The sequence below is a fragment of the Shewanella sp. 10N.7 genome (assembly GCF_020806285.1).
GTDB classification, from domain to species: Bacteria; Pseudomonadota; Gammaproteobacteria; order Enterobacterales; family Shewanellaceae; genus Shewanella; species Shewanella electrodiphila.
Genome location: NZ_JAJGZS010000019.1, coordinates 57672 through 108262 on the forward strand (window position 1 = coordinate 57672; position 50591 = coordinate 108262).

Here is a 50591-nt window from a genome sequence, read left to right on the forward strand (position 1 = left end):
CGTGGTCCTCGTAAGCGCAATAAAAGAGGAACAGACATCGACAAAGTCGTTAAACCTGAAGGTTTAGGTGACTGCGTTGATTGTCATTTGTGTGTCGATGTTTGTCCAACTGGTATTGATATCCGTAATGGACTGCAATATGAGTGCATTAATTGTGGTGCTTGCGTTGATGCATGTAATCAAACGATGGAAAAGTTTGGTTATCAGCCAAACCTTATTAGCTTTACCAGCGAAAATGCCCTTGAGAAAGGCCAGAAACCGTCTATCTGGTCAGTCAAAGCGCTGGGCTATGCGAGTGCGCTATTAGTGATGTTGGTGCTTATTGTGATGGATTTGAATAGTCGCACTGATATTCAATTAAATGTAATTCGTGATCGCCAAAGTCTGTATCGCGTGATCAATAGTCAGTCGGATAATGAAGTGATAGAGAATAGTTATTTACTGAAAATACGTAATAAAACTCAGCAAGCGGCTTTTTATAATATCAGTATTGCTTATGACAACGTGTCTGCTTATGAATTTGAGATTGAAACCGAAACCTTGGTATTGATTAAGGCGGCTGAACAGTTGGAATATCCAGTAACGGTCACCAGTGTAATGAGAGATAATCTTGGCATGACAGCAGGTAATGCACGTGATGAACTCACTTTCTTGATCACTGAAGTGAATTCAGCGGCTGAAATTGACTCTCAAAAACCGTTAAATCAAGTGTCTCAAGAATCGCGGTTTTTTAGGCCTTAATAGATAAAAAAGAACAATAAATACAAGATACAGCGGGAAAATTGTAACGTTCCATTTTAGGGCGAGCTGAACAAATAACGAACTATTATAGTGCTTTAGATAAATAACTTATAGCATCACAATATGTTAACAACTTGTTTCTTTTGGTTTTTTAATAATGGCATAGAACTGGCAAAACATGATCAGAATTAAGTCTAGGAGTGTGTAGCTATGTCGTATATTGAACCAAAAGAGTTCGCCGTAAAAATGGTCGATTCAGGTGAGCAGAAAATCTTCATGTCAACCAAGGACACTTTAGTCCGTGCCTTTATGGCGGGGGCAATTTTAGGTCTGGCGGCATTTTTTGCCATAACTGTGATAGTTAAGACAGGCAGCTTACTTACGGGATCAATTTTGTTCCCTGTAGGTTTTATTATGCTGTATTTAATGAAGTTTGATCTATTGACTGGGGTGTTCACTCTGGTGCCATTAGCTGTGTTAGATAAACGAAATGGTTGTACTGTCGACCAAATGCTGCGTAATTGGGGTTTAGTTTTTGTGGGTAACTTTGCCGGCGCCCTTACTGTGGCCTTTTTTGCATCGTTCATTTTGACTTATGGATATAACACCGATGGTGGTGTGTTGGCTGCGAAAGTCAGTAGTATTGGTGAGTCACGAACCTTAGGTTACCAGGAACATGGCTTTGCTGGATGGATGACCATTTTCATCCGTGGCATGTTATGTAACTGGATGGTATCTATGGGGGTTGTTGGTGCAATGATTTCAACTTCAGCAAGTGGCAAAATGATGGCGATGTGGATGCCGGTGATGTTGTTCTTCTTTATGGGGTTTGAGCACTCAATTGTGAACATGTTCCTGTTCCCATTCTCAATGATCATGGGCGGAGACTTCACTGTAATGGATTACCTTGTTTGGAATGAAATCCCTACCGCGCTTGGTAATTTAGTTGGTGGATTTGTGTTAGTTGGTTTACCGCTTTATCTTACTCATGTAAAAGAAAGCCCAGCACGTAAGCGTGAACAAGCACGCCGGGAAAAGCTTGCATAAGCTTTTGATGATTAATGCTCTGTGCCATTAAGCAGGTTTAGCTTACGGTAGCAGAGCATTTTTATTTTCTATGTCTAAAACACTCAAACTGACCATTGCCCAACATAGCGTTAGCGGGGTTAAACCTGTTAACCAAGATTGCTGTGGCAGCCGACAGCCGAAAAGCCCACAGCTTAATAGTAAAGGTGCCGTGGTCGCAATTGCCGATGGTATTAGTAGCAGTGACGTCAGTGATATTGCTAGCGAAACCGCGATTAGTAACTTTCTTAATGATTACTATGCAACCTCTGACGCTTGGTCGGTTAAAACCTCCGCACATAAAGTCTTACAGGCCTTAAATCATTGGTTGTTTGCTCAAGGCCAACAAGGTCTGCACCGCCATGATGCGAATAAAGGTTATGTCTGCACCTTCAGCGCATTAGTGTTTAAATCTAATACCGCGCATTTATTTCACTGTGGCGATTCACGTGTTTATCAATTAAGTGGTCAGTCATTAGAGCAATTGACTAAGGATCATCGCCGTTATGTTGGTGATACAAGTTACCTGAGCCAAGCATTAGGTATTAGTCCATTGTTAAGCTGTGATTATCATGCTCATCCGGTTAAACAGGGCGACATTTTTGTGCTCACGACAGACGGAGTACATGAGTTTTTATCTGCTAAAGTCATTGCTGATGCGATTATTCAAGAGGTCGAACGAGGGCAGAAAAGGGCTAGTGCAGTTACAACTCCTGTTGATAAAAAAGCTATTGATGCAAAAGGTGCTGATTTTGATCGAGTTGCGCAAGACTTGGTGGCGCAAGCGTTGGCTGCTGGGGGGGATGATAATCTGACAATCCAAATTGTCAGCGTTGATGGGTTGCCTAGCCATGAGGTGAATGAGTTTAAACAATTGTTGACTCAACTGCCTTTACCGCCCGCTTTGCATAGCGAACAAGAGTTCGAAGGCTTTACCATTCAGCGTGAATTGTATGTTAGCAGTCGCAGTCGAGTTTACCTTGCTCAGGATAAAGCATCAGGCCAGCGGGTGGTCATTAAGGTTCCTTCTGATGAAATGCGCCACAATGAAGGTCATTTAGAAACCTTGTTAATGGAAGATTGGGTGGCACAAAGAGTATCTAACACTCACTTATTAAAATCATTCGTATCAACATCGCCTAAACAATACCTTTATACAGTAACAGAGTATGTTGAAGGCTGTACTTTGGCCCAGTGGATCCATGACCACGCTCAACCTGACTTAGACACAGTGAGAAATCTGGTTATTCAAATTGCCCGAGGCTTACAAGCTTTGCACCGACAAGAAATGGTTCATCAAGACCTACGCCCTGAAAATATTATGATAGATACTGCAGGTGTGATTAAAATTATCGACTTTGGTGCGGCGGCAGTGGCTGGAATCATTGAAACCCAAGGGGTTGATGATCACATGCTAGGCACCGCACAATACAGTGGTCCAGAGTACTTTATTGGGGAGTTAGGGGATAATCGCAGTGATATTTTCTCACTGGCGGTGATTACCTATCAGATGCTCACTGGTTATTTACCCTATGACGCGAATGTTGCTAAGGCGACAACATTAAAAGCGCAACAAAGTTTGCGATATATTCCAGCACGAAGTCGAAATGCTGTCGTGCCTCACTGGGTTGATTATGCACTTGAAAAAGCCCTGGCAGTGGATCCCGCAAATCGCACCGCAGAAGTATCTGAGTTTATTTATAACCTCAAATACCCACACCCTAAAGCGACTCGAGAGAACGTGCCTTTTATTGATAAAGACCCGATTTTATTTTGGCAGCGGTTATCTTTGTTGTTGGGGCTAGGATTAGTCATTGCTTTGCTGAATTAAGCTGAATATGACTTAATGTAAAAAGCTAACCCCAAGATTTCAAAGTTAATAGTATTTACTCAACCGCTCAGCTTAATTCATTTTTAACGATAATTACCAAGCTTTATAAGGCAAAAACTTACCATTCATGGTGATCACCACTCTGTCGCCCTTCGGATCTGTTTGCTTTTCAACATCCATAGAAAAATCAATGGCGCTCATAATGCCATCGCCAAACTGTTCTTGGATGACTTCTTTAAGCGTTTCACCGTAAACACCAACCACTTCATATAAACGATACACTAGCGGATCTTGTGGTACATCACGTTGCCATTTTTTGGTGGGATAGGCCTTAAGTGCAGCTTGTGATCCTGCAGGAAGCTCCAGTAACTGGCACAGTTTTTCTGCCACTTTCTCTGGCATGCTGTTCATCCCTAAACAAGCTGATGTGACCCAAACACAGCCCATTCCTAATTCATCAGCAATATTTTGCCAACTTAATTGACGTGCATGTTTTGCTAATACAATGGCTTCAACGACTTGTTCTTTATTCATTTTATATTCCTATAGGGATGATAAACACAGATAAGACGTCGCAAGAGTTAGACCATGATTGAACCTATTTAAAATCAGTGGCTTACTGTTTTAAAATGTAGGGTCGCGTCTGTTTTAGTGCAAGAACAGCAAATTATTGGTGCGATAAATGATGAGGAACTCTAAGAAGGGTGGCGGTAGAATTGTTGATAACAAAAAGGCTGACAATTATGTCAGCCTTAATAACAGTGTTTACTAACGCTTACTAACGCTTACTAACGCTGATGCATAGCGTAATCGGTACCATCTTTAGCGGTAAATACTTTGCAATTTCCTTCAGTTGGTAAACAACGAGAGTGCAACATGCTTACCCATTGCTTGTAAGGTGTTGGTAGGTTTTTAATTGGCAATGCAACTTGAATATCTTCAATGTGTGCAGGGTCGTTTGCACCTAGCTCGCCATTTCGATCAAAACTTACTTCAACATGGGTATCGTTATTTTTTAGTACGATAGAAGTTGGATCACTTTTATGACCGGTTAGCGCAACAAATTGACAAGGATTTTGTAATCCACATTGGCTACCATCTTTCATAAACGCTAAAAGATGCGTGTAGTAAATAACATAGCTACTGACATCGGCATGTGAGCCTTCTGTTAGTGGAAAATTGTCATCTAAAAATACTTTCGCATTGTTAATTTTATCTGCGTTAGTACTGGTCGCCACAAATTGTTCTTCAATGAAGTTGTTAAGGTTGTGAGCGGCTGTGTTGGTGTGCATTGTTGTCATAGTCATAACCTTATCCTCTTCGCTTGGGTCATTACACTGACTGGTTGTTTAACTCAGCTCAGTGTTACTTCTATTTATTTCTGATTCATGTTGTAAGTTCAGTAAGCAAATCTTAAAAACTGTTTCCCGATTGCTTAATTTGTAGTCTAGAGTATTTTTCACTACAATTTCACAATAAAAATTTTACACTGTGAATTTTACAAAATGCGTAATGATCAAAGCTTAATGAGAAAGTCACATTTTCTTGGCACCAAGATTCGAAATCTACGTAAACGTAATCACCTGACCATGGAAGATTTATCGGCCAGGTGTATTCGTGTCGATTCCAGTTCTGCGCCTTCGGTATCGTATCTGTCGATGATAGAGCGAGGTAAGCGTGTGCCCAGTGCCGGGATGTTGGCTGTGATTGCGACAGTGTTTCAAAAAGAGGTGGATTGGTTCTTAGACGACATGCCTGAAGAGCAATCCATTACGCCAGAAAAAGGTCGCCGTGGTGGTATAAGTGGCATGCCACTTGAGCCCAGCTTCTTATTTTCAAATGATATTCTACAGATTGCGATCCCTGAAATGTTGTCACAAACCGGCACATCAGGAAGGCAATTTGCGCAGTTACTTATTCGTGCTCATCAAGAGCATCATCAGAATCACTTCCCTGATCTTGAACGCGCCGCAGAAGATATCGGCAAGAAACAAATGCCATTAAGCGCCGATGAAATGCTCAGTACAGCTAAAAGTATGGGGCTAAAAATTAAGTGGATTGATGAAATTCCTACTGAAGTCTTGGATGAAACGGGGGCGAGTTCTGCGCGGCTGACGACATCATTTTTTGAACCGCCAGCGACAATTTTTATTAATAAAGCCCTAAAATCTAATGCGCCAAGATTGAAATATGACCTAGCAGTGCATATTGGTCATTGTGTTTTACACAATAAAGATGGCTTAAAAAGTGTCATGACTTCAGGGCGACGTGTTGAGGCTGATGACGATGCCACCATGCAATCAAATACCCTAAATGCGCAAGATATTTTGCACGCTTGGCGTGATTTTGAATCTAGCTTTTTTGCAGGAGCATTGTTGTGCCCTAAGGTGCCATTTAGACAGCTCCTTGACCGCCACGGTTACGAGATTGATATCCATAAACAGCTACAAGTTTCAGCCTCCGTTGCCATGAGACGGATGACGGTGGTTTCGCCTTATCCGCATTGGCATTATTTTGATGCTTATGCGCCAGGAAAGCTTAAGGCCGTTTATCGTGGTAATGGTATTCCACTACCTTGGGGTAATATGCGCATTGTTGAAGACCCTTGTCATCACTGGGCTGTGTTTAGAAAAATCAATGAGCCTTCAACAGGCACATCAGCGCAAATATCGATTTTGAATGTGGGTAATGAACCGCGAATTTATTGTTGTGAATCGATAAAAGTAGATGATTCCGCAGGTAACCCACATGTGTTGTGTGCTGGGATTGATCTGAACCCTGCCATTGAAGCACAAGGCAAAGATGCGGTTAAAATTACCGAAGATTTAAAGCAAGCCTGTGTTGAAAATGGCGGCTTAGTGGCGATTCCAAAAGCCATTAAGGCGGATCTCACTAGTGTGGCTAAAATACTCAATATTAATTGGATTGAACGTGGTATCGAAAATGACGCTAGGGTGATTTGTTCACGTGGTGCAGTGTGTCCACGTCAGCCAAGCTGCTATGCCAGTGGCAAAGCGCAGTGTGAATAAAACCCTTTGTTTGCTGTGTTATGTAAATAAACCCTATGCCGAGCATAGGGTCTACCAGTTAAGTAAACATACGATTAAGCAAATTATTAAGCCAAGTATCGAGCTGTAGTTGGGCTGATAACATTTGCCCATCATTGTTATTGAATGGACAGTCATCGCCAAAAGCGAGTTGTAGCTGCACGATTTGTGCTGTATCCCACTCAGGGTGAAATTGCACACCCACTTGCCGCTGATGATGGAACATTTGCTGCGGCCAAAGGGAAGAACTTGCTGTAATTGTTACTGCAGCATCTGTGAAATTAAACCCTTGATAATGCCATTGAGGCACCTGCATCAATTGGTTATTATCAAAAATCACTCGCTGCCAGCCTAACTCTGGCTTTTTCAAAGGGCTTAAGCTTGCGCCCAATGTTGAAGCTAATAACTGGGCCCCTAAACAAATTCCTAAAATAGGCATGTTACGCTGAACAGCTTGGTTGATAAGTGCCAGCTCTGCTTGCATCCAACAGGGACTATCGACCACATCCATTGGCCCACCTAATATGATTAATCCATCTATTTCATCTAATCTAGGTAAGCAGTTATTCGGCGCCATGAAGTGCACCAAAGTGTGCCCCTCAATGCTGGCCCAATCAGCAATTCTCCCAGCACCTTCGGCTGGGTGATGTTGGATTATGGCTATGGTTAAATTTGACATATGTTTTCCCTAATCGTCATTTCCACTACTGCAATTCACCTGTTTCAAGGTAAATCTCAATCAGCTGTTCAGGCGAAATTGATAAGTGCTCAGCTAATTCAACCTTTGATGCGTGCAATGAATTTGATAATTCTAGGGTTATCGGAGCCGTGAATGGCCCAGCTTTTTTTTCAGTTGTAAGTTGCTCAGTAAATGCAGGATTCACTTGATAAGTCATTGGTCGGTCTGGGTTTAATACCCGTAAAAGGTGGTCGGCTTCAGGCCTGTTTTCAAGTAATTTAATTAAAAACTGATTCTGGCTTTGGTTAGAGGCTGCAATCATTAAGTATTGAGCAATGTTGGTCTTCTCTTGGGCGGTTTGCATACTGAGCTCAGTAAAGATGATCACTTTATCAATAATAATCTTCTGCGATGAGAAGCGTGATGTTCCACCTCGCTCAAAATGTCCCTCTACAACCTCTATTTGTAAATGGGTGAGAGGGTTATCGCTGTTGGGATGTAAGCGCATTAAGTCAAAGGGCTTAGGGACAATCGTCCAAAGTTGTTCAGACTGGGTTGATTGTTGCGCTAGCTGCTGTTTGACCGCTTTGTCGGTTGCGGCATCACTAAAGTGAAATTGCATGACCATTTGTACATTATGAGGTTGATGATACATGGGCAAATGCGATGCAAACAAGCCATCATCGCCACCGAATAAGGTCATGCCGTGCAAACCAAAATGGCTGTCATTTGCATGGGAGGTGGGAGAAATAAACTGGCTGATGATGATAAAACATACTGCGATAAATCTGAGGTTGTACATTGTCGGCTCCTATCTGGAAAATAAGTCAGATGGGGCCGTCCCCGGATGAATATCTACTGGCATACATCCCTTATGTAGGAGGTATAAGTAAATTGAGGTCGTCCTCGAATACTATTTTACTACAAACTAATAACAATTCGTAGATGTAGAAATAAGTAGATAACTTGTCATAAATCTCGAGAGCGCTTTGAATTGTTAGATGAGTGGATATCAGGTTAGAAGATTGAGAGGGGGGGAGATTTTTGCTCGATAGGCGTGGTTCACTTCATACTGCTTAAGCAGGGTTACTTTTGGCTTCAATAAAAAATGTTCGCTGTTTGAACTCGCTCACATCTCGGATAAGTTTGTAACAAAATTTTGTCGACAGTTTACTAAATTAACATTATTTTAGCGTGCCTGTATTGCCGTTAATGTCATAAGCATTAGACAACCTGGCGTTTTACCAACGGTTCACGCACAGTATTCCAACTCTTCAAAAAGTAAACCTACCTGGCTGTCTCGCAGCATGGGGAAGCACGTGTGGTGTGGACTCTCTCAAATGAGTTTTTAATTGTTTCGGACAATGAAAATGAACAAACACTTCGAGCTTATCGATAAACCGACCTTTTTTGGTGCGTTAATATTACTTTTTTCAGTTGTGATCCCCTTGATGATATTCCCTGTAGAGGGAGCACAATGGATTGCAGTGGCTAAAACCTTCATGACAGATAAGTTAGGCTTTGCTTACCTTGCTCTGGGGTTAGCGGCATTTTTCTTTATGATCTATATCGTTTTTTCTGATATTGGTCAGATTAAACTAGGCGATCCAGATGAATCGCCAGAATTTGGTTTAGCCTCTTGGGCTGCAATGCTTTTTTGCGGCGGCATTGGTGCAAGTATTTTATTTTGGGGCACCATTGAATGGGCTTATTACTATCAAAACCCACCATTTCAATTAGAGCCTGGCAGTGAAGAAGCCATACGCTGGGCAGCGACTTACGGTTTATTCCATTGGGGGCCGATTGCATGGTGTATTTATATGATCCCAGCCATTCCCATTGCTTACTTTTTCTATGTGCGCAAACAGCCGGTGTTGAAAGTCTCTGCTGCACTAATGCCAGTGATTGGCGAAGCCCACAGTTTTGGTAAAGTGGGAAAGTTTATCGATATTCTGTTTATCTTTGGTCTGTTAGGAGGTGCGGCAACGACACTTGGTTTAGCTGCGCCATTGATCAATGAAGGTATTAGCTACTTATTTGGCATCCCTACTACGACAGGTAGCCAAATTGGTGTGTTGATGCTGTGTACTGCTATTTTTGCCTATTCAGCTTATATGGGCATGGATAAAGGGATTAAAATTCTTAGTAATATTAATTTCTGGGGTGCATTAGGGTTATTACTATTTGTGCTGGTGTGTGGTCCAACCATTTTCATGCTAGAAACTGGCTTAGACTCCATTGGTCGAATGCTATCAAACTTCTTTGTGATGGCCACGTGGGCAGAGCCTTTTGGCGGCCTAGGGACATTTGAAAATACTCACTTCCCACAGGATTGGACTATTTTTTACTGGGCTTGGTGGTTGGTTTTTGCACCTAGTATGGGGCTGTTTGTTGCGCGAATTTCTCGTGGAAGAACCATTAAACAGATGATTTCTGGTGCGGTGTTCTTTGGTTCGCTTGGTTGCTCAATGTACTTCATTATTCTGGGTAACTATGGTTTATCATTGCAGTTATCTGGTCAATTGGATGTGGTGTCAATCCTCAATACTGACGGGGCTACCCGAGCAATTTTTGCTATTTTAGAGCAATTGCCTTTTAGTACGCTGGTTATAACGGTGTTTACTCTACTGTGTATCATTTTCACTGCCACTACATTTGACTCTATTTCCTATATTTTGGCGTCTGTCGTGCAAACCAACGTAACCGACGATCCTCTACGCTGGAACCGCCTTTTCTGGGCTTTTACGTTATCCCTCATGCCATCGGCATTGATGTTTATGGGCGGTTTAGCCACGTTACAAACTGCTGCGATTGTTGGTGGTTTACCCTTGCTAGTGATTGCAGTCATGCTGATGATTTCTGGTGTTAAAGCGGCTTCGTTAGATTTGAGTCATCAAGATGACTATGTTGACCCTGTGATTAATATTTCTGATCTGCCTGATGTTGATCCATGGAGCAAAGAAGGCCAAGCTTTGGCTCGTTTTGAACTCTTACGGGACAATGCTATTGAAGCGGCTAACTCAGAGCGTGAAGCTAATGAAGCCATTTGGATGTTGAAAAAACAATTACGAAAAGAGGCATTATCTCGCGGTGAATCTAGTGTCGATTTAGGAGATGCACCAGATGATATTATTGCTAACTTGCAGCAGCTTAATGTAGATGCTTTAAAAGCAAAAGAGGCAAAACTTGCAGCATCTGAACTTGCACAGCAGGCTCGTGTCGCCTTTGATGTTTTGATGAGAGAAAAGGAAGAACAGGAGCTGTTACTTGAACAAGAAGAAGTAAAACTTGCGATTCAAGCAAGACTAAACTCGCAAAGCTAATTAGGATTAATTTGCTGAAATTAAGCCACAAAAAAGCCGCTATTAAGCGGCTTTTTTATTCAAGATGAAGAATGAGGTTGAAGTGCTATCGCACTCATTATCGCACTCATTATCTCAATATTTATCTCAATCTTTAACGCATGGTCACAAATTCTTCAGCGCCGGTCGGGTGAATCGCGACAACAGCATCAAAGTCAGCTTTTGTTGCACCCATCTTCATCGCAACACCAAAGCCTTGGAGGATTTCATCCATGCCAAAACCAATACCATGAATACCGACAACCACTTCATCTTCGCCAGCGCAGATTAACTTCATTTTGCACGCTTCACGGTGTGCGGTAATCGCGGTGTACATTGAAGTGAACCCTGATGTGTACACTTTAATGTTATCTTCGCCGAACTGTTCAGCCGCCTCTGGTTCAGTTAAGCCCATAGTGCCAATTGGTGGGTGACTGAATACGACTGTTGGGATTACGCTGTAATCCATTTTAGCGTTTGGCATATTGCCAAATAAGCGCTCTGACAGTAAACGGCCTGCTTTAACCGCAACAGGGGTCAGCTCTACGCCGCCTTCCATAATGTCGCCAACACAGTAAATGCCTTTTGCGGTGGTATTTTGCTGCTCATCAGTGACAACATAATCTTTAGCGTTAAGCTTAACGTCGGTGTTTTCTAGGCCGATATTACCCGTTGAAGGTGAACGGCCAATTGCCCAAATCAGCGTATCGACAGTGAGACTTTCACCGTTTTCAAGCTCAAGGGTTAAGCTGTCGTCTGCATTTTTCACTACTGCTTTTGGAATGCTGTGAGTGTGCAGCGTTGGGCCATTGATTTCCATGGCTTCAACTAAAGTGTCAGTTAAAATTGGGTCAAAATTACGAAGTGGAGCATGCTTACGGACTAACAAATGCGTTTCGCTGCCTAGGGCATGCAATACACCAGCAAGCTCTACAGCAATGTAACCTGCACCAACTACAGCGACACGTTTAGGTTGTTCGCGTAGCGCGAAGAAACCGTCAGAATCGATACCGTACTCTGCGCCTGGAATATTTGGGATCGTTGGCGCGCCGCCTGTGGCAATAAGAATATGATCGGCAGTGTAATGCTCGCCATCGACTTCAATAGTATTGCTATTGACGAATTTACCGTAACCGTTCAGTAGAGTGACGTTGTTACTTGCAAAACCACGGCCGTACGCATCATGGATGCGGCTGATATAAGCTTCACGGTTATCGACTAAGGTATTCCAGTTAAAGTTATTAACGGTGACGTCAAAACCATAATCTTTAGCAAATAAATGCATTGCTTCGGCTACATGAGCGCCATACCACATGACTTTTTTCGGTACACAGCCCACGTTTACGCAAGTGCCGCCAACGTGCTTAGCTTCAATAACCAATACTTTTGCGCCACGCATAGCCGCGCGATTACCTGAAGCGATACCACCACTACCTGCACCTAGGCAGATATAGTCAAAATGTTGAGCCATGTTAACCCTCTCTATTTATTACTTCTGCCAAGCTATCAATTAATTACAGCCTGACTTTAATAAGTGTTTATTTGAGTTTGAATGATTTAATTGCAGCCATTGTAGGGGGGAATGCAATCACAAGCTAGTTTCAAAGACCGTAAAGTCGGGGAATTTATTGCAGCGAATTGCTGATACTCAGTTTAAGACAGAGTCACAATACAGATACAAACAATCATGACTTTGCAGTGAGTAAGACTGCAAAGCTCTGTGTTAAATGATGAGTGATCATTAGCGGCGGTACTGACATTCAGCTTGTTGCCCTTGTGAAGGACCTTCGCCTTCACAATCCATGCATTGCCATTCTGTCTCACGATGTGACAATTCAGTTTGCAGGTATGCCGCCTGATCATGGTGTTTGAGTTGATTCGATAACTGCTTTATGCGGTTGCCAAGCCAGCGGCAACTCGGGTCATTAGCAGTTTTTCCTGAGCTGGCGCTCAGTTTTGTTGGTTCAGGTTTACCTGTTATTTGGGGCTTATTATAAGGGGCAATTGATTCATCTCGAAGCATATCTGTGGATGAAAAGTTTAGCGAGCCTTGTTCTGGTGGCAGTGAGATCGGTTGGCCTTGATGGTCGAGCACCATGCCCATGGGAAGTGATTTTTGGGGCATTCTTTCTGTTTGAGATTCTGTTTGAGATTCTGTTTGAGTTTTAGTGAGTGTTGATAAGTCACTGGCTTGAGTGGCTGAGCTGAAAAAAGCACAGATAATGAGGCACAAGTATCCTTTTGAATATGTCATAAGCATTCCTTTGCTTGGTGAGTTTGCGCCTTGTTTGCAATGTAAAAACAAACAGGCTTAGCTCACTGAGCTTAGAAGGCGATGCGTATTAATGCCAGTTTGAGGGAGAGGGTGATGGAAGTTAAAAGCGCCAAGTTAAATGAATGCCTGCGTAACTTTCATCTAAACTACCGCTAATGCCCTCAACTTTTGCTTGTTCTTTGATATCGTCCATAGCAATGGAGTGACTAAAGTGAGCACTGACGGCGATATTGCTTGAGAGTTCATAACTTGCTTCAACGCCCATTTGGAAATGGTTAGCACCATTGTGTTCTTCAGTCGCATATTGAAAATCAAAGCCCTGAGTAATATATGGGGTTACTGTGAACTGCTCTGTCAATTGGCAAGGGCTATGTAAGCTGACCTCGACAAAATATCCTCCAGCTTCTGTTGCATAGGTATACGCAACTGATGGGATCAACCAGTCGACACCGGTGTAGGCTATGACGGCAAAGACTTCATTGTCTGAGCTGCGTTCATCACCATAAAACTCTAAACGTTGGTAACCTATTACTGTCTCAATATCTTCATGTAGGTGTAAAGCGTACTCAAGACCAAAATTCCATTCGATGTAATGTTCAGAGTCACCCCTGACCATAGTGGCATAAGTGGTTAAATCACCAGATGTCACCGCCGCTCCAGCTTGATATATGCCACCACTGTCTAAATTATTTCTACCTTCTGACACATACTTAGAATCCCAGCCCGCATTAAAAGCAAACTCAAGATCTTCTGCTTTAGCATGGGAAGAGCAAAGAGCGGTAATCGTCATTATTGATAAGAACAAAGGGGTTATGTTTACTTTCATATCAGTAACGTTTCTCAATAGTGTCAGTAGATGAGTCAAGAATACATCAACTTAACGGGCTAAAAATGATAATGAGTTAGATTTGCGATCAGCTTGTCAATAATTGATATGTAAATTATGAGTAAATGAATATGGATGATACATCACATTTTTTAAGGTTATTTTCAGGTAGAAGAAAAATTAGCCATGTTTATGCCAATCAATGCCATTTAAACAGAGGGCTAATTCTTACTTCAATAAAGAGCTAGACTTGAATTCAATCACTTGAGCCCTTATTAATGTGTAACAGGCAATTATTACCCTATTTCCCGAGGAATCACCTATGAGCAACCCATTGCTAGATAATCCTTTGCTTAAACAAAGCGAACTGCCGCAGTTTTCAGCCATTAAAGCAGAGCATATTCAGCCAGCTGTTGAGCAAGCGATTGCCGATTGTCGTAGTAAAATTGAACAAGTATTGGCAAGTACTGACCAATACACTTGGGAAAACTTGATTGAGCCACTTGAAGAAGTCGATGACCGCTTAAGTAAAATTTGGTCTCCAGTTTCACATATGAATTCAGTGACAAGTACAGATGAATGGCGCGAAGCACACGATGCTTGCTTACCATTATTGTCTGAGTACGGCACGTTCGTTGGTCAACATGAAGGTTTATACCAAGCGTATAAATCGATTCAAGAATCTGCAGATTTTGAAAAATTGACGACCCCGCAAAAAACCTTATTAACTCAAAGCTTACGTGACTTTGAATTGTCAGGCATTGGTTTGAATGATGAGCAAAAAGTACGTTATGGTGAGATTGTAAAACGCTTATCGGAATTAACTAGCAGCTTTTCAAACCAACTATTAGATGCGACAGAAGCATGGTCTAAATTGATCACTGATGAGGCAGCATTGGCTGGATTACCTGATTCAGCAATTGCTGCAGCAAAGGCAATGGCTGAGGATAAACAGCAGCAAGGTTGGTTATTCACGCTGGATTTCCCTTCCTATTTACCAGTAATGACTTACAGCGAAAACCGTGAGTTACGTGAAGAGTGCTACCGTGCTTTCGTTACTCGCGCATCAGACCAAGGCCCGAATGCGGGTGAGTTTGATAACAGTGCCAATATGGATGAGATTTTAGCTTTACGCCATGAGCTTGCGCAATTGCTTGGGTTCGATAGCTACGCAGATAAGTCTTTGGCAACTAAAATGGCCAACGACCCAAGCCAAGTTTTATCATTCTTAAATGAATTAGCATTACGTTCAAAAGAGCAAGGAAAGGCAGAACTCGCTGAACTGAAAGCCTTTGCTAAAGAGCACTTTGATGTCACTGAAATGGCTTCATGGGATTTAAGTTTTTATGCTGAAAAATTACAGCAGCACAAATATGAAGTTTCTCAAGAATTACTGCGTCCATATTTTCCTGAAGACAAAGTCTTATCAGGTTTGTTTTATACCGTGTCACGCTTATTCGGCTTGAGCATTGAAGAACAAAAAGACGTGGATACTTGGCATAACGATGTACGCTTCTTCCAGATTTATGATGCTGACAAGGTTCACCGTGGTAGCTTCTATTTAGATTTGTACGCCCGCAGCGGTAAACGTGGCGGCGCATGGATGGATGATTGTCGAGGCCGTCGTGTAACAAGTTCTGGTCTTCAAAAACCCGTTGCTTACTTAACGTGTAACTTTAATGGTCCAGTCGATGGTAAACCCGCGTTGTTTACCCATGATGAAGTCACCACTTTATTCCATGAATTTGGTCATGGTATTCACCATATGTTGACGCAAATTGAAGTCGGCGGTGTTGCTGGCATTAACGGCGTACCTTGGGATGCCGTTGAGCTACCAAGTCAGTTTATGGAAAACTGGTGTTGGCAAGAAGAGGCACTGGCTGAAATTTCTGGTCACTTTGAAACCGGCGAACAGTTACCAAAAGCCTTGTTAGATAAGATGCTAGCAGCAAAGAACTTCCAGTCAGGCATGATGATGTTGCGCCAGCTTGAATTCTCACTGTTTGATTTCAGAATGCATCATGAGTTTAATGCTGAAAAGGGCGCTGATATTCAAGGCATTTTGGATGAAGTACGTAGCCAGGTTGCGGTGAATGTACCTCCTGAGTTCAATCGTTTCCAACATGGTTTTGCACACATTTTTGCTGGTGGATATGCCGCAGGCTATTACAGTTACAAGTGGGCTGAAGTGCTGTCAGCTGATGCATTTTCTCGTTTTGAGGATGAAGGTATTTTTAATCCAGAAACGGGTAAAAGCTTCTTGAATAACATCCTAGAAATGGGCGGCAGTGAAGAACCAATGACTTTATTTGTGCGCTTTATGGGTCGTGAGCCTAATACAGATGCATTATTGCGTCACTCTGGGATCAATGCCTAAGTTGCATTTACTCTTATTTTACGTGTAAGCCATTTATACGTATTAAGAAATGCTAAAAATGAAGAGGCGCCCTAGGGTGCCTTTTATTATTTTTATTCCATCGCAGCTAGTTGGGTTGCAAAATAAACTTATTTTATCGTGAAAGTTACATTACTATGATGGAAGCTACGATAAAAACAACGATAGAACTAATACTATCGAATAAATAATATCGAATAAATAATCGAATGATTTGAATGGACTCTATTTTGAACGAACAGCCATCACCAGAACAACAAATCTTTTTTAACCTATCGCCAGGGCGAACGGTTGATTTGCAGATTGATTTTCCTGTGAAATTTAGAACCAAAGCAACGTTAGTAGGTTATGAGTTAGGAAAGTACATCATCTTAAAACATCCCGCACCGCAGCAGATGAATAACTACAGCGATGTGTTTGTTGAAGGTAATGGCGTGGTGGTGCGCTACTTGTTAGAAGGCCAGCAGGGCGAGTGTTACGCATTCAAGTCAAACATCCGCAATATTACCAAATTACCTGAAAAACTGATCTTCCTTTCATATCCGAAGCAAATTGAGAATCGGCAATTACGTACTCACCAACGATATGTCACTCATTTGCCCGCCGCGATTCAAGCGAAAGACGAAAATGATGCCAGTCGTGGCACTCAATTAAAGGGCATTATTTCGGACATTTCGCCTAAAGGCTGTGGCTTTGTTTTTAAAACAGATAACCCTAACCTAAAAGTGAGTCAGAAGGACATCATAGTGATGATCCGCAATCCAAATGACGAAGGAATTAGCATTCCTGCCAAAGTTTGTAATAGCCGATTTGAAGACGGCAAGGTCAATGTAGGGATTAAGTTTGAAGAGAATGACCAGCAGATTAAAACCTTACTAAATCAACTTTATATTGATTTGTAACCCCCCCAGCATGCATGCCATTTCAATGAAAAAAGCGACTGGTTTCAGTCGCTTTTTTTGGCTTATTTGTACGCAGTCGCTCTATTTAAGCGAGTTTTAAATCATATTGCTGACGGTACATCACCATGTCTTCAATGGTGAGCACTGGCATATTGTGCTTTAAGCCAAAAGCGACAATTTCAGGCGCTTTTGCCATCGTGCCATCTTCGTTAGTAACTTCACACAATACGCCATAAGGCTGTAAACCTGCCATTTGCATTAAATCTACCGTGCCTTCGGTATGACCACGACGAGTGAGTACACCACCTGCGCGAGCGCGCAATGGGAATACATGTCCAGGTCTTGCTAAATCTGATGCTTTAGCATTTGCCGCAGTAGCCGTTTTGATTGTTGTCACGCGATCGGCTGCAGATACGCCGGTAGTGACGCCTTCTTTAGCTTCAATTGACACCGTAAATGCGGTTTGATTAGCGCTATTGTTATCAGTAACCATTGGCGGTAATTCAAGTTTGCTCGCTTGCGCATCCGTTAAGCATAAACACACGATACCGCTGCATTCGCGGATCATTAATGCCATTTGCTGACTGGTAAGATGCTCAGCTGAATAGATAATATCGCCTTCGTTTTCTCGATCTTCATCATCGAGTAACAATACGCCATTACCTTGTCTTAAGGCAGCTAAGGCTTTTTCAACACGTTCTAGAGGATCGCCAAAAGGCGCAAGTAGTGATAGCTGATTCATGGTTAACTCCTAAAAAATACCAGAATCAGGGCTTTAAAGAGGGTTTTTACGCCAAACGAAATACACCAGTAAGCCCTAGGCTCACTGGTGTATTTCTATTCTCTCTCATCCGGACTATAACCGTCGGCTCTGGAATATGAAGTATTACACTTCAGTCACCAAATCTGCTGACCTCGAAAAATCGAGCGCTCGCGGGCTTAACTAACTCTACATATAGGTAAAATAGCATCACCGCCGGTGGGGAATTTCGCCCCGCCCTGAGAATTAAAATAATCTGCTTAACGCCCTATGCATTAAACAGCGCCGTCATGGTAAGCCAAAATGTAGCGATAAAAAAGTGTTAATGCTCACAGAGATGGTAATTATTTATTCAACTCTGGTAGGTGAACTTTTCAGGGCTCAATTCGTAATAAGGTGTTCTATTTTATGATTTGTTAATTTAGGTGACGGACTTGATAGCTGGTATGACCTCTGATAGCCTGATGCGCTCAAAAGGAGTAGTAGTATATGAATTTATATTTCCGTCTAATATGGTTAATGTTTTGGCGTAATCGCAAAGCCAAAAAAATCGGCTTTTTAGATATCAGTCGTATTAGTTACCGTGCATGGCCACTTGATTGCGATATCAATATGCATTTAACCAACTCCCGCTATCCAGCGTTTATGGATCTCGCGCGTACCCATATGATTGCCGAAATGGGCATAATGAAAAAGCTATTAAAGCTGAAATGGCTACCCATCGTGAATGCGTCGGAATTTACTTTTTTCCGCGACATTAAGCCGATGGAAAAGTTTGAGATTGAAACCAGAATTGTCAGCTGGGATGAAAAATACTTTTATATCGAGCAGCGCTTTGTCACTGCTAGAGGTTTGCACTGCATCATGCATGTTCGTGGTGTATTTGTGTGTAAGGGTAAACAAGTGCCTATTACTGAATTAGTGGCCGCAGCAGGTTATGAAGGCCCCACTCCTGAAATGCCACCTGAATTAGTTAAGTGGAAAGCGTTTTTACAGGTGAAGAAAGAACAAAATCAAGCGCCTAAATTGAGTTTAGCATCATAAGGTTTATGATAGGTATTTAGGCTCAACATTGACTGGAATGACTGTGGCAACATTAGAGAAGTTTAGTGATATTTTTGATCGTGCAGCTGAGCGAAAAGGCGGTGCTAAGTCGTTAGGCTTATTGATGCCACACACCTTAGAAACCGACGAAATTGGACAGTTTTCTGATGCTCAGTTGTTATCAGCGATGAGCAAGCAAGTGTTTCAGAGTGGTTTTGTATGGCGGGTTGTTGAAAATAAATGGCCAGCGTACGAAACAGCCTTCTTTGACTTTGAGCCACTCAAAGTATTGATGTTGTCACCGGATCAAATCCAGCAAAGAGCATCAGATGCGACACTCATTCGTCATCAAAAGAAAACCCAGTCGATTGTCGATAATGCTTACATGATCCAACAGATTGCTGCGGAACACGGTAGCTTTGCGGAGTTTATTGCTAACTGGCCTGAAGAGGATATTACTGGTCTGTGGCAAGCTCTAAAAAAGAAAGGTAGCCGTTTAGGCGGGAATACTGGGCCATACTTTTTACGCAATGTTGGTAAAGATACGTTTTTATTGACCAGTGACGTACAGTCATACCTTAAAGCAACTCAGGTTGTTGATGCTGGATTTACGTCACAAACGGCTTTACGCCAAGCGCAAGCCGCTTTTAATCATTGGCAGCAAGAATCAGGCTTAAGCCTTGCACACATTAGTCGGATTATTTCGCTGAGTGTAGGTGATAACCGAGTTTAACTGGGTTTCGTTTCATAGCGACATAAAAACATCAACGCGACTTCTGACGCTATTTCCTGCAGCTCTGCCTCAGTGAGTTGTTTTGAAAATTGCAGCACTTGAGGCCAAAAGCATGGTCCTTTAATCAGGCTGTGAATTTGCATTAAAGCAACATTCTCATCTTTTATCTCGAGTTTACCATCTGCCATTGCCGCTCTTATCCAGCGTAAAGTCGCCCCTTCCTGATTTTTAACTCGCATCAGTTCTTGGTTCATTTCTTGTGGACAATAGAAAAAGTGTCCCATTGCCATGCGCGTTAACTCGATATATTCATTACTGTTGATGAAGTTAATCTCAGTGAGTACTAAGTCCGTTAACTGCTGGTGTAGCGGAACATCAAGCTGATATTTAGCGACATTATGATTGATTGAACGTTCCCACAGATCAGCCATTAATGTCATGACAATGGCTTCTTTAGTTTCAAAATGATTGTAAACCGTGCGCTTAGATACTTTGGCGACTTCCGCTAATTTATCCATGCTTGTTGCTGCTACACCAAATTCAGTAAAGGTGATTTTGGCTGCTTCAATAATCGCGATGCGCTTTTTTTGGCTTAAGGTCATTTTTTCAGTGGTCATCGTTAGGTCTCAAATCATCTTCTGCGGGATATTCTACACTGAGCAGTTTACTTTTCAATATAAGTTTAATAAACTGCACCGTGTAGTTTACTTTTTGGTGGTATGAATGAAATATTTACTTGTCTTGATAGGGGTCGTAGTGATGGGGTTGTCAATTAAGTCATTTTTGGGTGCTGATAAAACAGAGACACCTAAATACCAAAATAGCGATATTCAGTACCAGTCAGGTTTAAGTGATATATGGAGTATTGCTAAAAGCTATATGACCACTAAAAGACTGCATCCAGTCCCAGAAGTAGACGTACCAGTTAAACCTATGACTGCTGTTAGTTTAACTTTTTCTACAGAAGATGAAATTTTTAGACTTGGCCATTCCACCTTACTTATTCGCCTTGATGGTGAATATATCCTTTTAGATCCTGTGTTTAGTCAAAGGGCATCACCTGTTCAATGGGCGGGGCCAAAACGTTTTCATCAGTCTCCGATAAATATTGAACAATTACCCCCTATAAAGACGGTCATTATTAGTCATGACCATTATGATCATCTTGATAAAGCAGCCGTGATTGCACTTGAAGATAAGGTTGAGCATTTTGTGACGCCCCAAAAAGTTGGCGATCACTTAATTGAGTGGGGTATTGAGCCAAGCAAAGTGACACAGTTAGCTTGGTGGGATGAGTTGACGTTAGGTGAGTTAACCTTAGTCGCCACACCAGCTCAGCATTTTTCTGGGCGCGGGCTATTTGATCGAGATGCGACTTTATGGGCGAGTTGGGTGATCCAAGGTCAGCAAAGTAAGCTATTTTTTAGTGGTGACGGTGGTTATTTTTCTGGTTTCAAGGAAATCGGTGAAAGATACGGACCATTTGATCTCACCATGATTGAAACGGGTGCCTATAATGAAATGTGGAGTGAGATCCATATGCTTCCTGAACAAAGTTTACAGGCGCACATTGATTTAAATGGCGAACTGTTTAATCAAAAAGCCATGTTACCAATTCATAATGGCACCTTTGATTTAGCATTACATGATTGGTTTGAACCATTGGAGCGTATTGTGGCATTAGGTGAAAAAGCCAATGTAAATGTGATTACTCCTGTGTTTGGTGAGGCGATTAGCTTGAAAGCGCCTACAGTTAAATCACGGTGGTGGCGTGAGATGCTTGCCAATGAAGAGTTGGTTTTGCAGTCACAGTAAATTTTTGTAAGAAAATAGGAAAATATTTGGTTTAACCTAAATTAAACCAAACAATATACTATTTCATATGCATTTATTTTAACGTTATGTTGTATATTGGTGTTTTTATAGCCTGTTTCAATGTAACGTTTTTGCAACATAAAAGGGTTGTATTTTTTGTTGACACAAATCAGTTAACAAACCCGAAACAAGTCAGCTAAGTTTATTATTTGTTTACAATTTATAATATTTTAAATGGTTGTTGAGTTTATATGGGTGTGCGATAACAGTGCCCATCAAAAAGTAAGTAAATTAAAACGTTAGGAATATCGCTATTTAGCAACTGTTACGCAATGAAGCGAATGGTTACTGATGATGTCATTAGGAGTAAGAACAGTCATGCACAAAGCACTGAAAATAGCCTCAGTAATCACTGCGGCTTTATGGATTACCGCTTGTGGTCAAGCCGATAAGGCTCAAACCCAGCAAAAAGCACCTCCCGTTCCAGTTGGAGTGTTGAGTGTGACTGAGCAATCTCAAGCTATTCAAGTTGAGCTACCTGGTCGTAGTCGTGCTTTTTTAGAAGCTGAAGTACGTCCGCAGGTATCTGGCATTATCACTAATCGTGGTTTTGTTGAAGGCAAAGATGTTGAAGCCGGTCAATCACTGTATCAAATTGACTCAGCAACATATAAAGCTGCGTTAATCAGTGCAGAAGCTGACTTAGCAAGCGCCAATGCAGCTTTAGGTTCAGCAAAAGCAACGGCTGATCGTTATGCTGCACTTGTGCAAACCAATGCCATTAGTAAGCAAGACTTTGATGAAGCAGATGCCGCTTATAAAGAAGCGATTGCGAATGTGACAGTGGCCAAAGCTGCGATTAACACTGCCAACATTAACCTTGAATATACTGAAGTTAAAGCGCCTATTTCTGGCCGCATCGGTAAATCAAGTGTGACTCCTGGTGCATTGGTTACTGCTAACCAATCAACGATTTTAGCTAAAATTCAGCAACTTGATCCAATCAATGTTGATATCGCTCAATCAAGTGCCCAGTTACTTCGTTTAAAAGCAAAGCTGAAAGCAGGTAAATTACAGCAAAGTGAAAATGCCGAAGTAAAGCTTATTCTTGAAGATGGCAGCACTTACGAGCAGATTGGTACGTTACAGTTTGCTGAAGTCAGTGTTGATGAAGCAACAGGTTCAGTGACCTTACGTGCTGAATTCCCTAACCCTGATGGTGTATTGCTGCCTGGTATGTATGTACGTGCGATTTTGAATGCTGGTCAAGATCCTAAAGCGATTTTAGTTCCGCAAAAAGCCATTTCACGTAATACCAAAGGCGAAGCAGTGGCGATGGTTGTTGGTGAAGGCAATAAAGTTGAAACGCGTGTTGTGACAACTGCTGAAGTGATTAATCACCAATGGCGTATCACTGAAGGTTTGAAAACTGGCGATAAATTGATTGTTGAAGGCTTACAAAAAATTCGCCACGGATCGGAAGTAACTCCACAAGTATTGTCAGCGACTAAAGCAACCACTGAAACTAAATAGGGTAACGTTATGGCTCGTTTCTTTATCGATCGCCCTATTTTTGCATGGGTGATTTCAATCTTAATCATGCTGGCAGGTGTCTTAGCAATTAAAGACCTTCCAGTTGCACAATACCCAAGTATTGCGCCACCAACCGTAGAGATTACTGCGTTTTATCCAGGTGCGTCTGCAAAGACCATGGAAGATACAGTAACTCAGGTTATTGAGCAGCGTATGACAGGTATTGACCATCTGCGCTACATTGCTTCTAGCAGTGACAGTTTCGGTAATGCGACTATTACCTTAACGTTTAATGCTGAAGCAGACCCCGATATTGCCCAAGTACAGGTGCAAAATAAGCTGCAAGCAGCGATGACTTTGTTACCTCAAGAAGTGCAGTCTCAAGGGGTTAACGTTGTTAAATCAAGTGCTGGCTTCTTGATGGTTGCAGCATTTGTATCTGAAGATGGCTCTTTAGAAAAAGGCGACATCGCGGATTATGTTGCTGCCAACATTCAAGATCCATTAAGCCGTGTACCTGGCGTAGGTGAAATCCAGTTATTTGGTGCCCAGTATGCAATGCGTATATGGCTAGACCCGCTTAAACTTACCCAATATAACCTGACCAGTATTGATGTCATGGCTGCGATTCAAGAGCAAAATGCTCAAGTTTCAGCGGGTCAATTAGGTGGTGCGCCATCGGTTGCAGGTCAAGAGTTAAATGCAACAGTAACAGCGCAAAGTCGTCTACAAACGCCTGAACAATTCCGTGAAATTATTCTTAAATCTGATTCATCAGGTGCAAACGTTTATCTAAATGATGTCGCACGAGTTGAGCTAGGTTCTGAAAGTTATTCTGTTGAATCATTTTATAACGGTAAGCCAGCATCAGGTGTTGGTGTTCAGTTAGCAACAGGTGCTAACGCACTCGATACTGCGAAAAACGTGCGTGAAAAGTTAGATGAATTAAAAACTTACTTCCCTGATAGTTTAGAAATTTACTATCCATATGACACGACACCATTCGTTGAGAAATCAATTGAGGGTGTTGTACATACTCTGATTGAAGCGGTTGTTTTAGTGTTCTTGATTATGTATCTGTTCCTGCAGAACTTCAGAGCAACGCTTATTCCGACGATTGCGGTTCCTGTTGTATTGCTTGGTACTTTCGCGATTTTATCAGCGACAGGTTTCTCGATTAATACCTTGACCATGTTTGCAATGGTACTGGCCATCGGTCTACTGGTGGATGATGCCATCGTGGTGGTGGAAAACGTCGAGCGGGTCATGTCCGAAGAGGGGCTCAGTCCACTCGAAGCTACCCGAAAATCGATGGACCAGATCACCGGTGCACTAATTGGTATTGGTTTAACCTTATCGGCTGTATTTGTTCCAATGGCATTTATGTCAGGCTCAACGGGTGTTATTTACCGTCAGTTCTCGATTACGATTGTGTCAGCGATGGCATTATCTGTATTGATTGCGATGATCTTAACTCCAGCACTTTGTGCCACCATGCTTAAGCCTATTCCAAAAGGCCATACTCACACGAATAAAGGCTTCTTCGGTTGGTTTAACCGCAGCTTTGACAAGTTAACATCGCGTTATGAAGCCAGCGTTGCGGCTATCCTGAAACGTACCGTTCGAATGATGGGTGTATATCTTGTACTTGTGATTGCTACGGCATGGATTTTCATGCGTATGCCAACAGCATTCTTGCCTGATGAAGACCAAGGTATCTTGTTCACTCAAGCCATTTTGCCAACCAACTCGACTCAAGAAAGTACCATTAAAGTACTGGAAGAAGTCAGTGACTATTACCTAAATGAAGAAGGCGATACCGTTAAGTCAGTATTTAGCGTAGCTGGTTTCAGTTTTGCGGGTTCTGGTCAAAACATGGGTATTGCTTTCGTAGGTCTTGAAGACTGGGCCGAGCGTGGTGAAGGGCAAGATGTTCAATCATTGTCTAACCGTGCTATGGGTCGCTTCATGCAAATGAAAGAAGCATTGGTGTTTGCCTTTGTGCCGCCCGCAGTAATCGAATTAGGTACATCGAATGGTTTCGATATGTATCTGCAAGATCGCGGTGGTCAAGGACACGAGGCCTTAGTGGCAGCGCGTAACCAATTGCTGGGTATGGCAGCGCAAAATCCAAACCTTGTGGGGGTTCGTCCAAATGGACAAGAAGACGCCCCGATGTATGAAATCCATGTTGATCAAGCCAAAATCCGCGCTTTAGGTGTCGATATTGATAACGTCAACAGCGTACTGGCAACCGCTTATGGTGGTTCATACGTCAATGATTTCATCGACCGTGGCCGAGTGAAGAAAGTATACGTTCAAGGTGAAGCTGAATACCGTATGCAGCCTAGCGATTTAGATAGCTGGTATGTACGTAATTCAGAAGGTGAAATGGTACCTTTCTCAGCCTTTACCACAGGTACTTGGGAGTTTGGTTCACCTCAGTTACAACGTTTTAATGGTTTACCAGCAATCAATATTCAAGGTGCCACTATGCCTGGGTACAGTACTGGTGACGCTATGAATGATTTCGAAGAAATGGTGAAGCAGTTACCACCAGGATTCGGCATTGAGTGGAACGGTCTATCTTATGAAGAAAGATTGTCAGGCAACCAAGCTCCTGCGTTATATGCCTTATCCATTTTGGTCGTATTCTTAGTACTTGCGGCGCTATATGAAAGTTGGTCAGTACCCTTTGCGGTTATCTTGGTAGTACCTTTAGGGGTTATCGGGGCATTATTAGCGATGAACGGTCGTGGATTACCGAACGATGTATTCTTCCAAGTAGGCCTACTGACGACAGTGGGGCTTGCGACCAAGAATGCGATCTTAATTGTAGAATTTGCTAAAGAATTCTACGACAAAGGCGCAGGATTGATTGAGGCAACATTGCATGCGGTTCGTGTACGTTTGCGTCCAATCTTGATGACATCATTAGCATTTGGTTTAGGTGTTGTTCCACTGGCAATCAGTACAGGTGTTGGTTCTGGTAGTAAGAATGCACTTGGTACTGGTGTACTAGGTGGCATGATGAGCTCAACCTTTATTGGTATCTTCTTAATCCCGCTGTTCTTCGTGGTGGTTGAGAGAATATTCAGTAAAAAAGAGCGTAAAGGCTATAAACCGCCTGAAGCTGAATCGGAAAGCACTGAGAAAAGTTAATCGTATTAACTGACTATCACTTAAAAAGCCTGCAATATGCAGGCTTTTTTATGTCCGAACATAAATTATAGTTAAGTCCAAATAGGCAATATACTGATCCTTATAGTGTCCGATAAACGTAACATGGTCATCAGTTTAGTTATAAGATACTGGCATTAATAAGGATGTGTGTTGGATGTTGGATGTAGGATGTAGGATGTTGGAGTGAACGATGAAAATGATAATCGGAATATTGCTGTTGATTGCGCCATTAATACCATCAGCGGCGCCCTCATTAAATCATCTTGTGGAGGATGTAGAAGGTAATAAGGTTAGCTTGAGCGAGTTTAAAGGCAAAGTCGTTTATGTGGATTTTTGGTCATCTTGGTGTGGGCCATGTAGAAAATCATTTCCATGGATGAATCAAATGCATGAGCAATATCAGCAGCAAGGCTTAGCTGTTGTGGCGATTAATCTAGATGTTGAAGTCGAATTAGCCCAAGTATTTTTAGAACAGTTACCAGCACAATTTACGATTCGTTATGATCCCGAAAGTGAAGTCGCAAGACTATTTGGCTTAAAAGGGATGCCAAGTAGCTTTATCTTCAATCGCCAAGGAGAACTCGTGCAGCAACATACTGGGTTTAATTTGGAGCAGACTTCTCAATATGAACAAGAGCTAGTGAATTTACTGGAGCAATAAAAAAGCCAATGACAGCTGATTGCTATCATTGACTTTAAGGCGTTTTCACACTTTTCTATGGTGTGTAGTAAGTTGCAGCACCAGGGCCTACAGGGAAGCCAAGCACGAATACCCATAGGAAGAAGAACAGAGTCCAGCCAATAAAGAACACGATAGAGTATGGCAACATGGTAGCGATCAGTGTACCAATTCCTAGATTCTTCTTATAACGGCTTGCGACCGCAAGAATAAGTCCAAAGTAACTCATCATTGGGGTGATAAGGTTCGTTACCGAATCACCAATACGATATGCTGCCTGAATAGTTTCAGGGGCATAACCGACAAGCATCAGCATAGGCACAAAAATAGGTGCAGTCACCGCCCATTGTGCAGATGCACTGCCTAGCATTAAGTTAATAAAACCACATAGCATGATAAACAATACAAACACTAGTGGGCCTGTTAATCCTATGCTGCTCAATGCATCGGCGCCAGTAACCGCAAGCACTGCGCCTAAGTTTGTCCATTTAAAGAATGCGACAAATTGAGATGCAAAGAAAACCAACACAATGTACATACCCATGGTGCTCATGCTGTGAGACATGGCATTAATGATATCAGTGTCTTTTTTCATGCTGCCGACCACTTTACCGTAAACTAAGCCTGGAATAGCAAAGCCGATAAAGATGAATGCAACAATCCCTTTCAGAAATGGTGAACCTGCGACTAACCCTGTTTCAGGGTTACGAAGTGCGCCCCATTCTGGAACAATGGTTAAAGCAAGTAAGCCAGATAGGACTAATACAGAAAAACCTGCCATTTTTAGCGCATGTTTTTCTTCTGCTGTCACCACATCCATTTTTTGTTCTGATAAATCGTCAGCGGCTTCAGCTACGTCATATTTCCCCAGTTTAGGCTCAACGATTTTTTCAGTGACTAATGCGCCTAACCCGGTGATTAAAAAGGTGGAAACGAACATGAAGTACCAATTCACTTCTGGTCCAACAATGTACTCAGGATCAATCATCTGAGCGGCCGCTTCGGTAATACCTGAAAGCAGTGGATCGACGGTTCCTAACAATAAGTTGGCACTATAACCGCCCGATACCCCTGCAAAGGCAGCAGCAAGACCGGCTAATGGATGGCGACCAAGGGAGTGAAATATCATCGCAGCCATTGGGATAAGCACGACGTAACCTAACTCTGAGGCTGTGTTAGACACAATACCCGCAAACACAATCGTGAGTGTCACAAGACGCTTAGAAGCGCCCATCACTAACAAACGCATAGCGGCTGAAAGTAGTCCTGAGCGTTCGGCAATACCTACACCTAGTAAGGCAACAAGTACGGTACCTAGTGGCGTAAAGCCAGTAAAGTTAGTGACGAGGTTTGAGACAATCATTCTCAAACCTTCAGCATTCATTAAGCTGACGACATGGATCAGTCCATCTTCGCTTCGGCCTGAACTACCAATGGGTCTAGGGTCTGCGACCGTGAGCTCGAAATAACCTGCAATACCGCTCATAGCGATAACGGCTAAACAGAACATGGCAAATAAGGTAATTGGGTGAGGTAACAGGTTACCTAAGCGCTCAACAATATTAAGAAATTTTACAAAAGCACCACTAGAAGCAATATCTTGAGGTGTCTGATTATTTGGCGGCGCGCCATTACCGGTTGGGCTCGTATTTGATGGAGTTGTGGTCATGATCTTCCCTTTAGCTTGGCTTAATTATTATGTGTTTGAGATTTTGCCAAGTTACAGCCTAGCGTATTTATTTTAAATTAAGCTTAAATTAACGATGAAAAAGTTGATAAAAATAACTTAACAACCATTATTCATTGAAGTTAACTTTATCACAACTCAACCAAGATAAAACAGCCTATATCGTGATGATTTTTTTGTAAGCTGGTATAAAAAACACCCACAACAGTTTGTGGTTATAGTGCTGTTATTTAAAGGTAAAATTTAGTTCGTGGGTGATGTGTTCATTATTTAGTTGTATATAAAGCAATTCATTGACTGTTAATTGTAAAGTTGCTTTTTTTACTGGTTTAACCCCTTCTTTTTATCCGGTTTTTGAATGGATTGTAAAAAAGTGCGCAATAAAAAAACACTGCTTGTTACGCTATTAAAGGTGAACTTTGGTTCAAAATATGACTATTATGAACAATAACAATAGGTGAACTGAGCTCGGTATTACCTTGAATAATAAAGAAATAGAGCTTCATAAGCTTGAGCATTAGGATTTTACAGTTTAAACATAATGAGAAAAATACAGTTTTTAATCAAAAGCTTAAGCATGTTTATTGCAGTATTAACTGTCATGACCAACCCTGTGCTGGCGAATGATAGCGCTACGTCAGACTCTACAACGCCTAAAACAAAACTCAGTATGAAACCTGCTGCAGTTGATTTAGAGCGCAAACAGCAGCAAAAGGCTTTGCTAACCTTATCACCAACTACTGCAGTAGTTGGTGATATTAACTTCACCGATTCGCCTGAAGAAAATACACTAAAAGAATCTAAGCCAACTCTGACATCTCAGTCATCTAAACCAACTAAGCAATATCACTATGTTGAAACAGTTAAGCCGCAAAAGCAGTTTTCGCAATCAGTGACAGAACACATCAAACCCAACAAAGTGGCTCAAGTACAGCTAGAGCCTGTAAAGCAAACTAAATCACAGCAAGTGTTATTAGCGCCGATAGTGGTGTTACCAACGCAAAATTCATCTACAAAGGATGTTGAAAGTCGATTGCAGTTAAAGCCGAAAAAGCAGCAAGTGCTTCATCCTTCTGTTGTTGCACTAGCAAGTGAATCACCAAAACCCATGTTGGTGTTACAACCTAAAGTCGTCGAAGCGCCAATTCTTGAAACGAGAGTTATTGAAACTAAAGTTATTGAAACTAAAGGTGTTCAACTTTCTCCGGCAACATCAGTGGTTTCTAAGCCTAAAAAAGCTTGGGTTAAACCCAATAAAACGGCTTCTTTTTCTACAACAAATTTATCTCAAGGTAAAACCAAAGCGAAGCGCAAAATTTATCAATATGAGCAAGGTGGTATTACAACGTTTTCAAACATAGTGCCTGACTCTGTAGACTTTGAAGTGCTGCTTTATGATTGTTTTGCGTGTCAGGTCAACTCCCAGGTCGATTGGCATAGCATTCCATTATTTACTTTTAAACATGCCGATTTTGTTACCGATGCCGCTGAGCAGTTTCAATTAGATCCTGCGTTAATTCGTGCGGTCATTCATGCTGAGTCAGCCTTTAATGCCAAAGCTCGCTCAAAAGTGGGGGCTATTGGCCTAATGCAATTAATGCCTGCGACGGCAAAAGAATTAGGCGTTAGTGATGCCTTTGATATCAAACAAAATATTTGGGGCGGCAGTCAATATTTAGCTTACTTACTCAACCGGTTTGATAATGATATTGATCTTGCTTGCGCCGCTTATAACGCTGGCCCAACAACAGTAAGTAAATACCAAGGCATACCGCCTTATCCTGAAACACAAGCCTATGTAGAGCGAGTCAAAATACTCTTAAAACGTTATCGCGCTGCACTGCAAAGTTAGAGGAAACTATGAAACCACAATTACAGTTAACTAAAACAGCTGCATCAGTTTTCGGACTGATGTCATTAATCAGTTTTGGAGCGAGCGCCGCGCCAGCACCTTCGCAAGAAGATCTGCGTTTATACGATATTGCCACAGCGCCAAAAGCCGAACGACTACATGATGATGTGGCTAAACTGGTGAGTTTTGGCACACGTCATACTTTGTCTGAAACTCAGTCAGATAGCCGTGGGATTGGCGCGGCAAGACGCTGGATTAAAGACGAGTTTGAGCGTATTTCTGCTGATTGTGGCGGCTGCCTTGAAGTGGTGATGGTAGGAGAAACCGTTAGCGGTAAACGTATTCCTGAACCCACTGAAGTGGTCAATGTATTTGCAATACAAAGAGGTAAAACAGATCCCAATCGTGTAGTGATGATGAGTGGTGATATTGACTCACGGGTTACCGACCCGATGGACTTTACTTCAGATTCACCAGGTGCGAACGATAATGCCTCGGGCGTGGCAGGTGCGTTAGAAGCTGCGCGCGTATTATCGCAATACCAATTTAATGGCACGATTGTTTATGCAGCGCTTTCAGGAGAAGAACAAGGCTTATATGGCGGCGATGTACTGATTAATTATGCTAATAAGCATGATTGGCAGGTTCAAGCTGTGTTGAATAACGACATGATAGGCAATATTGCTGGTATAAATGGCGTTATCAATAATTCAACCGTTAGAGTGTTTTCTGAAGGTGTGCGTATTGCTGAAACCAAAGAAGAAGCGAAAGAGCGTTATTTTAGTGGTGGCGAAAATGATTCTGCATCGCGTAATTTAGCTCGTAACATTAAATCCTTAGCAGATCAGTACATGACCAACTTAGATGTAATGCTGGTTTATCGTCTAGATCGTTTTGGCCGTGGTGGACACCACTTGCCCTTTAACAAAGCGGGTTTACCAGCGGTTCGAGTGATGGAAACCAATGAACATTACGACCGTCAACACCAAGACTTACGCACTGAAAATGGCATTGAATATGGCGATGTGATTGAAGGAGTCGATTTTGACTTTAATGCTAAGTTAACAGCATTAAATGCGATCAGTTTGGCTTCAATGGCATGGGCGCCTGCGCCGCCAACGGGGGTGAAGATTGAAGGCATTATGCAGCCAAACACTAAAATACAGTGGGATGCCAGTAAAGATAAAGCTGTGGTGGGCTATCGTGTTTATTGGCGCTTAACCACAGAATCAGAATGGACTCATAGCCGTTTTGTTGGCAATGTGAGTGAATTTATACTAAAGAATATGGTCATAGATAATTATCTTTATGGCGTAGCTGCCGTAGGTAAAGACGGCAACACTAGCCCTGTGGTATTTCCTGGAGCGGCTGGTGCGTTTTTTAAAGTAATTTAATGATTAAGATTAAGGGCTAATTTTAAGTTTAAGTTTAAGGGTTAAGGATGATGAAGAACAAAAGGATTTTATTGGCGTGTCTGTTAGTACCGTTACTTACAGCGTGTTCCGCACGAACGGCTTCAAATGCAGCTAACGACTTTGTTATTGGTGCATATGAAAATGCTGAAAAGAGGGAAGTTGAGGAGTCTCGCCCCCAAAGTCAGACATCGAGTAATAATACCCGTAAGGATGTCAGTGCTGGTTTTTTTAGTGCGATATTAGGTGCTCTTTCTCGGACGTTAAATGGCGATTAGCAAGTTGATATCACTATTTTGAAGCTAAAAGTTGAAACTAAAAAGCCCATGCAATTAAAATTACGTGGGCTTTTTGTTGAGTGCTAAATTATTTTGTCGCTAATTATTCTGGCACTTCTAATTTCACTACGGTTTTACCGCCACTTTTACCAAGACAGCGCTCTAAATAGTCTAAGGTTTCTTTAGCCGCGATATCTAATTTCCATGGTGGATTAATCACCCATAAGCCCGCTGCTGTCATGCCAAACACATTATTATCAGGAGTAATTGACTGTTCAATTCGCAGTTGATGCTTAATGCCACTGTCAGTCAAAATCTTTAGCATCGCTTCTGTTTGCGCTCTATCTACAACTGGATACCAAAGCATATAAACACCCGTTGCAAAACGTTTATGGGCTTTGATGATGGCATGAGCAACATCTTGATAGTCTGTTTTCATTTCATAGCTTGGGTCGATCAGCGCGACAGCACGGCGCTCTAGTGGTGGCACTGCAGCAATCAAACCTTTTAAACCATCACCTTTAATCACGCGAACATGTCGGTCGTTACTAAATTGCTCATCTAATGAAGTAAAGTCGGTGCCGTGTAATTCATGCAATACCATGCGATCTTTTTCGCGCATGTTCATGTCAATAAAAGCCGGTGAGCCTGGGTAAAACGCTAACTCTTCTTCACCTTGATTAAAGTGTTTTACATCTTCAATATACTGCTGCAAAGGTTCAGGTAAATCATCTCGTTCCCAAAGTTTGGCGACACCATCTAAGTATTCACCCGTTTTCTTCGAAAACTCATCAGTTAACGCATAACCTCCCGCGCCAGCATGGGAGTCAATATAGGCCATAGGCTTATCTTTTTTGTGCATCAATTTAAGCACTTGAAGCAGCATTGTGTGCTTGAGTACATCAGCATAATTGCCAGCGTGATAACCGTGACGATAACTTAACATGAGAGATCCCAACTTATTTGAACAGCAAAATGCTGTGTAATAGCTGCATTATAAGTTTTCTATGGCATCAGGTATAGGTATTCACTGCCGCAGGCTTTTGGCATAATAAACAGGAATCACTTTTACTGTCGGGATCCCTTTGCAAATACCTATCTTTTTTAATCAACAATATCCTTCTCTCATCGATATTACTGAACGTTGGGGATTAGTGTGGGACAAAGAAGCGGATTTTGAGCTGCGTTTTGAACACAACACCTTGAGTTTACATAAACGCGACGAGCCAAAACTCGATGGGATCAGTGTTGATTTTGTCTCTGGTGCCGTTGCTCATCGACGCAAGTTCGGTGGCGGTCGCGGTCAAACTATTGCAAAAGCAGTGGGACTTAAGCAAGGCGTGACGCCGACGGTAGTAGATGGTACCGCCGGTTTAGGCCGTGATGCGTTTGTGCTTGCCAGTTTAGGTTGCAAAGTGATTATGGTTGAGCGCCACCCTGTGGTGGCAGCATTACTTGAAGATGGCCTTCGCCGCGCCTATGAAGATGCTGAAATTGGTGAATGGATGCTCGCTCGCATGAGTTTATTCCATGGTTCAAGCATTGAGGCTTTGGCTGATGCAGCAGCGCAATCAGGTGAAGCAATCGATGTCGTCTATCTTGATCCTATGTATCCACATCGCGAGAAGTCGGCGTTAGTAAAAAAAGAAATGCGCGTGTTTCAAACCTTAGTGGGTGCAGACCTAGATGCTGACGGACTATTAAAACCTGCTCAGGCACTGGCAACAAAACGTGTTGTGGTCAAGCGGCCTGACTATGCAGAAGATTTAGATGGGGTAAAACCTAGCATGGTATTAGCGCAGAAGAAAAACCGTTTTGATGTGTATGTAAAAGCAGCAATGAAATAGTTTAAACAGCAACCAACTGAGGCATTAATAAAGCTAAACAACTCTTTCCCTCAAAGTTAAGGGAAAGGTTGTGAATCGATGAGTTGTCAATCATGTTAGCTGCATTCATCAACGGAGATAAACAGTTAGCATGATGTTTAGCGCTCGCCTTGTACTTCAAACTCGTCGCTTGCGAGTCTAGCGCGTCCGTCTGCTTCAACAACCCAAAGTTCGCGATGTACAACACCAAAAGCTTTATTCATTGTCCATTTCGAGGTTAAAATATAGCCACTTTCGCCTTCAGCTTCCCAAGTCACTTGAGTGTAGTCAACTTGGTTAAAACCTTGGTCCATAATACCTTGCCAAAAAGCTTCAATAGCTTCGCGCCCTTCAAATACACCAAATGGACGTGCTGTCATAATGCAGTTTTGTTGATATTGAGCTGCACAAGCCTTGGCATCTTGATGGTTAAATGCGACTTGCCATGCAGCAATCCCTTTTTTGCATGCGGCTAATATTGCGTTGTCAGTGCCAGTAATCGTGTTATTTGTCATTTGAGGTTCCTTGATAAGCTGTTATTTCGTCATTGAGATCTAGATTAGTCTTATCATTAGCTCTGAAAAACAGCTATATTGATATTCACTGTTAAGTTAAATAGAACAATAAATGTCTAGATTACGACAAATGTCAGTATTTGCTCATATTGTTGAAATGGGCTCGATTACCGCCGCAGCTGAAGCGTTAGAAGTATCAAAGTCAGTGGTAAGCCAGCATTTAAAATCCTTGGAAGCTTCTTTGGGCATCATATTGTTAAAACGCACCACCAGAAAGCAAGCTCTGACCGCTGCAGGTGAGCAGTTTTATCAACAATGTAAAACGATAAACCAGATCGCCAGTGACGCATGGCTCGAAGCTGAGGAAACAAAGAATGTGCCTCAAGGTAAAGTAAGAATAACGGCACCAAATGCGCTTATGGAAACCCTCGTTGCTCCTGCTATTACACAACTGTTAGTGCAATATCCGCAATTAAAACCAGAGTTAATTAGTCATGACCAACATTTGGATTTGGTAAATGAAGACATTGACTTAGCGATTCGAGTTGGCCAGTCACCATCAAGTAACTTAAAGCAAAAACGCATTGGCGAGTTTAGAGATGTACTTGTTGGCAACAAAACACTTATTGAATCAAAGGCGTGGCAAGTTTTACCCTATGTCGCCAATTCATGGCAAAGTAAAACTATTAGCCATCAATTTATCAATTCAGAAAAATTAATTTGGCATTATCAAGCACAAGCACACTGTATTGCTAACTCATTTCATACTTGCTTAGCGTTAATCCAATCAGGAAGCGGTATAGGAATAGTGCCAGATTTTTATTTTTCCAAGTCTGAACATGAGTTATGTGAAGTTTTTCTGGGGCAGAAATTAGCGTTAAATAGTGTCTATGGCTTACACCCCTTTGACAATAGAATGCCACTGAGTGTCAAAGTGTGCTTAGATGCCATTAGCCAGCAGTTAACCCTAGCGACCGCATAATGCCAAATAGCTTTTGATCTATGTACGATTAAGCAATTTACAAAAGCATTACACAAAAGCATTTAACATCTCTATTTGGCAGCATGTTAATACTGAAACACTCCAAAAATATTAAAATCAATCGAGGCTTACAATGAGGTCTAATGAAAGCCGAGTGTAGATATTTTTATTCATTCACAGAGTCATATTTTTACGTTAGAAGCAGTAATTATTTTTGTTCCATATGTAACTATACGTCACAAATATATCTTTAAATCAATATTCTACCTTTAATGGAATGCTATGTTGGCTTGAAATAGATATACTGCTAAAGGGTTAGTGGATTGAGATGGATAGGGATTTTAAATGATGCAAAATTGGCGAGTATGGCTGTGTTGTGCCATTTTTGCATTCAGTGCAAGTGGAGTTGCAAATACTCTTGATATAAATTCTCGTGATATAAATTCTCATGATATAAACAGTCTAGATATATTAGAAGAGTCAGCTTTATCTGTTAGCCCCCAAGAAGGTATAGCGTTATTAGATCAGTTTGGTCTGGGAAATAATGGCTTGAAACCAGAGCAGCAAGCCAAAGTGTGGTTTCTCTATGGTCAATTATATGAAAAAGCTCGTGAATTGGATAAAGCCATTGCCAGTTATGACAAAGGCATTGCATTAGTAAAGTATCTGCCAATTACTGATGTACTTATTGATAGTCATTTAGAAAGATCCTTTGCTTTGTATTTACAAAGCAATGATCCTGCTGTGTATTGTGCCGATAGAAAACAAGCACTTATTTATGCCCGCCAACATAACAACTCTGAACTACTCGCAAAAACCTTAACTCAAAATGCATTTTGTTACAGTGAGCCTGAAACTGTTTATCAAGGGATTGCCTTACTTGATGAAGCCATGCTGATTATTGATAAGAGTGAGAATCTCAATGTACATCGTAAAGCGATGATTTATAACGCAACAGGCAGTTTATATCGGAGCGTAGGCTTACATCAAAGAGGCTATGAAAATTTTGAAAAAGCGTATCAAACCTGGCAAAGCATTAATGACATTGAAGATATGTTTAACATGCAACATAACATGGTCAGCCAAGCGATTAAGTTAGCTGATTGGGACAAAGCGCGTAAGAGCATTGAAGCACAATTTGCCCTAGCAAATATGGTTGATGAAACCAAAGATTTACTGTTTTTTGCTCATTTAAATGCAGGACGTATTGCATTACGGACTCAAAATTATCAACAAGCTATATTCCATTTAGAAAATGCGGTTTCCTTAGAGCACACCACAAAAGAAAAGTATTTTATCTCCAGTAATTATTTGTATTTAGCCTTGGCCTATTTTAAAAGTGGCGATGCTAAAAAAGCTGCTGAAGCTGCAAGAACGTTTCGATTAAACAAGCGCTTTGCCGCCAATATGAAAGCAATGTTTCTAAAGGCCGATGCCATTATCGCACTGGATGAAAATAAGCCTGTTATCGCGGCAAGTAAACTGTTTGAAGTTATTGATATAGAGAGAAAAGTTAATCAAAGTGTTATCGATAACAAAGTGGTGAGTAATTCGCTGGAGCACAATTCAAAAATTGCCGATTTTGAGAATGAATTACTGGCAAATAAGTTAGCCATCAATGAATTGAATTGGGCATCAGTAAAAGATAAAGAACGTATCAATGAGCTTAAAATGAGCTTGTTCATCGTCATTCTGGTTGTTCTAGCTAGCATAGTATTGTTTTTACTTTTTTCGAGAAAATCTTTAAAAGTAAGGGCGCAAACCGATTTTTTAACAGGGCTTGCAAACCGTGGTCATACTTTTCAAATCGGTCAAAAAATCGTAGAAAAAGCCTGGAAGAAGCACCAACCTGTCGCTGTGATTATTTTTGATATCGACAACTTTAAATCGATCAATGACCAATATGGTCACCATATTGGTGATTTAGCGATTGATGCAGCCGCTAAACGAGCAAAAAGCTGGCTTAAAAAGCATGATCTCGTAGGACGTATTGGTGGCGAAGAGTTTTTAATCATTCTTGAAAATACCAATAAAGAAGAAGCATTTAACATTGCAGACCGATTACGTAATGGAATAGCATCTCAATCATTTCAATTTGATGATGAGACTGTCGAGTTCACCGTGAGCCTAGGAGTTGCAGTGCTAAGCGACAGCCATACAGCACTAACGACATTAGTTAAACAGGCAGATGATGCGCTTTACCAAGCCAAATTTTCAGGAAGAAATAAAGTTTACCTTGCTGAATGCGCTTAAAGTAAACTGTTGTTTTTCTTTCTGAGCATTAAAAATTTATTAAATAGCCTAGCAATTCAAACGTTGGGGCCGCATAAGTTTACCTCGTTTATTATTTAAAAGATGATGATTAAAGTGGCTCTCTCTGCGCAACTCAATGACCAGATTTGCACCTTATTGGTGCGTAAGTTGTTTTAAAACCTCGCAACAATGCCCTTAATTACCTCAAAAGCAGTATTTGTTTTGCAAATATCACTCAATAATTTATTGATTACTTTCAATGGTTAAAGCCTCTGTCTGTTCCAATTTAGTGCAGCCTATTACGATCTGGCATATAACCTGAAACGTTTTAAACAGAGATATTTTTTGTTTGCGAACGGAAGGGAATAAATATGACGACAAGACCGCTTATTTTTACCGACATGGATGGCACGTTACTGGATCATTACGATTATAGCTTTTCGAGTGCAATCGGGGTGATTGAGGCTTTGGTAGAAAAACAAATTCCCATCATTGCTAATACCAGTAAAACCTTTGCTGAAATGGAAAAAATCCAACAGACAATTGGTTTCAATTCTCCTTTTATTTCTGAAAATGGCGCGGTGGTTTATATCCCCATCGGCTATTTTGATACCCAACCTGCTGACACAATTACCCAAGGGTACTATTGGGTAAAAGAGTTTTGTGAACCCCGCGAACATTGGCTACAGCTATTAGATTCAAAGGCGAGTGATTTTGCCAGCGACTATATTGGCTTTTCAACTTTAACTGCAGAAGAGTTATGTGAATTTACTGATTTATCAGCTGAAAAGGCGACCTTAGCCTTAGTGAGACATTATTCCGAGCCTGTACTTTGGACGGCCGATGAAAGCCGAAAAAGAGCCTTTATAGAACATATGAACAGCCTTGGAGCGAACATGCTTCAAGGAGGTCGTTTTTTACATGTGGGTGGTCATACAGATAAAGGTCGCGCAATGGATTGGCTTGCGCAAGTGTATGCCGACAAGTATCAAACCAGCGTGCAAACCATCGCCCTAGGCGACAGTGGTAATGACAGCGCCATGTTAGAGGCCGCTGATGTGGCAATTCAAATTAAGTCACCCACTCATACTTTTCCAAAAATCATCACAGACAACAAAACCATGCAGAGCGAGCATTATGGCCCTAAAGGTTGGGCTGAATGTTTGCAGGCCTTGTTATTAGAGTCATCGACATCCACACCATCATTCACACTTGAGGAGGCATAACATGGCCGATTTCTACCAAAATGGCATTGTTACTACGCTACATAACTTAACTCAGCGTACCCATGATGAAATGGAAAAGGACTTACTCAAGTTTTCTAAAACCCGTCCTTTAGGCTTGATCTTGCCTTCATTATATTCAGAGCTTGAAGGCGAAGCCTTACCGCAGATAATCAGTAAGTTAAAAGAGGTACCCTATCTTAGTGAGATTGTTATTGGGCTTGATAGGGCTGATAAAGAGCAATATAAGCAAGCGCTTGGTTTCTTTAATCAACTGCCGCAACATCATCGAGTATTGTGGAATGATGGCCCTAGATTGCAGGCATTAGATGCCAAACTGAGTAAGTTAGGTTTAGCACCAAAAGAACTCGGTAAAGGACGAAATGTCTGGTATTGCATGGGTTACACCTTAGCGTCTGGTAAAACGGAATCGGTGGCACTGCATGATTGCGATATTGTCACTTATGAAAAATCATTACTTGCTCGTCTGTTATACCCAGTGGCCAATCCACAGTTTAATTACGAGTTTAGTAAAGGTTTTTATGCCCGTATGTCGGATGGCAAAATCAATGGCCGCGTATCACGATTACTAGTGACCCCATTGATTAAGGCACTTCAGAGGGTTTTAGGACACAATGAATATCTAGAATATATGGACAGTTTTCGTTACCCATTGGCGGGTGAGTTTTCGTTTCGCCGTGACGTATTAAACGATCTGCGTATTCCTAGCGATTGGGGTCTCGAAATTGGTGTGCTTAGTGAAATGCACCGTAACTATGCTCATAATCGTATTTGTCAGGTGGATATTGCGGATAATTATGATCATAAACATCAGGATTTATCCTTAGATAATGCTGAGGCTGGCTTATCTAAAATGTCGATCGATATCACTAAGGCTTTCTTTCGAAAACTCGCCACCCAAGGTGAAACTTTCAATACTGAAGCCTTTAGAACCTTAAAAGCCACTTATTACCGTATCGCACTCGATTACGTAGAAACCTATCATAATGATGCGTTGATGAATGGGCTCACTACTGATATTCATACTGAAGAAAAAGCAGTAGAAATGTTCACCCAAAATATTGTTACTGCAGGGCAACGCTTTTTAGATAATCCGATGGAAACGCCGTTCATGCCAACGTGGAGCCGCGTGATTAGCGCAATGCCGGATGTACTCGAACAGCTTAAAGCCGCTGTCGAAGCAGATAACGCCGAGTTCATGTAAGTTATGAGTGTTGGGTTTTCTGGTCTATGGTTTTCACTGCAAAGTCCTTAAACGATTTAGTACTTAGATTAAGTGCTTAGATTTAGTACTTAGATTTAGTACTTAGGTTTAGCGCTTAGATTTAGTTGCTAAAGCCGCTGGCTTCAAGGGCTTGGTAGTGAGTAGAAATGACTCAGGTTAGAAGAAAGACAAATGACAGAATTAGAATGTTTAAAACACAAGCTTATACAGCAACTTGATAGCATCTATAAAGATGTTGAATTAGCGCTTGAAAGCGATGAGATCGCTGATGCTTTAATTGATGCAATGCGTATTGAACAAGGTGGATTTACCCCGAAACCGTTTAGTAATCATTGGTCAGAACAAGATGTGGTGATGATTACCTACGGTGACAGCATCATGTGTCCGAACCAAAATCCGCTCGCGACCTTATCTGAATTTATGGACACTCATCTTGAGTGCATTAATTCGGTGCATATATTGCCGTTTTTTCCGTTTAGCTCGGACGATGGTTTTGCTGTTATCGATTATTCCAGTGTCAATGATGGCTTAGGGGAATGGTCTGATATTGAGACGATTGCTGCAAAGCGCAGGTTGATGTCAGATTTAGTGATAAACCATTGCTCTAGCCGAAGTGTATGGTTTCAAAACTTCATTAAAGGTGAAGGGGTCGGTCATGATTACTTTTTTACTGCCAATGTCGAAGATGACTTGGCAGAAGTCGTGCGCCCAAGAACCTCAGATTTACTCAAGCCGACACAAACCAGTAAGGGCTTGCAGCATGTGTGGTGTACGTTCAGCCATGACCAAGTCGATTTTGATTTTAGAAACCCACAAGTCTTGTTGGAATTTGTGCGGATTATTCGTCAGTATCTTGATGCTGGAGTGAATATATTTCGCTTAGATGCAGTCGCTTTTTTATGGAAAATCGTTGGCACCAAATCCATTAATTTGCCGCAAACCCATGAAGTGATCCGTCTGCTACGCACGCTTATCGAGCACGCACAACATGATGCAGTCGTTATCACTGAAACGAATATTCCTAATACTCAAAACTTGACCTATTTTGGTAATGCTAACGAAGCCCACTGTATTTATAACTTCTCTTTGCCGCCGTTACTTATCAATACTTTGATTACAGGCAGTTGTTTGTATTTAAAGCGTTGGCAAATGAGTATGCCACCAGCGCAAGACGGTACCACTTATTTCAATTTTATTGCTTCTCATGACGGTGTTGGTTTACGGCCAGTGGAAGGGATATTGGAAGATGAAGAGATCAAGGTGTTGGTGGACACCATGACCTTATTTGGTGGCAAAATTTCCAGCCGAACCAGCGAAGATGGCCAGAAAAAACCTTATGAAATGAACATAGCGTTAATTGACGCGCTGCAAGGGACTACAAAGGGTAAAGATCAGTTTGGTTTGGCGCGATTTACCTGTGCCCATGCAATTATGTTAGGGCTGGAAGGTATCCCTGGTATTTATATTCACAGTCTACTCGGTACGGGCAATGATTATGAAAAGCTCGCTAACACCTCTCATAATCGTTCTATCAATCGTCACCGCTGGGATTGTCAGGCGCTTAATGGTCTATTAGCTGACGAAAATAATGTTCACAGTAAGGTGTTAGCGTCATTAACTAAACTGATCAGCATTCGAACGAATCAAAAAGCATTTAACCCTAATGCGACTCAATTTACCTTGCATTTAGGCTTACAGTTATTTGGTTTTTGGCGTCAAAGCCGCGATCGAAGACAAAGTGTTTTTTGTATCAGTAACATCACCGATCAACCGATGGATTTACCCTTAGCCGAGCTTAATTTAATTGGCACAGAAACCTGGTTTGATTTAATTGATGGTGAAGTGATTAATGACATTACTGCAACGCAATTATTAGAGCCTTATCAAACCGTTTGGATCAGTAATGTGGCGTAACATCAGATAAATAAATTTTGGATATTTAAACAAAAAACCAGCATGATTGCTGGTTTTTTTATTAGTTTAGTTAGTGAAGTACTCATTTAATTAATACTAAACACTATGGCATTGATGTGTAGACGCTGCTATTTTTCAGCAAGCGTGTACTGCTTCAAAATATCATCAAGCCCAACAGACGATTGGGTTAAATTGGCTGCAAGTGCCACTGAGCGGTGAGCGGTTTCTCTAATGGTTTCTGCTTGGCCGCGAATATCGTTTAGCTGACCAGCAATATCACGTGATGCCGCGCTTTGTTCTTCTGATGACGCTGCTATTTGTGAACTCATATCAAACACACTACTAATTGAAGTCACCATACTATCCACATCATGACCTACTGACTCAATTGCACTTCTACCTTGATCTGCTTGAGATACAATATCCGTGGTGATATGCGATAAGGTATTGGTGTCTTTTTGTAGCCCTTCAATCATGGTTTGAATTTCAACTGTGGCTTGCTGGGTGCGACTTGCCAGGGTTCGCACTTCATCAGCTACCACAGCAAAGCCTCGACCTTGTTCACCGGCTCGCGCTGCTTCAATAGCCGCGTTGAGCGCCAGTAAATTTGTTTGCTCTGAAATACTATTAATCGTGGTCACTACAGCACCAATATTGGCTGCCGCTTGAGATAGCTCGCCTACCGAGGTTGAAGCTTCTGAGATTCGACTGGTTAGGGTACCAATACGATTAACTGCTTCAGCAATTTGAGCTTGGCTATTGCTGGCTTGCGATGCGTTTTCTTGGCTTTGTTCTGACGTATTGCTGGCATTATGGGATACATCTTCAATAGCCGCTGTCATTTGCGTCATCGCGACGGATACCGTATCTAAAAATTCGTGTTGATACTGAGTCAGTTCTTCACTTTGATTGGCTTGCTGATTAAATTCATTCGCCGCTTCAGACAGCGTTTGCGCATTAGCAGCAATGGCGGTGACCATTTCACTCATATTATCGGCGCTACGATCAATTTCACGGGCGATTAAGCTGAAATCATCAGTACCAAAAAAGTTAAGCCGTTGACTGAGGTCGCCGTCAGCAAGGCGCTTGATGGCAACATACATGTCCCATAATCCGCCACCGAGAGAGGTTGAAGTCCAATAGCACACTAAGTACAGCGGCAGTAAACCGATAAAGGCGAATAAGAGTGAGCTACTGGCGCTTGAGAGTGCATCGGCTTCTTGCTTAGCGACATTAACAGTGATGACTAATGCTTGGTTATTAATCGGGGCACTTACCGTGACATTGTCACCACTGCGGCGTGGTTGCATTAACGAGCCTATAGACGCATTGAGTTGTTGCGCATATTGAGATAGCTCTTGGCCTTCAAGGGATTGAAGTTGAGCGCTTTCGGCCAGTGCATTGGCTCTTGATTGGACTGATTGCTCTGAGGCCGATTTGATGTTTGCGCTGGTATTAAAGTAAGTACTAAGGGCCACAGTCGCGGTAATCAGGGTGACTAAAGTGCAAATTACCCAAAATTTACCATTTAAGCTTAACTTGATCAGTATGGCATCGACTTTGCGAAAATTGATTTGTTTCATCTTAAATATTCCTTTACCAAAGCCAAACTTGAGCTATGACTTCGTCTGTAAAACTCACGATAATTTATTCTAGTTGAATCTGAATTATCTATGGTTTAGTTAGCAGTATGAGCCCATGTTCAGGTTATTAATGTTCGGCTTTTCGGTAATATATTGTTGAGTCATATATTGTGAATCATGTAACAAGGCATGGTAACGCCAATGAATAGCAATTAATTCGAGAGAGATCCCAGTATGCGTGTTTTATGTTTATGGCATAACGCGAATTCAGCTTCATCATCTAGTGAATGCAGCTCTCTACAGTCAACTTGTATCGGCTAAATTTAAAAATAGTTTAATCAGTTTACTTGATCATACTCACAAATTAACTGGCTGTTTAATACTGACATCATCGTTGGCGTGCTTAAGATTCAAAGGGGCAATGACAGTCAACTTTTTACTATGTTCAAGTGAGTTAGCATCGAAAGCTTGAATCTGATTTCTCCCAGCCGCTTTAGCAGTGTATAGGGCAATGTCAGCATGCTTAAAAGCTAAGGTGGCATCATCTTGTACTTTCGAAATTCCACCACTCACAGTAAATTTCATCAATTCACTGTTAGCGATCATTTGTTTTAAGCGGTTAAGTACAGCCTCCGCTTGTTCAAGAGAAGTATGAGGCATCAAAATGGCAAACTCTTCCCCACCAATACGTGCAATAATGTCAGTTTCTCGGCATTGCGAAGTTAGAAAACTGGCTAAGTTTTTAAGCGCCACATCACCAACATCGTGACCATATTGGTCATTAATTTTTTTAAAAAAATCAATATCAATAATTCCTAAGCAGGCTTGATAATTACTATAGCGCTTAGTGAATATGTTAAGTTTAGTCAGTTCATCATCAAACTTTCTTCGATTCCATAAACCTGTTAATGGGTCAGACTCACTCTGATTTCTAAGGGTTTCTTCCAACTGCTTTCGCTGAGTAATATCAGTAAACGTAATCACATATTTTTTCACGCTGCCAAAACTATTTCTGAGTACTTGAATGCGTACCATTAAGGCGTATTCACTGCCTGACTTATTGGTTCCCATGACTTCACCTTGCCAATTATCTGCTTGTAAATGACGTTGAATTGCGACCATTTCCGTTTGCGAAAACTTCAGGTTTAACTTAGCCAGTGACTCGCCGATTAATTCATTAGCGGTAAAGCCTGAAACCCTCACAAACACTTGATTTGTTTTGACTAACTTAAAGCGCTTATCGGTAATAATGACACCGGCAATGCCATTAAAGGCAGCTTCCATGAGTTGCTGATTCATTTGATTATTTTCATGGCTGTTATAAATTTTGAAGAGATAGCTGCAAAACCCTAGTAAGAGCAATAGCAGCAAAATAGCCTTAGTTAGTAGGTTTTGTTTTTGTTCGGTGACATAAGCAGAACTTGTCGGCGACGAAATAAGAATATATTTCCCTAATGGTGCATAAACGGCACTGAGTCCTAGCTCTGTATAAGAGTAAACCATGCTATCGATGGTCAAGCGTCCTTCATCTGAAGACAATATTTGTTGCCATAAAACAGCAAAATCATTGGCAAGGTTATGTTGTTCATCCGTGCTAAATAAATGGCCTAAGACTTCAGATGGCTTGTCACTGGCGAGTAAGTTGCCGTTTTCGTCAATGAACCGCGTTATAAAAGTGTCGCTTTGCATTTCTTCAATGGCATTAAGGATGTTATTCACACTGAGGTTGATGACGATATAGCCTTGACGTGCATTGAGGTGATAAACAGGCATGATGATCCGTAAACTGGTTTGGATTGGCTTCATTAATTGGCCGTTTTCAGTTTCAATATCAACAGGCCAGGTGCCTATTTCGCCTTGTTTAAGTGCTTGTGCATGCTGAAAATAAGCGCGTTTTGACTTATCTTCTAATTGAGAGGCAGGAATGCGCTCGATATTGTTTTGCTTATTATTGACCCTGATGAGCTCAATACCTGAAGCATCCAAATAGCGAATGTGTGAGTAAACATTTTCATTTTTAACAATGAAATAAAACATGTTTTCTAGTGCAGTGCGATTTCTGCTGCTTGGCGTTTGGCTGAATAACTCAATCTGTGGGCTGGTGGATATTTTTTTGATGATGTCGTCAACTTCTTCAATCACATCTGATAAGCGTTGAGATGAGAAAGCCAAACGTTGCTTATGACTGTCATTAATTCGAGTCAACTGATCGGATGTAATCCGTTGATATTGGCTGAATACGTATAAAGATAAACTTATCGCAAAGAACAGCACTGTGCTAAAAATAAGCTTGAATACACGGATATTCTTATTTCGCAGGGTGTTATGCATAGGTCTTTGCTCACTTGTTTGGCTATGAAATTAGGGTTACCAATCTCTTCAGCTGCTACTTTATATGGGCCAAGAAACCGATAGTTACCTTTATGTGCCAAAGCAAGTTTGAGTATCAATGTTTTAAACTGATGGCATTTTACTGAGCAGATAAAATATTAACTAAGGCAATGTTTTTAAATGATTAATAAATTAAATTAAATTGAAATTTAAGCGCTGGAACTATTGCGGAACATGCTTATGCTGGTTAATCTAACTGCAGAACATATTGTTAGTCGAATAGTGAAGGATTGCTATTGAGTCAGTGAAAAGGAGCTTTCAAGTTTTTTCTTCACGCCTTTCTATATCCTCCTGTAACAAACTATTCCTAATATGCCTTCAATAACAATAATTTAATTATTTTTTAAAACAGCATAAAGCGAATGAAAAAGGATTCAACATGAGCGAAGAAACAAGTTTACAAGTCGAAGAAATTAACCAAGATTCTAAAAACCTAGCGCTACTTTGCTGGATTGGCACCATCTTTTTTGGTTTTATCCCTGGTTTAGTTTTATATCTGGTGAAAACTGATGATGAGTTTGTCCGTGAGCAAGCAAAAGAGTCATTAAACTTATCGATTACGGTCATTATTGGTTACTTCATTTCAAGCCTGCTATTTATCATTGTCATTGGCATGTTAACTATGTTTGCTGTAGGTATTTTTAATCTAGTATTTTGTATTTTAGGTGCAATTGCAGCCTCTAAAGGTGACAGCATCAAAGTGCCTTATATTTTACGTTTAGTTAAGTAAATCAGAGTAAGTTCATAGTGCTTGAACATCAGCATGGTGCAGTTATGCCATGCTGGTTAAGCGCCGTACTTAAAAGGAATATTAAGTGGAAACAAATGTTTTTGACCGTAGGCATACCACGGATAATATTATCAGTGGGCCGCTGTATAATTTGGTCATAGGTTTAACCCTTTGTTGGGGTTTTGGCGTGAACTGGTGGATGGTAACGAACATCTCCCCAGAAGCCATTGCTTCAGTTAATTCTTGGGTGTTTTTTATTGGCTATTTTGCTTCATGTTTTCTCGGTATTTACCTGTTTTCATCGTCTGATAAACCGATTGTGAGTTTTATTGGCTACAACTTTGTTGTGGTGCCGTTTGGTTTTATCATCAATTTAGTCGTCAGTCAGTATGATGCAGCTTTAGTGTCTGAAGCGATTAGAATTACTGGCTTGGTCACCATTGGCATGATGTGTTTAGGCACATTGTTTCCCGCTTTTTTCAGTAAAATTGCCGGTGCGCTGACGATTGCACTCTTGCTGGTTATCGTGGTTGAACTGATTGAAATCTATGTATTTGGTATTCATCACGGCATATTAGATTGGATAGTGGTGCTGATTTTTTGTGGTTATATTGGTTATGACTGGGGTCGTGCTAATCAAATACCAAAAACCGTCGATAATGCTATCGACAGTGCTGCAGCGCTCTACATGGATATTATTAACTTGTTCCTGCGGATTTTACGGATTTTAGGTCGAAAATAATTTGCCTGTTACCGATATTCATTAAGGGCTGCAAGGCCCTTTTTTATGGACTATCGAAAATATAAATGGGTGTTCGCTAAGGAAATGATGACTCAAACTGGCGTGTCACAGAATGATATGCAGGAGAATAGTTTGCAGGATAACGAGATGAAATTGATTAAACCTTGTATGCAGTATCAGGCAAGCTATTTGGCTTACATTACTGAACTAGCTGATGAAGAACGTTACCCGTTTCCGCTTGATTTTGATTGTGATGATTTTGCGGCAATGCTACAAAAAAATCAGGATTTTGCTGATGGGGTTAATTTGCCTCAAGGCTATGTTGCCAGCGAAACCTATTGGCTAGTCGGCGGAGTAGACTTAATCGGTGTAGCCAATTTACGGTTAACCCTTAATGACAACATAAGGCACTGTGGTGGTCATATTGGTATGGGGATCAGACCGAGTTATCGGGGTAAAGGTTTAGGGGCTAAATTGATGGCGCAAACTATCGCATTGGCAAAGGGTAAAGGCATGAATGAACTGCACATTCATTGCCATAAGCACAATCAGGCGTCAGCGAAAATGATCATCGCCAATGGCGGCATATTGCACTCAGAAATAGAGATAGTGGCAGACAATGGCAATCAATCTAATAACGCTGTAGCATTAGTACAGCGCTATCGGGTTTGTAAATGAAGCTAAAACTGCTCAAGCTTTATGAGTTACTGACCAATTCACTGACTACTTGAGTTAACTGTTGTGCTAGCGCTGAGTCGGTTATTTCGCCTGTTGCAGCATCAAAGTTTTGGTAAAAGCTAGGTACTGACAATGAGCCTTTTACTTCAGCGGCAAAATATGGGGCTGAACCCGTTGCAGCGGCTAAAACACTGCTGGCGCCGCCAGGCCCCGGAGAGGTTGCTAGTAGTAATGTTGGCTTACCTTGGAATACTTTTTGGTCGATACGCGATGTCCAATCAAATAAGTTTTTATATGCAGCGGTGTAAGAACCATTATGTTCGGCAAAAGAAATAACGATAGCGTCAGCTTGACCTATTTTGTCGAAAAAAGCCTTAGCTAGTGCTGGCTGGCCTAGCTCTTTCTCTCTATCTTCACTGAATAATGGAATCTCATAGTCATTAATGTCCAGTAATTCTACTTCGGCGTTATCGACTAATTTGGCTGCTTGGTTAGCGGCGTAATTAGCTAATTGTTTGTTAATTGATTGACGGCTACTGCTTGCTGCGAATGCTAAAATTTTCATGTAATTGCCTTATATGTCTAAGTCAGTTTTTCTATTTGTTCATTAATGGTTTCTGTAAAGGGATTAATGGATATCTAAGCCTTTATATTCAATAAACTCAACCACATTTCTATCAGGGTCTCTGATAAAGAAAGAGGTGCCAGTGACGTGCTTCATTGGCTCACCACTCAATGGAATGTTTAATTCAGCTAGCCTAGTTATCACTGCTGCTGCGCTCGTCACTTCTAGTGCCACATGGGTATAGCCAGTATGTTTAGTCGGAATATCCATTAACACGTTAGTGTCAGTATCTGCGGCGTTCAAAATAAAGTTAATATTGACACCGCTAGGGTGCTCGATAATCGCAACCGGCTCAGGTCCTATTGGGCCGGCAATATAGTTAAATCCGAGTTGTGCATAAAATGCCTTTGATACTTCGAAATCTTTAACTCTTAAGCCGTAATGATTAATGCGAGTTATCTGTTCCATGGCGTTATTCCTTACATTATCAATAAATTATTCAGTTAAGTGACTAGATGACTAGGAACTCATGAAGCTACTTTACGCAATAAACTGCTTATGATTAAGCCAGCAAAAGGGAAATTATTATTTCCATATGACTCGCAATAACCCTTTTAAGTTTTAATTTTGGCTTTATTGGAACTAAAACAATTGCTAAATTGGTTATTCATTAACGCACTAATGGCTGCAGACAATTCGAATTACAGCTCTGTTGCTAGAAAAGGAATGTGAAGTGAAATTGGATACTAAGTTATTTGACGGAATCGTTATTTTCACACAGGTGATTGAATCTGGCAGTTTTTCAGAGGCAGCAGATAAAATGGGCCATTCAACTTCGCATATTAGCAAAGCTGTTACCCGCTTAGAGCAAAGGTTAAAAACCAGATTACTGCACCGTACAACGCGCTCATTAAGTTTAACGCCTGAAGGAAAACTGTTTCATCAACAGTGCCTGCAAATCGTCAGTGATGCTGAGCAGGCCGTGGTCATGCTCGACAGTAGCCAGCAAACGCCTTCGGGCACGTTAAAGTTAAGCTGTCCTGTGACATTTGGACTAAAGCACTTACAACCGATTCTATCGATGTATATGCGCTTATATCCTGAGGTTAAACTAGAGTTGGATTTCAGCGATCGCCATGTGGATTTAGTTCAAGATGGCTATGACTTAGCGATTAGAGCGACACATCAACTGGATGATTCCAGTCTGATTTGTAAGCGTATTAGTCAATTTAATGCCTATACCATTGCGACACCTGCTTACTTAGCTAAGTATGGAATACCGCAAACTCCAGAAGATCTCATTACTCATCAATGCATCTGTTATAGCAATCTAAAACAGCCAAATCGCTGGGTGTTCGAGCATCGAGAAAAAGAGACTGTGACCATTGATGTCCCGCAAGTCATTGGCTGTAATAATGCTGATATGGAGCTGGCAATGGTACTCGACCATCATGGTATATGCCGCTTGCCATCGTTTTATCTTGGCGATGCATTGGCAGAAAATAAACTGACATTACTGTTTGAAGATTACCTTCAACCTGAAATTGATATCTATGCCATCTACCCAAGCCGTAAACATTTATCCCCCAAAGTTAGAAGTTTTATTGATTTGCTGGTGGAGCAAATGCCGGCTTAAAGCACACGTGCCTAAGCTACTTCAAGATGCACGGTTCTGCCCCAAAACTTGTTAGCAGCTTTAGTTAGCTAATGATTTCTAGATTTGAATCGAATCTAAACCTAAATCAAGGTCGTGGCGCTTCGCCCACACCAAACGAAAGGGAAACAACAGCATTTCCCTTTTCGATATCCCTTGCCGCTCCGACGAA

The 50591-nt window shown here is 41.4% G+C and carries 42 protein-coding genes and 1 riboswitch (1 of these 43 only partly in view); of the genes, 26 read left to right on the top strand and 16 right to left on the bottom strand.

The features are described 5' to 3' along the window. The 3 genes from ccoG to LMH66_RS13135 form a co-directional block, all read left to right on the top strand. Positions 1–741 carry the 3' end of a cytochrome c oxidase accessory protein CcoG gene (gene ccoG, locus LMH66_RS13125; RefSeq protein WP_229370555.1) on the top strand. 765 nt of this gene lie to the left of the window's left edge, so 741 of the gene's 1506 nt are visible here — the last part of the coding sequence; its start codon lies off the left edge, out of view; it ends in the stop codon at positions 739–741. Positions 742–951: 210 nt separating this feature from the next. Beyond that, positions 952–1788 carry a formate/nitrite transporter family protein gene (locus LMH66_RS13130; RefSeq protein WP_102527002.1) on the top strand — a complete coding sequence of 279 codons (837 nt, stop codon included), beginning with the start codon at positions 952–954 and terminating at the stop codon, positions 1786–1788. A 70-nt stretch (positions 1789–1858) separates the two neighbouring features. After that, complete coding sequence (locus LMH66_RS13135; RefSeq protein ID WP_229370556.1) at positions 1859–3637, top strand: bifunctional protein-serine/threonine kinase/phosphatase; 1779 nt, start codon at positions 1859–1861, stop codon at positions 3635–3637. Positions 3638–3730: 93 nt separating this feature from the next. On the opposite strand, the gene cynS is transcribed toward LMH66_RS13135, so the two are convergent. Continuing rightward, complete coding sequence (gene cynS / locus LMH66_RS13140) at positions 3731–4171, bottom strand: cyanase (protein WP_102527000.1); 441 nt, start codon at positions 4169–4171, stop codon at positions 3731–3733. A 254-nt stretch (positions 4172–4425) separates the two neighbouring features. Continuing rightward, positions 4426–4944 carry a malate synthase gene (locus LMH66_RS13145; protein ID WP_102526999.1) on the bottom strand — a complete coding sequence of 173 codons (519 nt, stop codon included), beginning with the start codon at positions 4942–4944 and terminating at the stop codon, positions 4426–4428. A 198-nt stretch (positions 4945–5142) separates the two neighbouring features. Here LMH66_RS13145 and LMH66_RS13150 point away from each other — a divergent pair, with 198 nt between their 5' ends. Continuing rightward, on the top strand, positions 5143–6666 hold the full coding sequence (locus LMH66_RS13150; RefSeq protein WP_229370557.1) for a DUF3612 domain-containing protein: 1524 nt from the start codon (positions 5143–5145) through the stop codon (positions 6664–6666). Between the two features lie 58 nt (positions 6667–6724). Here the strand turns inward: LMH66_RS13150 and LMH66_RS13155 are convergent, their stop codons facing one another. Beyond that, positions 6725–7363: a type 1 glutamine amidotransferase gene (locus LMH66_RS13155; RefSeq protein WP_229370558.1), complete on the bottom strand. Its 639-nt coding sequence runs from the start codon at positions 7361–7363 to the stop codon at positions 6725–6727. Between the two features lie 25 nt (positions 7364–7388). Next, positions 7389–8165 (bottom strand): hypothetical protein, encoded by a 777-nt coding sequence (locus LMH66_RS13160; RefSeq protein WP_229370559.1) that lies wholly within the window; start codon positions 8163–8165, stop codon positions 7389–7391. Positions 8166–8733: 568 nt separating this feature from the next. On the opposite strand from LMH66_RS13160, the gene LMH66_RS13165 reads away from it, so the two are divergent. Next, complete coding sequence (locus LMH66_RS13165; protein ID WP_229370560.1) at positions 8734–10686, top strand: BCCT family transporter; 1953 nt, start codon at positions 8734–8736, stop codon at positions 10684–10686. 133 nt (positions 10687–10819) lie between these two features. Here the strand turns inward: LMH66_RS13165 and gorA are convergent, their stop codons facing one another. The 3 genes from gorA to LMH66_RS13180 all read right to left on the bottom strand — a co-directional run bounded on the left by gorA (position 10820) and on the right by LMH66_RS13180 (position 13805). After that, entirely contained in the window at positions 10820–12175 is a 1356-nt protein-coding gene (gene gorA / locus LMH66_RS13170) for a glutathione-disulfide reductase (protein ID WP_229370561.1), read from the bottom strand. 270 nt (positions 12176–12445) lie between these two features. Continuing rightward, positions 12446–12958 carry a hypothetical protein gene (locus tag LMH66_RS13175; protein ID WP_229370562.1) on the bottom strand — a complete coding sequence of 171 codons (513 nt, stop codon included), beginning with the start codon at positions 12956–12958 and terminating at the stop codon, positions 12446–12448. A gap of 121 nt (positions 12959–13079) precedes the next feature. Further along, positions 13080–13805: a hypothetical protein gene (locus LMH66_RS13180; protein WP_229370563.1), complete on the bottom strand. Its 726-nt coding sequence runs from the start codon at positions 13803–13805 to the stop codon at positions 13080–13082. Between the two features lie 322 nt (positions 13806–14127). Here LMH66_RS13180 and prlC point away from each other — a divergent pair, with 322 nt between their 5' ends. Together prlC and LMH66_RS13190 are read left to right on the top strand one after the other, a co-directional pair. Then, complete coding sequence (gene prlC / locus LMH66_RS13185) at positions 14128–16182, top strand: oligopeptidase A (RefSeq protein WP_229370565.1); 2055 nt, start codon at positions 14128–14130, stop codon at positions 16180–16182. A 236-nt stretch (positions 16183–16418) separates the two neighbouring features. Then, positions 16419–17102, top strand: coding sequence for a PilZ domain-containing protein (locus tag LMH66_RS13190; RefSeq protein WP_102526989.1), 684 nt, complete (start codon positions 16419–16421; stop codon positions 17100–17102). 85 nt (positions 17103–17187) lie between these two features. Here the strand turns inward: LMH66_RS13190 and ribB are convergent, their stop codons facing one another. Then, positions 17188–17844, bottom strand: coding sequence for a 3,4-dihydroxy-2-butanone-4-phosphate synthase (gene ribB, locus LMH66_RS13195; RefSeq protein WP_229370566.1), 657 nt, complete (start codon positions 17842–17844; stop codon positions 17188–17190). Positions 17845–17937: 93 nt separating this feature from the next. Beyond that, positions 17938–18113: riboswitch (FMN riboswitch) on the bottom strand. Between the two features lie 238 nt (positions 18114–18351). On the opposite strand from ribB, the gene LMH66_RS13200 reads away from it, so the two are divergent. Beyond that, positions 18352–18906, top strand: coding sequence for a thioesterase family protein (locus LMH66_RS13200; protein ID WP_102526984.1), 555 nt, complete (start codon positions 18352–18354; stop codon positions 18904–18906). A gap of 43 nt (positions 18907–18949) precedes the next feature. After that, positions 18950–19639 (top strand): DNA-3-methyladenine glycosylase I, encoded by a 690-nt coding sequence (locus LMH66_RS13205; RefSeq protein WP_229370603.1) that lies wholly within the window; start codon positions 18950–18952, stop codon positions 19637–19639. On the opposite strand, the gene LMH66_RS13210 is transcribed toward LMH66_RS13205, so the two are convergent. Continuing rightward, complete coding sequence (locus tag LMH66_RS13210; RefSeq protein WP_229370567.1) at positions 19636–20256, bottom strand: TetR/AcrR family transcriptional regulator; 621 nt, start codon at positions 20254–20256, stop codon at positions 19636–19638. The two genes, LMH66_RS13205 and LMH66_RS13210, sit on opposite strands and share 4 nt — an antisense overlap. Positions 20257–20362: 106 nt before the next feature. On the opposite strand from LMH66_RS13210, the gene LMH66_RS13215 reads away from it, so the two are divergent. The 4 genes from LMH66_RS13215 to LMH66_RS13230 all read left to right on the top strand — a co-directional run bounded on the left by LMH66_RS13215 (position 20363) and on the right by LMH66_RS13230 (position 26831). Then, positions 20363–21454: an MBL fold metallo-hydrolase gene (locus LMH66_RS13215; RefSeq protein WP_229370569.1), complete on the top strand. Its 1092-nt coding sequence runs from the start codon at positions 20363–20365 to the stop codon at positions 21452–21454. A gap of 378 nt (positions 21455–21832) precedes the next feature. Beyond that, entirely contained in the window at positions 21833–22987 is a 1155-nt protein-coding gene (locus tag LMH66_RS13220; RefSeq protein WP_229370571.1) for an efflux RND transporter periplasmic adaptor subunit, read from the top strand. 9 nt (positions 22988–22996) lie between these two features. Beyond that, positions 22997–26149, top strand: a complete 3153-nt coding sequence (locus tag LMH66_RS13225; protein WP_229370573.1) for an efflux RND transporter permease subunit — start codon at positions 22997–22999, stop codon at positions 26147–26149. A 211-nt stretch (positions 26150–26360) separates the two neighbouring features. Continuing rightward, entirely contained in the window at positions 26361–26831 is a 471-nt protein-coding gene (locus tag LMH66_RS13230) for a TlpA disulfide reductase family protein (RefSeq protein ID WP_229370576.1), read from the top strand. Positions 26832–26886: 55 nt separating this feature from the next. Here LMH66_RS13230 and LMH66_RS13235 read toward each other — a convergent pair whose 3' ends face one another. After that, complete coding sequence (locus LMH66_RS13235) at positions 26887–28518, bottom strand: AbgT family transporter (protein WP_229370582.1); 1632 nt, start codon at positions 28516–28518, stop codon at positions 26887–26889. Positions 28519–29113: 595 nt separating this feature from the next. On the opposite strand from LMH66_RS13235, the gene LMH66_RS20575 reads away from it, so the two are divergent. Genes LMH66_RS20575 through LMH66_RS13250 form a run of 3 tightly spaced genes read left to right on the top strand, consistent with a single transcriptional unit; the run spans position 29114 to position 32078 of the window. Continuing rightward, positions 29114–30388: a lytic transglycosylase domain-containing protein gene (locus tag LMH66_RS20575; RefSeq protein ID WP_229370584.1), complete on the top strand. Its 1275-nt coding sequence runs from the start codon at positions 29114–29116 to the stop codon at positions 30386–30388. 8 nt (positions 30389–30396) lie between these two features. After that, positions 30397–31782: a M28 family peptidase gene (locus LMH66_RS13245; protein ID WP_420709422.1), complete on the top strand. Its 1386-nt coding sequence runs from the start codon at positions 30397–30399 to the stop codon at positions 31780–31782. A gap of 47 nt (positions 31783–31829) precedes the next feature. Continuing rightward, entirely contained in the window at positions 31830–32078 is a 249-nt protein-coding gene (locus tag LMH66_RS13250; RefSeq protein WP_229370586.1) for a hypothetical protein, read from the top strand. Positions 32079–32181: 103 nt separating this feature from the next. Here LMH66_RS13250 and LMH66_RS13255 read toward each other — a convergent pair whose 3' ends face one another. Next, positions 32182–33024, bottom strand: coding sequence for a 23S rRNA (adenine(2030)-N(6))-methyltransferase RlmJ (locus LMH66_RS13255; RefSeq protein ID WP_229370588.1), 843 nt, complete (start codon positions 33022–33024; stop codon positions 32182–32184). Between the two features lie 139 nt (positions 33025–33163). Here LMH66_RS13255 and LMH66_RS13260 point away from each other — a divergent pair, with 139 nt between their 5' ends. After that, positions 33164–33925, top strand: a complete 762-nt coding sequence (locus LMH66_RS13260) for a class I SAM-dependent methyltransferase (protein WP_267869166.1) — start codon at positions 33164–33166, stop codon at positions 33923–33925. A gap of 137 nt (positions 33926–34062) precedes the next feature. On the opposite strand, the gene LMH66_RS13265 is transcribed toward LMH66_RS13260, so the two are convergent. Further along, a complete protein-coding gene (locus LMH66_RS13265; RefSeq protein WP_229370589.1) occupies positions 34063–34458 on the bottom strand; it encodes a YybH family protein in 396 nt (131 codons plus the stop codon). 112 nt (positions 34459–34570) lie between these two features. Here LMH66_RS13265 and LMH66_RS13270 point away from each other — a divergent pair, with 112 nt between their 5' ends. The 5 genes from LMH66_RS13270 to LMH66_RS13290 all read left to right on the top strand — a co-directional run bounded on the left by LMH66_RS13270 (position 34571) and on the right by LMH66_RS13290 (position 42076). After that, positions 34571–35440 (top strand): LysR family transcriptional regulator, encoded by an 870-nt coding sequence (locus LMH66_RS13270; RefSeq protein WP_102526974.1) that lies wholly within the window; start codon positions 34571–34573, stop codon positions 35438–35440. Between the two features lie 345 nt (positions 35441–35785). Further along, entirely contained in the window at positions 35786–37693 is a 1908-nt protein-coding gene (locus LMH66_RS13275) for a GGDEF domain-containing protein (RefSeq protein ID WP_229370590.1), read from the top strand. Positions 37694–38064: 371 nt separating this feature from the next. Beyond that, entirely contained in the window at positions 38065–38919 is an 855-nt protein-coding gene (locus tag LMH66_RS13280) for an HAD-IIB family hydrolase (protein WP_229370591.1), read from the top strand. A 1-nt stretch (position 38920) separates the two neighbouring features. After that, complete coding sequence (locus tag LMH66_RS13285) at positions 38921–40141, top strand: glycosyl transferase (protein WP_102526971.1); 1221 nt, start codon at positions 38921–38923, stop codon at positions 40139–40141. Positions 40142–40333: 192 nt separating this feature from the next. Beyond that, positions 40334–42076, top strand: a complete 1743-nt coding sequence (locus LMH66_RS13290) for a sugar phosphorylase (protein ID WP_229370592.1) — start codon at positions 40334–40336, stop codon at positions 42074–42076. 128 nt (positions 42077–42204) lie between these two features. On the opposite strand, the gene LMH66_RS13295 is transcribed toward LMH66_RS13290, so the two are convergent. After that, positions 42205–43659 (bottom strand): methyl-accepting chemotaxis protein, encoded by a 1455-nt coding sequence (locus tag LMH66_RS13295; RefSeq protein WP_229370593.1) that lies wholly within the window; start codon positions 43657–43659, stop codon positions 42205–42207. A gap of 357 nt (positions 43660–44016) precedes the next feature. Next, complete coding sequence (locus LMH66_RS13300) at positions 44017–45990, bottom strand: diguanylate cyclase (RefSeq protein WP_229370594.1); 1974 nt, start codon at positions 45988–45990, stop codon at positions 44017–44019. A 439-nt stretch (positions 45991–46429) separates the two neighbouring features. Between LMH66_RS13300 and LMH66_RS13305 the strand changes: the two genes are divergently transcribed. The 3 genes from LMH66_RS13305 to LMH66_RS13315 all read left to right on the top strand — a co-directional run bounded on the left by LMH66_RS13305 (position 46430) and on the right by LMH66_RS13315 (position 48200). Then, a complete protein-coding gene (locus LMH66_RS13305; RefSeq protein WP_229370595.1) occupies positions 46430–46780 on the top strand; it encodes a DUF4870 domain-containing protein in 351 nt (116 codons plus the stop codon). 85 nt (positions 46781–46865) lie between these two features. Next, positions 46866–47522: a Bax inhibitor-1 family protein gene (locus tag LMH66_RS13310; RefSeq protein ID WP_102529618.1), complete on the top strand. Its 657-nt coding sequence runs from the start codon at positions 46866–46868 to the stop codon at positions 47520–47522. Positions 47523–47567: 45 nt separating this feature from the next. After that, positions 47568–48200 (top strand): GNAT family N-acetyltransferase, encoded by a 633-nt coding sequence (locus tag LMH66_RS13315; RefSeq protein ID WP_229370596.1) that lies wholly within the window; start codon positions 47568–47570, stop codon positions 48198–48200. Between the two features lie 19 nt (positions 48201–48219). On the opposite strand, the gene LMH66_RS13320 is transcribed toward LMH66_RS13315, so the two are convergent. Both LMH66_RS13320 and LMH66_RS13325 read right to left on the bottom strand, forming a co-directional pair. Next, positions 48220–48765, bottom strand: coding sequence for an NADPH-dependent FMN reductase (locus LMH66_RS13320; RefSeq protein ID WP_102529619.1), 546 nt, complete (start codon positions 48763–48765; stop codon positions 48220–48222). A 63-nt stretch (positions 48766–48828) separates the two neighbouring features. Continuing rightward, positions 48829–49233, bottom strand: a complete 405-nt coding sequence (locus LMH66_RS13325; protein WP_229370598.1) for a VOC family protein — start codon at positions 49231–49233, stop codon at positions 48829–48831. A 265-nt stretch (positions 49234–49498) separates the two neighbouring features. Between LMH66_RS13325 and LMH66_RS13330 the strand changes: the two genes are divergently transcribed. Further along, positions 49499–50401: a LysR family transcriptional regulator gene (locus LMH66_RS13330; RefSeq protein WP_229370599.1), complete on the top strand. Its 903-nt coding sequence runs from the start codon at positions 49499–49501 to the stop codon at positions 50399–50401. Positions 50402–50591 lie beyond the last annotated feature (190 nt).

What these genes read in the sequence shown, in the direction of transcription:
- LMH66_RS13130 (WP_102527002.1), top strand. Translation starts at nt 952, where the DNA reads ATGTCGTATATTGAACCAAAAGAGTTCGCCGTAAAAATGGTCGATTCA.
- LMH66_RS13135 (WP_229370556.1), top strand. Translation starts at nt 1,859, where the DNA reads ATGTCTAAAACACTCAAACTGACCATTGCCCAACATAGCGTTAGCGGG.
- cynS (WP_102527000.1), bottom strand. Translation starts at nt 4,171, where the DNA reads ATGAATAAAGAACAAGTCGTTGAAGCCATTGTATTAGCAAAACATGCA.
- LMH66_RS13145 (WP_102526999.1), bottom strand. Translation starts at nt 4,944, where the DNA reads ATGACTATGACAACAATGCACACCAACACAGCCGCTCACAACCTTAAC.
- LMH66_RS13150 (WP_229370557.1), top strand. Translation starts at nt 5,143, where the DNA reads ATGCGTAATGATCAAAGCTTAATGAGAAAGTCACATTTTCTTGGCACC.
- LMH66_RS13155 (WP_229370558.1), bottom strand. Translation starts at nt 7,363, where the DNA reads ATGTCAAATTTAACCATAGCCATAATCCAACATCACCCAGCCGAAGGT.
- LMH66_RS13160 (WP_229370559.1), bottom strand. Translation starts at nt 8,165, where the DNA reads ATGTACAACCTCAGATTTATCGCAGTATGTTTTATCATCATCAGCCAG.
- LMH66_RS13165 (WP_229370560.1), top strand. Translation starts at nt 8,734, where the DNA reads ATGAACAAACACTTCGAGCTTATCGATAAACCGACCTTTTTTGGTGCG.
- gorA (WP_229370561.1), bottom strand. Translation starts at nt 12,175, where the DNA reads ATGGCTCAACATTTTGACTATATCTGCCTAGGTGCAGGTAGTGGTGGT.
- LMH66_RS13175 (WP_229370562.1), bottom strand. Translation starts at nt 12,958, where the DNA reads ATGACATATTCAAAAGGATACTTGTGCCTCATTATCTGTGCTTTTTTC.
- LMH66_RS13180 (WP_229370563.1), bottom strand. Translation starts at nt 13,805, where the DNA reads ATGAAAGTAAACATAACCCCTTTGTTCTTATCAATAATGACGATTACC.
- prlC (WP_229370565.1), top strand. Translation starts at nt 14,128, where the DNA reads ATGAGCAACCCATTGCTAGATAATCCTTTGCTTAAACAAAGCGAACTG.
- LMH66_RS13190 (WP_102526989.1), top strand. Translation starts at nt 16,419, where the DNA reads ATGGACTCTATTTTGAACGAACAGCCATCACCAGAACAACAAATCTTT.
- ribB (WP_229370566.1), bottom strand. Translation starts at nt 17,844, where the DNA reads ATGAATCAGCTATCACTACTTGCGCCTTTTGGCGATCCTCTAGAACGT.
- LMH66_RS13200 (WP_102526984.1), top strand. Translation starts at nt 18,352, where the DNA reads ATGAATTTATATTTCCGTCTAATATGGTTAATGTTTTGGCGTAATCGC.
- LMH66_RS13210 (WP_229370567.1), bottom strand. Translation starts at nt 20,256, where the DNA reads ATGACCACTGAAAAAATGACCTTAAGCCAAAAAAAGCGCATCGCGATT.
- LMH66_RS13215 (WP_229370569.1), top strand. Translation starts at nt 20,363, where the DNA reads ATGAAATATTTACTTGTCTTGATAGGGGTCGTAGTGATGGGGTTGTCA.
- LMH66_RS13220 (WP_229370571.1), top strand. Translation starts at nt 21,833, where the DNA reads ATGCACAAAGCACTGAAAATAGCCTCAGTAATCACTGCGGCTTTATGG.
- LMH66_RS13225 (WP_229370573.1), top strand. Translation starts at nt 22,997, where the DNA reads ATGGCTCGTTTCTTTATCGATCGCCCTATTTTTGCATGGGTGATTTCA.
- LMH66_RS13230 (WP_229370576.1), top strand. Translation starts at nt 26,361, where the DNA reads ATGAAAATGATAATCGGAATATTGCTGTTGATTGCGCCATTAATACCA.
- LMH66_RS13235 (WP_229370582.1), bottom strand. Translation starts at nt 28,518, where the DNA reads ATGACCACAACTCCATCAAATACGAGCCCAACCGGTAATGGCGCGCCG.
- LMH66_RS20575 (WP_229370584.1), top strand. Translation starts at nt 29,114, where the DNA reads ATGTTTATTGCAGTATTAACTGTCATGACCAACCCTGTGCTGGCGAAT.
- LMH66_RS13245 (WP_420709422.1), top strand. Translation starts at nt 30,397, where the DNA reads ATGAAACCACAATTACAGTTAACTAAAACAGCTGCATCAGTTTTCGGA.
- LMH66_RS13250 (WP_229370586.1), top strand. Translation starts at nt 31,830, where the DNA reads ATGATGAAGAACAAAAGGATTTTATTGGCGTGTCTGTTAGTACCGTTA.
- LMH66_RS13255 (WP_229370588.1), bottom strand. Translation starts at nt 33,024, where the DNA reads ATGTTAAGTTATCGTCACGGTTATCACGCTGGCAATTATGCTGATGTA.
- LMH66_RS13265 (WP_229370589.1), bottom strand. Translation starts at nt 34,458, where the DNA reads ATGACAAATAACACGATTACTGGCACTGACAACGCAATATTAGCCGCA.
- LMH66_RS13270 (WP_102526974.1), top strand. Translation starts at nt 34,571, where the DNA reads ATGTCTAGATTACGACAAATGTCAGTATTTGCTCATATTGTTGAAATG.
- LMH66_RS13275 (WP_229370590.1), top strand. Translation starts at nt 35,786, where the DNA reads ATGATGCAAAATTGGCGAGTATGGCTGTGTTGTGCCATTTTTGCATTC.
- LMH66_RS13280 (WP_229370591.1), top strand. Translation starts at nt 38,065, where the DNA reads ATGACGACAAGACCGCTTATTTTTACCGACATGGATGGCACGTTACTG.
- LMH66_RS13285 (WP_102526971.1), top strand. Translation starts at nt 38,921, where the DNA reads ATGGCCGATTTCTACCAAAATGGCATTGTTACTACGCTACATAACTTA.
- LMH66_RS13290 (WP_229370592.1), top strand. Translation starts at nt 40,334, where the DNA reads ATGACAGAATTAGAATGTTTAAAACACAAGCTTATACAGCAACTTGAT.
- LMH66_RS13295 (WP_229370593.1), bottom strand. Translation starts at nt 43,659, where the DNA reads ATGAAACAAATCAATTTTCGCAAAGTCGATGCCATACTGATCAAGTTA.
- LMH66_RS13300 (WP_229370594.1), bottom strand. Translation starts at nt 45,990, where the DNA reads ATGCATAACACCCTGCGAAATAAGAATATCCGTGTATTCAAGCTTATT.
- LMH66_RS13305 (WP_229370595.1), top strand. Translation starts at nt 46,430, where the DNA reads ATGAGCGAAGAAACAAGTTTACAAGTCGAAGAAATTAACCAAGATTCT.
- LMH66_RS13315 (WP_229370596.1), top strand. Translation starts at nt 47,568, where the DNA reads ATGGACTATCGAAAATATAAATGGGTGTTCGCTAAGGAAATGATGACT.
- LMH66_RS13320 (WP_102529619.1), bottom strand. Translation starts at nt 48,765, where the DNA reads ATGAAAATTTTAGCATTCGCAGCAAGCAGTAGCCGTCAATCAATTAAC.
- LMH66_RS13325 (WP_229370598.1), bottom strand. Translation starts at nt 49,233, where the DNA reads ATGGAACAGATAACTCGCATTAATCATTACGGCTTAAGAGTTAAAGAT.